The sequence below is a fragment of the Pseudomonas sp. Fl4BN1 genome (assembly GCF_009908285.1).
Classification (GTDB): domain Bacteria; phylum Pseudomonadota; class Gammaproteobacteria; order Pseudomonadales; family Pseudomonadaceae; genus Aquipseudomonas.
Window position 1 is genome coordinate 1 of record NZ_JAAARM010000041.1, and the last position, 50,436, is coordinate 50,436.

The following is a 50,436-nucleotide window of genomic DNA, read 5'->3' on the forward strand; positions in this document are numbered from 1 at the left end:
GGGGCGGGTTGTGGCAGGCACTGAGGCCGAGGGTGGCGGCCAGCAGGCCGAGGCTGAGCAGGTGACGGGGAGGGAAGTTCGAGAACACGCATTGAGCTCCGTTCACTGGGAAATGAGGTGTCGTCCGTGTGGGGCAATGTACAGCAGTGACGCCGCGAGTTGGGCCTGGGTGTGGCCCTGGCCATGTCTCCGGCAAGGTGGACGGTATGGCCCATGTCCCCTGTACACGGGGTCGCAGGCAGGGCTTCACCCGGCCGTCGATTGATCTGAGTCAGGGCAGTGGGGGGGAGTTGGGTACAGGGTGAAGCAAACTATAAGCCTGATGAGAGGACGCCATGCACCGTTGTAAGTGGTTACTTGTTTTCGGATTGCTGTTAGGGGGCGAGGTACGGGGAGAGACGCCGAACGAGCCGATCCTGCCGGTACAACCGGCGAAGATTGTCGATGCCGCCAAGGTGGAGCTGGGCAAGCAGTTGTATTTCGACCCGCGCCTGTCCAAGTCCGGTTTCATTTCCTGCAACTCCTGCCACAACCTGAGCATGGGCGGCAGTGACAACCTGCCCACCTCCATTGGCCACAACTGGCACCAGGGGCCGATCAACTCGCCCACGGTGCTCAACTCCGGTTTGAGCTTTGCGCAGTACTGGGATGGCCGCGCGGCCACGCTTCAGGAGCAGGCCGGCGGTCCGATCACCAACCCGGGCGAGATGGGCTTTACCCACGAACTGGCGGTGGACGTACTGCGCTCCATTCCCCAATACCGGGCCTCGTTCAAGCAGGTATATGGCAGCGAGGAGATCAAGTTCGACGATGTCACCAATGCCATCGCCGCCTTCGAGGACACCCTGGTGACGCCGAATGCGCCTTTCGATCGCTGGTTGAAGGGTGACAAAGCGGCGATCAGCCCGACCGCGCTCAAGGGCTACCAACTGTTCAAATCCATTGGCTGCGTGGCTTGCCACAACGGTGAGGCGGTGGGTGGCAGCTCATTCCAGAAAATGGGCATGATCGAGCCCTATGTGACCCAGAACCCGGCCCAGGGCGTGGCCGGACTCACCGGCAAGGATGCCGACCGGATGCTGTTCAAGGTACCGACCTTGAGGAACGTGGCCTTGACCTACCCCTACTTCCATGACGGTGCCTACTGGAAGCTGGAGGAAGCGGTAGACGTGATGGCTCGGTTGCAACTGGGGCGCAAGCTGGGGGATGAGGAAATCGGCCAGATCGTGGCTTTCCTCGAAACCCTGACTGGTGATCAGCCGGACTTCAAGCTGCCGATGCTGCCGCCTTCCTCGGCGCAGACCCCGCGCCCGCAACCCTTCAACTGACCTGGGTGGAAAAACCGCAGCGTGCTGCGGTTTTTCCGGCAAGGCCCGGCATGCGGCATTCAGGTCTGCCGGGAAGGGGGCTCTGTTGTCATGAAAAAACGACTGGATAATAATGAGATATATTATCATTAGCGACGGTCGATCATGGACGCAGGGGTCAAGGCTTCAATATTGCTGGAGATCGAAGATCTGTATGGCGCACACCACGGCTGGTTGAAGGGCTGGTTGCGCAGCCGTACCGGCAACTGTGCCGATGCCGCAGACCTGGCCCAGGACACCTTCGTGCGGATGCTGTCACTGCGCCAGTTGCCGGCACTGCGAGAGCCCCGTCATTACCTTGCGACCATCGCCCGCGGCCTGCTGATCGACAAGGCGCGCCGCAGAGTTCTGGAACAGGCCTATCTGGAGGCTTTGGCGGCACGTCCGGAGCCCCAGCACATTTCTCCTGAAACCCATCATCTGATCATCGAGTCATTGCTGGCCATCGATGCCTTGCTCGATGGACTGGGCACGCGTACCCGGCAGATTTTCCTCATGGTGCAGCTGGACGGCTTGAGCTATGTGCAGGTCGGGCGGCAGTTGGGGGTGTCGGTGACCACCGTCAAGAATCATCTGGGCAAGGCGCTGCTGCAATGCATACAACTGATGGACGATTGAACGTGCCGTCGCCTCCTCCCCTGGACAAGGCCCACCTGCAGGCAGCGGTGGACTGGTACCTGGTCCTCAACGATCAACAGGTCAGCGCGGCGCAGCAACAGGCCTGGCAGCAGTGGCTTGGCGCCGATGCGCAACATGCGCGGGCCTGGGGCCGGGTGCAAAGGCTGCAACAGCAACTGCGTGGGGTCCCGCAGGATATTGCCTTGCCGGTCTTGTCGGAAATGGGCATCCAGCGCCGCCAGGGTCTCAAGGTGCTGCTGCTGCTGATGGCTGGCGGCTCGGCGTTGCTGGGCGGGTATCGGCTGTCTCCCTACAGCGCCGACTTCGCCACGCGCACCGGCCAGCGCCGGGAAGAACTGCTGGCCGATGGCACGCGGCTGCACCTCAATACCGATACCCGGGTCGACGTTGCCTACAGCCATGAAGAACGGTTGATCTTCCTGCGTCAGGGCGAGATCCAGGTCACCACGGCCGCAGACCGGGCCCCGGCGCGCCCTTTGCTGGTGGCAACCCCTCATGGCCGCATCCGGGCCCTGGGCACCCGTTTCGATGTGCGCCTGGAATCGGCCTTCAGCCGTGTCTCGGTTCAGCAGCATGCGGTGGAGGTGCGCCTGAACGATGATCCACAACATGCCCAGAGGGTCGCCGAAGGCCAGGCGCTGACCTTCGGCTCCGGGCAGATGGGGGCGCTGCGGGTGGCGGACAATGCCGAGAGTGCCTGGGTCCGGGGCCAGATGGTGGCGCTTGACTGGCGACTGGCGGATTTCATCCGTGAGTTGGGCCGTTACCGCCCTGGCTACCTGGGGTGTGCGGATGAAGTTGCGGAGCTGCGGATCAGCGGCGCCTTTCGCCTGGATGATATCGATGGGGTGCTGGCCAACCTGCCGTTGTCGTTGCCGGTGAAGGTACGGCGGTTTTCCAGGTACTGGGTGCGTGTGCAAGCGTGACGGGCGGATGGTCGCTTGAAGAAAAATCGTCAATGCGCCTTGCCGATTCCCTCTGGCGTTCGGCTCATCAGTAGAGCGGTCAATCAGCCGCCTTTACTGCTATGGCATAGGACGCGTACATGAGCCACCGGAGTCGTTTCACCCAGGCCGCCCTGCGGCGCAGTTTCAATCGCACGGCGTTGAGCATCACCCTTGGCGCGCTGCTGGCGGCCACCAGTGCTGCGCCATTGGCCCTGGCCCAGGAGGCGGTGGGCGAAGCGCAGGCGTTCAACATAGCGTCAGGGGCACTGGGTACTGCGCTCAGTGAGTTTGCCGCGGCCAGTGGGGTCACTTTGTCCTTTGGCTCCAGCCAGACCCAGGGTCTCGTTACCCAGGGGCTCAAGGGCCATTATTCCTTCACTCAGGGCGTAGCGCAGCTGCTGGCCGGCAGCGGCTTGCAGCTGCGCCAGGAGGGCCCGGCGCGCTACACCCTGGTCAAGTTGCCGACGGGGGCGGCGCTGAATCTGGGGCCGACCCAGATCACCGGCGCGTCGCTGGGCACCACCACCGAAGACACTGGCTCCTACACCACCGGCGCCATGCAGACGGCCACCAAGCTGGCCCTGTCGATTCGCGAGACTCCGCAGTCGGTGACCGTGGTCACCCGCCAGCGCATGGACGATCAGAACATGCAAAGCCTGGAGGATGTGCTCAAGAGCACCCCGGGCATTTCCATCACCAAGGACGGACCACAGCGCCCCATTTTCTATTCGCGGGGTTTTGCCGTGCAGAACCTCATGGTCGATGGCCTGGCCAACGACATGTCCCATTATCTGAGCCGGGACATGAGCACTGCGGCCGACACGGCGATCTTCGATCGGGTCGAGGTCATGCGTGGCGCCGCCGGCCTGATGCAGGGTACGGGCAGCCCCTCGGCGGCGATCAACATGGTGCGCAAGCGGCCCACTGTGGCCCCGCGTTTGAGCATCACTGCCAGTGCCGGCAGTTGGGACAATTACCGCAGCGAAATCGATGCCTCCAGTGCCCTCAATGACAGTGGCACGTTGCGCGGACGCTTGGTGACTGCCTACCAGAGCAAGAACAGTTTCCAGGACGTGGCCGATGCCGAGCGTTCGGTGTTCTACGGCATTGCCGAGGCCGACTTGAATGACAACACCACGCTGAGCGTGGGCGCTACCAATCAGGCGTCGCACAACACCACGACCTGGGGCGGGCTGCCTGCGGCGATTGACGGCCGGCATCTGCACCTGTCGCGCTCGGCCTACCTGGGCAGTGACTGGGAGTACTGGGACCAGAACAACGTCACGGCTTTTGGTCGCTTGGAGTACCGCTTCGACAACGCCTGGAAACTGTTGCTGTCGGCCAGCAAGTCCTGGTCCGACTTGCAGATGCTCGGTTCGATGACCGAGCGTTTCGGCGCTGATTTCGACGAGTTTGGTCAGTACGTCGGTCAGTACCACTACAAGGATCAGCAAGACAGCTACGACCTCTTCGCTTCCGGGCCGTTTGCTCTGTTCGGGCGTGAGCATGAGCTGGTGGTGGGGGCCAGTCAGCGTGAGCTGGCCTTTCGTGGCAAGGGCAATTTCCAGGACAACGAGACGCGGACCAACATCTACCATCCCGATCCCCATAGCGTACCCAAGCCACAGATGGACCTGGATTACTGGCGCCAGGAGCGCAACGCCGAGCTGAAAAGTTTCTACCTCACCTCACGCTTCAGCCTCGCCGAGCCCCTGACCCTGATTCTGGGCGGGCGCCTGGACTGGTACGACTACGATGTGGATACGCGCTTTGCCGGGGTGCGCACCGCCTCCAGCACCGACTACAAGGTCACCCGCAACCTCACCCGCTATGCCGGCGTGGTCTACGACCTCGACGCCCATCACTCGGTGTATGCCAGCTACACCGATGTCTTTAGCCCACAAGCGGAAGTGGACAGCTCCGGTGGCTTGATCAAGCCCGTAGTCGGCAAGAACTATGAGACGGGCATCAAGGGCGAATACTTCGAGGGGGCCCTGACCGCCAGCGCTGCGGTGTTCAGGATCGACCAGGTCAATCGCGCCAAGCAGGTGATCAGCGCTCAGTGCTCCAGCCTGCAGTGCTACGAAGCCAGCGGCGAGGTGCGCAGCGAAGGTATCGAGCTTGAGGTCAACGGTAAGCTGGCGCCGGGCTGGGAGCTGGGGGCGGGCTACACCTATGCCCAGGCCAAGTACCGCAAGGACAGCAACGAAGACAATGTCGGCCGGCTGTTCGACACCGATATTCCACGTCACGTGTTCAAGGCCTTTACCACCTACCAGCTCCCGGGAGATCTGCATCGCTGGAGTGTGGGCGGGGGGCTCTATAGCCAGAACCGGATCTACAACAAGGATGTGAACTTCTACGACTCGGGCACGCCGATGTACGTCGAGCAGAAAGGCTATGCCCTGGTGGACCTGATGACCCGTTACCGGGCGTCCGAGCATCTCGAGTTTCGCCTCAACCTGAATAACGTCTTCGACAAGAAGTACTACCAGAGCATCAGCACCAATACCTATTACGGCAACGACATTTATGGCGAGCCACGTAATGCCATGGTGACCATGCGCTGGTCGCTGTAGGGGGCCATGGCTCGAAGGGAGTCATGACCGCCCTTGTGCGGGGGGGGGGCGTGGCGTTGCCTGGTTACTCTTTCGTCTGCCAGGCGTTGGCACCGGCTGCGGCCTTGAACTTGGCACGATTCTCCGGCGTGGCCGGTGGTTCGGAATCACCAAAGATTGCCTTCAGCCAGTGGCCGTCGGTGGGGTTGGGGAAAAGGATGAACTTGCGCCCGAACTGTTCCTTGTCTTCGGTCATCAGGCTGCTGCGTTGCTTGACGTCCGCCACGTAGTACTTGCGCTTGAAGTCGTTGAGGTTGTCACCGAGCACCACCACCACGGTGTGGTCCTTGGCGATTTCCATTTGCCGAGGCTCCTTGTTGGAGCTGTCGCGATATACCGTCAGGTGTTGCTCATCGGCAAAGGGCAGTTGGTTTTTACGCAGGTTGGCCAAGGCATATTCGTAGGTCTTTTCGCCTTGGTCCCGGCTGGTGACATAGAAGACTTCGACGCCCTTGGACTGGGCGTACTTCAGGAACTCCACGGCGCCCGGGGTGGCGACGGGGCCATTGTCTGCAACCCACTTGTCCCAGGCCTCGTCATCGAAGAACTCTTTCCCCGAGTTGATCATGTAGCCCCAGTAGCTGTTGCTGCTGAGCACGGTGTCGTCAACGTCGCTAATGATCGCCAGCGGCCGGTCACCGGCCTTGTGTTCTTGCAGAGCGCGATCCAGTTGCAGGCGGGCGATGTTGAAGCCCTGGTAGTACAGGGCCTCGAATTCGGCGGCGGTCTGCTTCCAGGCCACGGCGGCGGTCAGCAAGTTGGAGGGCGGAGTAGGGGCCTGTTCGGCGAAGGCTGGAGTACAGGTGATTGCCAGAAGCGAGAACAGCCACGGAGCGACTGAAGTCATGTGGTTTTTTATTGTCATTATCGAGCCCTTGAAGTGAGGATGGCGCAGCTCTCACAAACACTGCTGGAGTGTTCTATCCCAGCCAGTGGGGGTGCTCAATGCGGGTGTCGCGTTTGTAGATCAATGCGGCGTAATCTCCAGACTTTTCTGCGGCAATCCACACCTCAGCTTGCTGACCTACCACGGTGCTGGTGACCTGCAATACGTTGGCTGAGTGTTCTGGCAAGGCTCGCAGCCGGCTTATCGACGATATGTGTGATTCGTTTGCCTCGGGTATCAGTGTGCGAGGCATCGGTGGGTTTTCTCCGAAAAAATAGCTCAGGGAGCAGGGTGTGCGTAAATCCGACCGACTGTTCCAGGTCGTCAACCTGATCCGCGTGCATCAGCCGATCACGGCTGAGGATCTGGCCGAGCGTATTGGCGTTTCGGTCCGCACCATCTATCGCTATGTCGATGACCTGTCGGTGAGCGGTGTTCCGCTGTATGGCATGCCGGGTATCGGCTATGCACTGCGCGAAGGGTTCGAGTTGCCGCCTTTGAACCTGACTCAGAGTGAGTTGGATGCGCTGATGCTGGGTGTCGAGATGCTTTCAAATTCGGCGGGGGCGGAGCTGGCTGCTTCTGCCAGGACACTGTTGAGCAAGGTAGCCGCTGCGGTGCCACGGCGTAATACACAGCCTGGCCTTTCCAGTATCCGGGCGCTGCGGGTCAGGCCCTCGACCGTGCAGCAGCAATACCTGGATGACCTGCACCGCGCGATTCAAAAGGCCGGCGCGGTGCGTTTTTCCTATCTCAGCTTGAGCGGGCAGTTGTCGAGCAGGCGGGTATTTCCGTTGGGGCTGTTCTACTGGGGCGGGAAGTGGACAGTGGGAACCTGGTGCACGAGCAAAAAGGCGTACAGGGATTTCAGAGTCGATCGGATCAGCCATTTACACATCACTGAGCAGGAGCCGCCGTTAGCAGGACAATGGAATTTGCGCGCTTACATGCAGTTCCAGTCTGAGCAATGGGCGGCGCAGAACATCAACAGCGACTGACAGCACGCTGTCAGTAGGGGCTCCGGATACTGACCGCCTTTCACCACAGCAAAGGAGTGATGTATGACGCAGAGCAACCATGTACTGGAATTGGCCGTTTTTACCGTCAAGGAGGGTTTTGAATGTCAAATGCCGCAACTGCGCGTGATGCTTCGAGAGGCGCTGCGAGGATTTGATGGGCTGATCGAGTTCTTGGGGTATTGCCCTGAACCCCAAGGCCGGATGTTTGCCGATCTGGCTAAGTGGGACAGTCTTGAACATGCGCAGAAAGTTGCACGGGCTTTTGCGGATGGCGATCTCAGGTTTGCTCCATACGCTCAGGCGATCGAAACACTGACGTTCATGGGGCATTTTTACCCTGAGTAGAGCGGGCCTTTTCAAGGCCGGCCGTGGCGTTACTTTTCTACGGGCATAAAAAAACGGCCTACCTTGCGGTAAGCCGTTTTTAGTACTTGGTGGCTACACAGGGACTTGAACCCCGGACCCCAGCATTATGAATGCTATGCTCTAACCAACTGAGCTATGTAGCCAAGTGGCGCGCATTATTCGCTCGGAACGGCAATGCGTCAAGCATTTTTGTAAAAAAATTATCTACGCTATCAACCGTTTATCCCTTTCCCCCCGAAAGTAGCGGCGATGGGCAGCGCTGGAACCAGCGGCTGGCCTGTTCGTAGGCATGGGCCAGTTGCAGGACGGCGAAGTCGGCCTGGTGCCGGCCGATGATCTGCAAACCCATGGGCAGGCCGTCGGCGTTGAAGCCGGCCTGCACGTTGGCCACCGGGCAACCGGACAACGTGCCTGGGATCACCACCTCCATCCAGCGGTGATAGGTGTCCATGCTCATGCCTTCAATGCTCCGAGGCCAGGGCACGGTCTTGTCGAAGGGGAAGACCTGGGCGCTGGGCAGCAGCAGGTAGTCGAAACGTTCGAATAGCTTTGAAATAGCCCGATACCAGTCGCTGCGAATCACCGAGGCTTCAAACACCTGGTTGGCGGATAGCTTGAGGCCATTCTCCACTTCCCAGATGGCTTCAGCCTTGAGTTGTGAACGCTTCTGCGGATCGGCATAGGCGCTGCCCAGGGAACCGGCAACCATCCAGTGGCGCAGGGTGCGCCAACTGCTCCACAGGCGTTCCGGGGCGAAGTCGGGGGTTGCCGGTTCAACGCTGCAACCCAGGCTGCGGAAGTCGTCGAAGGTTTTTTCGCAAAGTGCCAGCAGGCCCTTTTCCATGGGCAGGTAGCCGTTGAAATCTCCCAGCCAGCCCAGGCGTGCACCTTTGAAGTCGCGCTCCAGCGGGGCGGCGAAGCCTTGGCCGGATTCGGCGATGGACAGTGGCGCCCGGGCATCGCCGCCGGCCTGCACCGACAGCAGCAGCGCCGCATCGCGCACGCTGCGGGCCATGGGGCCTTCGTAGCCGAGTTGGTCGATGAACAGGTCGGCGCTGTCGTCAAAGGGCACCCGGCCCTGGGACGGACGGAAGCCGAAGATGTTGTTGAAGGCCGCCGGGTTGCGCAGCGAACCCATCATGTCGCTGCCGTCGGCCACTGGCACCAGGTGCAGGGCCAGGGCCGCGGCGGCGCCACCGCTGCTGCCGCCGGCGGTCTTGCGCGGGTCATAGGCACAGCCGGTGGCGCCAAACAGCGGGTTGTAGGTCTGGGAGCCGAGGCCAAACTCCGGGGTGTTGCTCTTGCCGATCAGAATGGCGCCGGCGGCCCTGATCCGTTCCACCATGATGCCGTCGCGCTGGGGGATGAAGTCGCGGTACAGCGGTGAGCCCAGGGTGGTGCGGATGCCCCGGGTCAGGGACAGGTCCTTGATGGCATGGGGCAGGCCGTGCATCCAGCCACGGTACTCACCGCGGGCCAGTTCGGCGTCGCGCTGGTCGGCCTCGGCCAGCAGGCTGTCGGCCGGTTGCAGGCTGACCAGGGCATTGACCAGGGGGTTGTAGTGCTCGATGTGGGCAAGGTAGGTCTGCATCACTTCCCGGCAGGAAACCTGACGCAGGCGGATACGCTCGGCGAGTTCATGGGCCTGGAGCAGGACCAGTTCGCTGGGGGGCTTGGCGATCATGGCAGGAGGGCCTTTCAAACGGCTTTAGAAACGCCCCGGCATCCAGGCCGGGGCGGCAGAAGTCAACGCAGCTCAGCGCATCAGGTTGGTCCACAAGCGGTCCGCAAGGCGGATCGCGCCTTCACCGCAGGTCTGGCTGAAGACCACCTTGGTGCCCTCGGGGATGTGCAGCTCCGGGGCGTCCTTCAGGGCCGCGTCGAGGAACGGTGCGACGCCCTTGATCGGGCTCTGGTGCTTGAGGAAGTTCTGGGTCATGGCGGCGTTCTCAGGCTGGCTGAGGAAGGCGATGAAGGCCCTGGCATTAGCCGGATTCTTGCTGCCCTTGGGGATGACCATGTTGTCCACCCAGGCCAGCACGCCCTCTTTCGGGTAGAGGTATTTCAGGCTGGGTTTCATCTCCCGGGCGCGCATCGACGAGCCGCCCCAGAACATCGACATATCGATTTCCCCGGCCGCCAGGTTCTCGCGGATCGACCCGGCCTTGGAGCTGTAGGTCTTGACGAAGGGCTTCTGCGCCTTGAGCACGCCGAGGATCTGCTGCATCTGTTTCGGGTCTTCGCTGCACAGCGGGATGTTCAGGTACAGGCTGGCCATGTCGATCACTTCGCTGACCGAGTCGAACATGTTGATCCGCCCCTGGAGCTCCGCTGGCGGCTCGTAGAGCACCTTGTAGCTATCGGCCGGCCCCTTGTAGCGGTCGCCGTTGAGCACCACGCTGGTGGTACCCCAGATGAAGGGCACCGAGTAGGCGCCTTCAGGGTCCCAGGTGGGGTGCTTCAGGTTGTCGACGACACTGGCGTAGTAGGGCTGCTTGGCCGGGTCGAAACGCTCCAGCAGCTGTTCCTTGATCAGGATCGGGATGAACTGGTGGGACGGGATCGCCACGTCATAACCGGTGCCGCCCTGTTTCAGCTTGGCCAGCAGGGTCTCGTTGGAGTCGTAGGAGTCCACCGTCACCTCGATACCGGTCTGCTTCTGGAACTTGGCGAGGATCTCCGGCGAAAAATAGCCGCTCCAGCTCACTACGTTGAGTTTCTCGGCGGCTTGTGTCAGCAGTGGCAGACTCAGCAACAACGAGGCACCCAGGCTTGCGATCAACTTGCTCATGTCATTTCCCCAAGGTCAGTGGAAGGTTCAAGCGTGTTTCTTGCTCAGCAGGTAAGAGAGGCTGACGAACAGCACCGAGACGCCGAGGATCAGCGTCGACACGGCGTTGACGTCGGGTGTCACGCCCATGCGCAACAGGCCGAAGATGAAGATCGGCAGGGTGGTGGTACCGGCCTGGGAGACCATCATCGAGATCACGAAGTTATCCAGCGAGACGATGAAGGCCAGCATCAGCCCGGAGACGATCCCCGGCATCAACAGCGGCAGGGTCACCTTGCGAAAGGTCCGCCAGGGCCCGGCATACAGGTCCGCCGCGGCGTGCTCCAGGGACAGGTCCATGTCGTTGAGGCGGGCGCGAATCGGCAGGTAGGCGAAGGGGATGCAGAACACCGTGTGGGCGATGATCAGGTTGCCGTAGCCCAGGGACAGGCCCAGGGTCGAGAACAGCGCCAGGGTGGCCACGCCAACGACAATTTCCGGCAGCACCAGGGGCAGCATGATGGCGCCCATGGACAGTTGCAGGCCCTTGAACTTGGCGCCTCGCGAGGTGCCCAGCGCTGCCAGGGTAGCGATGGCGGTGGCGGCCATGCTGGCGCACACGGCGATCAGCAGGCTGTTGCCCGCCGCCTGGCGCAGGGCCTGGTTGGCGAACGCAGCGCGGTACCAGTCGAGGCTGAAGCCGCTCCACACCGTGGCTGACTGGTTGGCGTTGAAGGAGAACACCACCAGCACCAGGATCGGCGCATAGAGGTACAGGTAGAACAGGAAACTGAAGCCGCCGAAGCCGGGAAAGTCCTGGACGCTGAGGCCCGTGCGTTTGAACAGGTTCATCATCATGCACCTTCCTGGACATTGCGCTGGCGCTGGGCGCGCAGGGCGTAGACGGTCAGTACCAGCATCACCGCGGCCATCAGCACCAGCGACAGGGCAGCGCCGAAGGGCCAGTTACGCGCATCGCTGAACTGGCGGAAGATCAGGTTGCCGAGCATCATCTTGGTTCCGCCGCCCAGCAGTTCCGGGGCGATCATGGCCCCCAGGCACGGCACGAAGGTGAGGATGGCGCCGGCGAAGATCCCCGGCTTGGCGATCGGTAGCACCACCTTGCGCAGGGTACGAATACGCCCGGCGTAGAGGTCCTGGGCCGCTTCCAGCAGGCGGATGTCCATTTTTTCCAGGGTGGCGTAGATCGGCAGCACCACGAAGGGTGCGTAGGTGTAGACCAGCCCCAGCAGCACCGCGCCGTCGGTGTACAGCAGTTGCAGTGGCTCGTGGATGACCCCCAGGCCCATCAGGCTGTTGTTGATCACTCCGGTGTTGCGCAGCAGCAGGATCCAGGCGTAGGTGCGGATCAGCAGGTTGGCCCAGAACGGCACGGTGATCAGGAAGATCAGCAAGCCCCGGCGTTGCACCGGCTGCATGGCCAGCCACACCGCCACCGGGAAACCGATCAACAAGGTGATCACCGTGGTCAACCCGGCGATGCCGATGGAGCGCAAGGCGATCAGCAGGTAGGAGTCGGCGAACGCCAGGCTGTCGTCCAGTTGCCGTTCGAACAGCAGGGAGGTGTAGGCGTCACTGCTGAATACCTTGTTCACCCCGCCGTAGGGGTTGGCTTCCATCAGCGAATAAGCGATGACGATGAGGATCGGCACGATCAGGAACAGGCCGATGGTGACCAGGGCCGGGCTGACCCCGAGGAAGCTGCGAAAAGCCTTGCGGCGTTCCAGGTGCTGCGAGATCGATGAGGCTTGCATGGCGAATCCTCCCGTTCAATCCAGCAGGACGCTGGCGCTGCCGCGTTCGAAGACCAGGCCGGCGTTGCTGCCCACGGCCAGGCGCTGGTTGTGCTCGACGCTGTTGGGGGTGCGCACGGTGAGCCGCGTACCGTCGCTGAGGCTGACCTGGTACTGCAGGTCGGTGCCCAGGTAGGTCATCGTTTCGATGCGGCACGACAATGCGTCTGCGGCGATGTCGCTGCACAGGTGCAGGCGCTCCGGGCGCACCGACAGGGTGACCTGCTGGCCGACCTGGGCTTCCTTGCACGGTTGCGCCGGCAGAGCATGCCAGGCCGGGCCGTTGAACCAGACCAGGCCCGCTTCGACGCGGCTGACGGTGGCCTGGATGAAGTTGGTTTCACCGATGAAGTCGGCGACGAAGCGATTGCGCGGCTGTTCGTAGATTTCCTCCGGGCGACCGACTTGCTGTACTTCACCTTCGGACAACACGGCGATGCGGTCGGACAGGGTCAGGGCTTCTTCCTGGTCATGGGTGACGAAGATGAAGGTGATGCCGGTCTTGGCCTGGATGGTCTTGAGTTCCTCGCGCATGGCCTGGCGCAGCTTGAGGTCCAGGGCCGAGAGGGGTTCATCCAGCAGCAGCACCTTGGGATGGGGCGCCAGGGCCCGGGCCAGGGCGATGCGTTGCTGCTGGCCACCGGACAGCTGGTTGGGCTTGCGCCCGGCGAAGCGCTCCATCTGCACCAGGGCCAGCATCTCGCGCACCCGCTCGGCAATCTGCGCCTTGCTCAGCACCTGGCCCATTGGCCGGGACTCCAGGCCGAAGGCCAGGTTCTCGGCGAGGGTCATGTGGGGGAACAGCGCGTAGTGCTGGAACACCGTGTTCACCGGGCGCTCGAAGGGCGGCCGCTCGGCGATGTTCTCGCCATAGAGGAGGATCTCGCCCTGGGTCGGGAATTCGAACCCGGCGATCATCCGCAGGAGGGTGGTCTTGCCGCAGCCTGAGGGGCCGAGCAGGGTGAAGAATTCGTTGTCGCGGATGTCCAGGTCGATGTTCTTCAGGGCCACCGGGCCGCTGTGTGGATCGCCGTAGACCTTGCGCACTGAACGGACGGACACCGCCAGCGTTTGCAGCGCATGCAGGGCATTCATGCCTTACCTCCGATTCCCCCATGAACTGTCTGGCAGGCCATGGATATTGTTTTTTTTGGGGCAGGATCGAGATGTGTTCGGGTCTCTGGAGAACCCGGTTTTCTGGGCTTCTCAGGTATTTTTTGTTGTTCTGCTGGGGCTGATTATCAGTGAGGGGTTGCGGGGGCGAAACATCAATTTTAACATACCAGCTGTTAAAAAATTTAATAGCAGAGAGCGTGCAGAACCATGGCTGAACAGCGTTTGCCGCCGTTGAACGCAGTGCGTGCTTTTGATGCTGCGGCCCGCCTGGGCAGCTATGTCGAAGCGTCCAGGGCCCTGCATGTGACCCAGCCAGCCATCGGCCGGCATGTGAAGCTGTTGGAGGACTGGCTCGGTGTGCAGTTGTTCGAACGCACTTCGCGCGGGGTGACCCTGACCCCGGCGGGGGAGAAATACCACCGCAAGATCGCCGCGGCTTTGCAGTTGATCATCGAGGCCGGACGTGAGGCGCAACCCAAGGCCGCCGAGCGCTGGTTGCGGATCATGGTGGTGCCGGGGTTTGCCAAGCGCTGGCTGACGCCGCGCCTGGAGGCGCTGCGGCATCTGCGTCCGGGGCTGAAGTTCGCCATCGAACCGAACTCGACCTTCACCGAGGTCGACGCCAAGACCAGCGACCTGGGAATTGCCTACGGCCTGGAAGGGCAATACGCCGAGTCTCGGGTCAGCCTGATCTGCCCTCGGGTGTTTCCGATTTGTACTCCGGCCTACCTGGCCAGCATCGAGCCGATGCTTAGACCGGCGGACCTGGCCAGGCATGAGCTGATCCACTTTGACGACGGCGAGTGGTGGAACATGTGGTTTGCCGCCAATGGCCTGGATCTCCACCTCACGTCCGACTTGATCTACGTGAACAACGATCACGCCTTGTCGGTGGCGGAAAGCGGCCAAGGCATTGCCCTGGCCAATGAAGTGCTGGTGCGCGAGGAACTCAAGGCCGGGACCCTGGTGCGAGTGCTGGAGGATCAGGTGAAGCTGGAGAGCTATCGTGTGCTGACCCCGGACCATGAATGGTCGGCGGATGTCGAATGGTTTATCCAATGGCTCAAGGCCGAGCTGGAAGCGGACTTCCCCGAGGCGCGGATTATCGATTGATCGCCAGCGGCTGCCTGAGGGGCGCTTGAGGTCGTTAGCAAGCTAATGGGATGGCGCCACTGCATTGAAAAATGGCACATTGACGCACCTGCCCCTGTGCACCCACTCGTTGTACGGAAACTCTCTATGGCTACCCGTAACGCCCCGCCTGTCGCAACGACGGCTTCTCCTGCTTCACCAAGCAGCCCGCTGGTCCTGCGCATCATTGGCGCGGTGGCCCTGGCGCACTTGATCAACGACCTGATCCAGGCGGTGTTGCCAGCGATCTATCCGATGCTCAAGAGCAGCTACGGCCTGACCTTCACCCAGGTCGGCCTGATCACCCTGACTTTCCAGCTCACGGCGTCGCTGCTGCAACCCTGGGTCGGCTATTACACCGATCGGCGGCCCCAGCCGTTCCTGCTACCGGCGGGGATGATCTGCACCCTGATCGGTATCTTGATGATGTCCCAGGTGGGCAGCTTTGCCTTGATCCTGCTGGCGGCGGGCCTGATTGGTGTCGGTTCCTCGACCTTTCACCCGGAAGCCTCGCGGGTGGCGCGGCTGGCCTCAGGCGGGCGTTATGGCCTGGCGCAGTCGAGCTTCCAGGTGGGCGGTAACGCCGGCACCGCGTTCGGCCCCTTGCTGGCGGCGGCGATCATCATTCCCTACGGCCAGGGCAACGTCGCCTGGTTCGGGCTGTTCGCGCTGTTTGCCCTGGTGGTGCTGTACGCCATCAGCCGCTGGTACGCCAACCACCTGCGCCTGTACAAGCTCAAGCAGGGCCAGGCGGCGACCCACGGCCTGTCGAAGAACCGGGTGATCAGCGCCCTGGTGGTCCTCGGGTTGCTGGTGTTTTCCAAGTATTTCTACATGGCCAGCTTCACCAGCTACTTCACCTTCTACCTGATCGAGAAGTTCGACCTGTCGGTGGCCAGCTCGCAATTGCACCTGTTCCTTTTCCTCGGCGCGGTGGCGGCCGGGACCTTCTTCGGTGGGCCCATCGGCGACAAGATCGGCCGCAAGGCGGTGATCTGGTTCTCGATCCTTGGTGTTGCGCCGTTCACCCTGCTGCTGCCCCATGTGGACCTGTTCTGGACCAGTGTCCTCAGTGTGGTGATCGGTTTTATCCTGGCCTCGGCGTTCTCCGCCATCGTGGTCTATGCCCAGGAATTGGTGCCGGGCAATGTCGGCATGATCGCTGGCGTGTTCTTCGGCCTGATGTTCGGTTTTGGCGGGATCGGCGCAGCGCTGCTGGGGCATCTGGCGGACATTCATGGCATCGAGTACGTGTACTACCTGTGCTCGTTCCTGCCGTTGTTCGGGGTGTTGGCGATCTTCCTGCCGCGGAGCAAAAAGGCCTGAGACCCCCGTCAGCCGTGAGCAAAAAACGCCCGGGGCAGAGTGCCTCGGGCGTTGTTGTTTCAGCGCTTCTGAACGTCGTGCGGTTGTGCCTGTGTCTTGCTCCTGCTGACCTCGACGCGGGTCTGGTGCCTAGAACGGGTTGGCCAGGTCGATCCCGGACTTGCCTGGAGCGAGGATGTTGTTCGGGTCCAGGGCACGCTTGATCGCGTGCTCGACCTTGCGCTTGACCGGGCCGTAGCTCTGCGCCACCCGCTCCTGGAAGGCCGTGTTGACCCGGTACACCGCATAGCCTTGCTCCTCGAACACATCCAGCAGTTCGGCGAAGCAGGCGTTGGCCCGCAGGGTTTCCTCCGGGTTGCTGCGGTCGTACAGCACGTCGATGACGTGGTGCATGTCGCGCCAGCCGACGATGAATTCGCCCACATAATCCAAGCCATGTTTGTTGAGGATCTTCTTGGCCAGTGCCTGTTGCTTGTTGCACTCGCTGCCCCGGGCCTGGCTCACCGGAGCGAACCACATCGAGCCACCGCCGCCGCGCCAGTTGTACAGGCCGAACTCCTGCAGGTTGGGTACTCCGGACATCAGTTGCGAGCGGTACAGGAAGGGTTGCGTGGAGCCGGCTTGTTCCTGGGTGACCATGCGTCCCTTGCCCAGCGCCTTGAGGGCCTGGGTGACGATCTTCCAGTTGACGTCCACTTGCTCCTGGGTGCCGTACAGGGCGGCGTAGACGTTCCAGGCGCCGAGGTCCTTGTCCTTCTGGATCTGCTTGAGGATGGCCTCCGAAGTGGCCCCCGGCTCACGGGTGTAGTCGGCGCGGCGAGTGTTGCAGGTGGCGGCTTCCCACAGTACCCCGGCGATCACCACCGAGTTGGGAATCACCTGGGCGATGCGCAAGGGGCGGATGAATTCGACGATCTCGGCGATGTCCGACTCGTTCTCGAACTTGATCTCGAACGGCTTGAACACCGGCGGCTTGGGCATCAGCCAGAAGCCCATCTTGGTACAGATGCCGTAGTTGGCCTGGGTGAACATGCCATCCAGGGTCGGGCCGTAACCCCATTTGAACACCTGCCAGGCGTTGTCGCCTTTGACCCCGCCCATGCCGGTGCGATAGATGTCACCGTTGGCCAGCACCACCTCCATGCCGCATTGCATCAGGAAGTGCTCGCCATAGGGGGTGTAGCCCACGCCGCGGTCCATGGTGTTGCCCAAGGGCCCAGCGATGGCCGACGGCGCCGAGAAGGACAGCATCAGCGGCAGGTTGTTTTCCTGTATGTAGTCGTACAGCTGCTGGTAGGTCACCCCGGGCTCCACCAGCGCGGTGCACAGCTCTGGGTCGACGTGGAGGATCTTGTTCATTTTCTTCAGGTCGAGAATCACCTGGCCGCGCTGGCCGGGAGCTGCCGAGCCGTAGCCGAAGTTGCGTCCGGTGGAGATGGTCCAGAGCGGAATCTTGTGCTCGTTGCAGATCTTCACCACCCCTTGCACCTGCTCGACGCTGGTGGCGGTAACCGCCGCGGAAGGCATGTGCTCGGCGGTGTCCACGGCGATCATGATCTTGCTGTAGGGCACCAGCTGGTCGTCCTTGACCAGCACGTTCTCGTCACCCAGCAGGGCGCGGAACTGGGCGATGGCTTTCTGGAAATGGGCGGCGTTCACGCCCCTTGGCAGCAGTGGCTTCTGGGTTTGCTCAGTCATTGGATCAGCTCCTTCAAGCCTCAATCGAGAACGAAACGAAATGGCCGCTCAGCGGGGTGGCCCGAGGGCTCGCCAAAGGCGCTTCGCCGAGTGTGCCGCGGGCCAGTTGGGCCAGGTTGTAGCCCAGGGTGGCCGCCCATTGTTCGGCACTGCGCGGGTCGCGGGCCCGGGCGCTGGCCTGGAACGCGGGTTGTGCCAGCAGGCGTTGTTCACTGAGGCTGAAACCGGCGCCACAGGCGTTCAGTTGCAGGCCCAGTTGCAGGGCGCAGCCATTGGCGGCCTCGGCGCTGAGCAGTTGGTGGCGCGAGGTGCGGGCATCGCTGTGGTGCTGGCCGAGCCATTGCAACCGCGCTCCGGCGCTGCGGGCCTGGTCGAGCACCAGCGCCGCGCTGGCATCGTCCAGCAGGCCGATGATGCGTTGCGGCTGGCCGCTGCCCAGGCGCTGTTGCAGTGCCAGGATGAAGTCGAGGTTGCCCTCGCAGCGTTGCACGCTGACCTGGCGCGCCACCGAGCTGGCGTTGATCCCTTGGACGAAGGCTGAGTCGGCGACGGCGGTGCTGACCAGGGCCAGGGTCGGCAGCACCTTGCCTGACGGCGAGCCCAGCACGCTGTTGGCCAGGCTCAGGCCGGAGCCGGTTACCGTGACGCTGGCCAGGCCGCCCAGGGCCATGCCCTTGAGCAGCGAGCGACGTTCAATGTTCATGCGCATCTCCTCAAGGTTGGGCAGCCGCAGCCGGTGCCTTGGATATGTAGTCGGCGACTTGCTGCAAGGCGTTGTCGTCGATGAAGGAGGCCGGGAAGGCCGGCATTGCCCGAAAGCCGTTGCGCACTACCGCAGTGATGTAGGGCGCTGGCAATTGGCGGCCCTTGATCAGCGGTCCGACGTTGTGTTCATGGCAGTGGCCGCAGACCTTGGCGTAGACGTTTTCACCATTTTTCCAGACGCCGTCGCCATCGGCGGCGGCCTGTCCGGCAAGCATCGCCAAGGGCAGTGCCAGGCACAGGGCAAGGGTCCGTTTCACAGCTGAGCTGTTGAGGAGCGAGGACATTGCGTACTCCGTATTGTTATGGATGGATCGGTTGATGAGCGCCTGGGTCAGAAGGGGTAGGGGCGCGGTGCGTGTTGCAGGGTGATCCAGTGGTCGGTGGTGAACTCGTCGATTGCCCAGTCGCCGTTGAAGCGGCCCAGGCCGGAGTTCTTCTCACCACCAAAGGGCGCGTTGGGCTCGTCGTTGACCGGCATGTCGTTGACGTGACTCATGCCGGCATGCAGGCGCTGGGCGAACTGCGCGCCGCGTTCCAGGCTGGCGCTGAACACGGCGCTGGACAGGCCATATTCACTGGCATTGGCCAGTTCCAGGGCGTGCTCGGCATCCCGCGCGCACTGGATGCCCACCAGTGGGCCGAAGATTTCCTCCCGGGCGATCTCCATGTCGGCGCTGACGTTGCCGAACACATGGGGAGGCAGGACATTGCCCAAGGCGGCGCTACCCAGCAGCAAGGTCGCGCCTTCGGCCAGGGCCAGGCTGATCTTGTCTTGCAGGCCGGCCAGTTGTTTGCTGTTGATCACCGGGCCGACCACGGTGGCGGCCAGGCTCGGGTCGCCGTAGGGCAGCGCTTTGACCCGTTCGACAAAGCGTTGGGTGAAGGCCTGCAGCAGCGGTTGCTCGACGATGATGCGATTGATCGCCATGCAGATCTGTCCCTGATGCAGGAACTTGCCCACTACGGCGGCGTTCACCGCTTGTTCGACATCAGCGTCGGCCAGGACCACGAACGGGCTATTGCCACCCAGCTCCAGGGCCACGTGCTTGAGGTGTTCGCCGCCGCTGGCAATGCGCCCGATGTTGCGGCCCACCTGGGTCGAGCCGGTAAAGGAAATGAACGCCGGGACCGGGTGCTCGACAAAGGCATCGCCGATTTCCGCTCCGGCGCCGACCACCACGCTGAGGACCCCGGCGGGCAGGCCCGCCTCCTCGAAAATCCGTGCCAGCAGCAGGCCGCCGGTCACCGGTGTGTCGCTGGCCGGCTTGATCACCACCGCGTTGCCCAGGGCCAGGGCCGGAGCCAGGGAGCGGGCGCTCAGGTGCAGGGGGAAGTTCCATGGGCTGATGACTCCGATGACCCCCAGCGGCTTGCGGTAGACGCGGCTTTCCTTGCCGGGAATGTTGGAGGCGACAATCCGTCCGTGTACCCGGCTGGGCAGGCTGGCCGATTCAACGATGATGGCGCGGGCAGCGCCCCATTCGATCTGCGCCTTGATCCGCGTGCTGCCGGACTCGCGGATCAGCCAGTCGATGATCTCTTCGCGGCGCTCATCGAAGATCCGTGCGGCGTTGAGCAGCACTTGGCCTCGTTCCGCCGGCCCGTTGGCGGCCCATTGCACCTGGGCCTGTTGGGCTCCGGCATAAGCCGCATCGAGGTCCTGACGATTGGCCAGGCTGATCTGCAGCAGGCATTCCTGGGTGAAGGGGTCGAATACGCGGAGCGCACGGCCGCTGCTGCCGGCTCGCCATTGTCCGGCGAGAGGTTGCAGTTCGAGGTGTTGATAGGCAGGTCGAGTCAGGGTCATGGGGTTTCTCTTGTTCGTGGCCATAGCTCGGCGCTCGGCAGTCAAGCCGATGGCGCGGGAGGGTGTGAGGCGATTACCGCTACAGCGGCATGTCAGCCGAGTGCGGCAAGGTTCTGGACGAGCCGAACGGAGCAACGCAGGCGCTTATGGGGCGGCAAGGTGCAGGGAAGAGCGGGCGCAAGGTGGGCGGAGGGCATGGCAAGGTCACCTGTTCTTTTGTTATGGATGAGCATCTGCCTGTGCATAACAACTATCGTGCCAGATGGTTTTTTCATGAAAATATTGTTTAAAAACAATTAGTTATTAATTATTTTCGATTTTTTATGCAGTGATTGAGTGAGCGCTACAGCGCGGGCTGCGGAAATTTATGCAGAGAAGTCGTAGCCCTGTCGAAAGCTCGGCGCGCCAGCATGGCTGTGGATACTGTGCGGTTACCGGCCAGAATCAGCGGTGAGCCCGCGGGGGGCAGGGATGACGATTGACCCGGTAAAGCGCCGGGGCATACTGCAAGCTCCCTGAGCTGCCGGTTGCCTGCCCATGACTCGTTCTCCTTCCAGCAAGCCCGTTCGTTCTGCGGATGAAGACTTTCTCAAGCAGGTGCTGGGCCGACACAAGCGCTTGATCGTCGATCGCACCAGCCAGTTCGAGGTCAGCGGCCTGCCCTCGGCCGCGCAACTGGCAGAGACGGTGGCCTTTGCTCCTCAGGACGGCAGCATCTGGTTGTGCGGACAGCGGATGCTGCTGATGCAGGGGGCGGCGTTCGGCGCCATCCGACGCGAGTTGATCGAGGCGCTGGGTTTCGACAAGGCCCGCGGACTGATCACCCGTATCGGCTGGCAGGCGGGCGCCCGGGATGCGGCCCAGGTCAGCGAGCAGTGGCCGGAAGGGGATCACGCCAGTCTCTACAGTGCCGGGCCACGTCTGCACATGCTTGAAGGCATGGTCAATGTCGAGGTGGTGCGTTTCGAAATCGACTCCAGCATCGGGCATTTCTATTCGGAGTTTCTGTGGCACAACTCCCTGGAGGACGATGAGCACATCGCCGCTTATGGCCTGGGGGGCGAGCCGGCGTGCTGGATGGAGATCGGCTACGCCAGTGGCTACGCCTCGTCATTGCTGGGGCGGCTGGTGGTGTTCCGCGAGCTGGAGTGCCGGTCGATGGGACAGGCGGCCTGTCGTATTGTCGGCAAGCCGGCCCAGCAGTGGGACGACATTGATGTCGACCTGATGTACCTGGACGCCGGTGATTTCCTTAGCCGCAGTGCCTATGTCTCGAAGGGCGAGACCACGGTCGCCGAGCTGGAGGCTCCGGTGGGTGACAAGCAGTTGGTGGGGATCTCTGCCGCCTTTGTGGCGGCCAGCCAGTTGCTGCAACGGGTGGCGCCGACCCAGGCGACAGTCCTGCTGACCGGGGAGTCGGGGGTGGGCAAGGAGCTGTTTGCACGCAATCTGCATCAGGCCAGCGCCCGTCAGCATCAGCCGTTGGTGGCGCTGAACTGCGCGACCCTGCCGGAAAACCTGGTGGAGGCCGAACTATTCGGGGTGGAGCGGGGGGCTTTTACTGGCGCCGACCGCTCGCGTCCCGGGCGCTTTGAGCGGGCCCACGGTGGCACCTTGTTTCTCGATGAAATCGCCACCCTCAGCCTCAGCGCCCAGAGCAAGATCCTGCGGGCCCTGCAGGAGGGCGAGATCGAGCGAGTCGGTGGTACTGAGTCGCTGCAGGTGGATGTACGGGTGATCGCCGCGACCAACCTCGATCTGCGACGCGAGGTCGAGGCCGGGCGTTTTCGCGAGGATCTGTTCTATCGCTTGAATGTGTTTCCCATTCACCTGCCGCCCCTGCGTGAACGGCGTGAAGACATTCCACTGCTGATGAGTTACTTCCTGCACCGCTTCAGCCTGCGCCATGGACGGCAACTGGCAGGCTTCAGCACGCGGCTGGTGAATGCGCTGCTGACTTATCGCTTCCCCGGCAATATTCGTGAATTGCAGAACCTTATCGAGCGTGGGGTGATCGCGGCCGGCGAAGGTGAGGTCATGGATGTGGTGCATCTCAGCGAGGCGGGAACGCCGCTGGCGGGGATGGCGATTGGACTGACCGCTGAAGGGCGTCTGTCGGCGCCGCCGATGCGGAATGAAGCGGCGCCGGTGGTTGCGTCGGCCAAGACGGATCAAGCGCCGGTCGAGGAACCCGAGCTGGCCAGCCTGCAGGCGTTTCTCTCTGGGCGGGCGCCGGCCCTGGGTACGTCACTGGAGGAGATCGAGTTGCGGTTGGTGCGTCTGGCGCTGGAGCGCTCCGCTGGCAATATCACGGCAGCTGCACAGATGCTTGGCATGAGCCGGGCCCAGGTCAGCTATCGCCTCAAAGGCCGTTGAGCGGGCACCTCGCCCGCATCGGGGCAAGGTTGCGCCGTTGGCCGCGGGTCAGAGTGCAGTGGTGAACTTCAGCCAGTAGGCCTGGCCTTCAGCGCGGTTGCGTACCCCCGATTCGTCCTGCCATTTGGCGCTCAGCGACCAGCCGTTCCTGCTGGTGTATTGCAGCGCGGGACCGATGGCGAAGGAGCGTCCGCGGTTGCCGTCGCGGGCTTGCACCAGGGCTGCGGCCGCGCAGTTGGCAACGCTGCACTGGTCGTCGCTGATCTGTTGATAGGCGTGCCCGCCGACGCCGATCACCCAACCGTTGTCCAGCCCCCAGCCGAGGCTGTAGTCGGCATGCAACTCGCGCCCGGACTGATAATGGGTGGCGCGGTTTTCGAAGTTGTAGTCGTGCATCAGGCGCACGTCGGCGTTGAGTCCGGCGGGGTCGGTGTAGGTCATGGCATAGACCGCCTGCACCGTGTAGTAGTTGTTCCCCAGGTTGATCAGGTCGTGCTTGTCGTATTCACCGCCGGTGGGCAGCACAAAGTCGACTCCCAGGGCGCTGTGGAACTTGTCGCTGTGATGAAAGCCCAGCACCGGGCCGAGGTGGGCGTCTCCGATACCGCGCTTTTGCTCATGGGGGCCGTTCTTGAGGTTCAGGCGCATGTCGTTGAGGGGCAGCAAGGCGTGGAAGCCGAGATTGCCCCCCAGCACCTGCTGTTCGGTAACCCAGACCAGGCGCGGCACCACGCTGGTGACGCGCAGGTCGATGGCTGCCGCCTGGTGTCCGCCATTGTCTCGCAGGCTGTCGGCGAGGTAGTTGCCGACGAATACCTGAGCGTAGGTCCCGGGCGGTGGCAGGATGCCCATCCCGTAGAGCTCGATGCCCATGGGCCAGGAAGAAACACCGCCTTCGCTGGCCTGGACCCAGGAAGCGTGGCCGCTCAGCAGCAGGCTGGAGGTGAGAGCAAGGGCGCGCAGGCGCAAGGAAATCTGATGCATGAGAAGGTCTGCCTTATTGTTATGGGGGCATTCGCTGGACGTGGATCCAGGAGTGCGGGCAGAACATTTCAACTAGTGTGCCAACCGCTCGTTTTCTATTTTTCCCTTTTAAATCATGTTGATAGCCTTCGCTGGCAGTGCCTGGTGGCGCGTGTGGATCGCTTCGTGGCGAGATTTGTTAAGAGAAATCGGCTGTTTGCATAAAACTCGTGGTAGCTCAGTCGCCCGGCGTGGCGTGCCCGGTGCCCTGTCGGAAGTGATTGGGCGATTGGCCGCTGAGGCGTTTGAAGAAGCGCGAGAAGTAGGTGGGATCGCTGAAGCCCAGGTTGTCCGACAGCTGGCTGATGCTGATGTTGGTGTAGATCAGGCCGCGCTTGGCTTCCAGCATCAGGCGCTGGTGGAGGATCTGCAGCGCAGTCTGCCCGGCCAGTTCCCGGCACAGGGTATTGAGGTGCACGCTGGACAGGCCGATGCGGTGAGCCAGGGACTCCACCGTGGGATGCTCCTGATAGTGCTGTTCCACCAGCTTGATGAAGTGCCCCAGCAATTGCTGGTTGCGCTCACTGCGGTTGCTCGGCGGGGTGTTCTGCTGGCCACGACGACTGATCCATACCACCAGCACGTTGACCAGCGAATGCAGCAACAGGTCCCGGGTCGATGCGCTGCCTTCGTATTCGTCCAGCAGTGCCTTGAACAAGGTGTTGAGGCTGAGCCGGTCGCGGCCCACCGGGTAGCAGCCGGAAGATGCGAGCACCGCCAGGGGGGCGCCCAATTGCGTTTCCAGTTGCGCCACCAGTGGCGCCCCAAGAGTCAGCACATACCCTTCGATGTTCTCGGAAAACTGGAAGCCGTGGACCATTAATGGTGGGACCACCTGGATTGACGCCTCGCGCACTTCCTGGCGGCGCCCCTCGACCTCCACGAGGGCCTGACCCCGTTGCACATACAGCAGTTGGTAGAGGTCGGCGTGGCGGTGCGGCTTGATCTCCCAATGGTGCAGGCTGCTGCGTTTGGGGATGGATTCGCAGTGCAGCAGGTCCGGTGTCGGCCAGGCCTGGTTTTCGCCATAGAGCTTGAACACGGGGATGCTGGAGCGGCTGGTTTTCATGGGAAGCGACCCTTCGGATCAGTACGGGCAGAGTGCTCGATAATCGAACGCTGTTTTCAAAAGTGCATTTTTACGCCGGTTAATCACCATTTTTTCTAATTTTTGTCGGTAAAAATGCAGGGGTACAACAATAACCATAATTTCCAGCCTTCGCCCACCGGGTGACTGGAATGCCCTCATGAGACGACAACAATGAAAACTCAGGTTGCGATTATCGGCGCCGGACCTTCGGGTCTGCTACTCGGCCAGCTGTTGCACAAGGCTGGCATCGACACGGTGATTGTCGAACGTCAGACCCCGGACTATGTGCTCGGTCGTATCCGCGCTGGAGTCCTGGAGCAAGGCACCGTGGATATGATGCGCGAGGCGGGGGTCGCCCAGCGCATGGACGCTGAGGGCCTGGTTCACGAAGGGGTGGAGTTGTTGATGGGTGGCAAGCGTGTGCGCATCGACCTCAAGGCACTGACCGGCGGCAAGACGGTGATGGTCTACGGCCAGACTGAAGTCACCCGCGACCTGATGGCGGCCCGCGCCGCCAGCGGTGCACCGATTATTTACTCGGCAGACAACGTACAGCCTCATGGCATGAAGGATGGGCAGCCCTACATCACCTATGAAAAGGACGGCCAGCTTCACCGCATCGATTGCGACTACATTGCCGGTTGTGATGGTTTTCATGGCGTTGCGCGCAAGAGCATTCCCGAGGAAGTACTCACTCACTATGAGCGCGAGTACCCGTTCGGTTGGCTGGGGCTGCTGTCCGATACTCCGCCGGTCAACCATGAACTGATCTATGGCCAGCACCCACGCGGTTTCGTGCTTTGCAGCCAGCGCTCCCTGACTCGCAGCCGTTATTACCTGCAAGTGCCGCTGACCGACACGGTCGAGGACTGGTCCGATGAGCGCTTCTGGGACGAGCTCAAGGCGCGCTTGCCGGCGGATGTGGCGGATGACCTGGTCACCGGGCCGTCACTGGAAAAAAGTATCGCGCCGCTGCGCAGCTATGTGGTGGAGCCGATGCAGTACGGCAAGCTGTTCCTGGTGGGGGACGCTGCCCACATCGTCCCGCCTACAGGCGCCAAGGGCCTGAACCTGGCGGCTTCCGATGTGTGTTACCTGTACCGCATTCTGGTCAAGGTTTATCGAGAAGGGCGCACCGACCTGCTGGAGAAGTATTCCGAGCTGGCACTGCGCCGAGTCTGGAAGGGCGAGCGTTTCAGCTGGTTCATGACCAACCTGCTGCACGACTTTGGCGAGTACCAGGACGCCTGGGATCACAAGATGCAGCAGGCCGACCGCGAGTATTTCCTCAACTCCCAAGCGGGCCTGGTGAACATTGCCGAGAACTATGTGGGCCTGCCTTACGAAGACGTTTGCTGAGGCATTGATGCTGCAACCGTCCGCGCTCATGGGACGGTTTTAGCGCGTCGATCTACGAACAGTGCTCTGCCGTGAATGTATCTGTTTTGAAATATATCTATTTATAAATGCTAATCATTAGCATTACACTCCGGACCTTCTCCCTTCTAGTGCACCTCTAGGGTGCATTGAATCGACAAGGATTGTGTGTAATGAAAGTCAGTTCCTGCCTGTTCAATTCCCTGCTGTTGAGTGCTGGTGTCAGCCTTGCCGCCCCGGTGCTACACGCCAGCGAGGCCGGTGACAAGGCTGCCCCTGCAGCGCTTGAATTGGACACTGCGTTCGTCACCGCCACCGGTGGCGCCACGGACCTCAAGGATGCTCCGGCCAGTGTCAGTGTCATTACCCGCGAGGAAATCGAGCGCCAGCCGGTCTACGACCTCAATACGCTGTTGCGTCGGGTGCCGGGAGTGACCGGTGGTTTCGGTCCTGTGGGCGAGCAGTCGAAGATCAAGCTGCGGGGGCTGGACGATAAGTACACGCTGATCCTGGTGGACGGCAAGCGCGTCGGCAGCTCTGCTGACCTGAGCTATCGCCGTGACCTGGCGCGTCAGGACCTGAACTGGATCTCGCCGAACATGATCGAGCGCATCGAGATTGTTCGCGGCCCGATGTCGTCGCTGTATGGCTCGGACGCCATGGGTGGGGTGATCAACATCATCACTCGCAAGGTCTCGCGGACCTGGACCGGCTCGGCCAGTACCAACATCACCGTGCCCAAGGACTCCGATCGTGGCCAGACCACCCAATACAGTGTGAATGCGGCGGGGCCATTGACCGAGTCCCTGGGCCTGCGCCTGGGGGCCAACGTTACGCGTCGGGCGGCGGATGAAGTCACGGCGCGGCGCGATGCCCAAGGCGATTTCATGTACGACGACGGTGCGGGCGGGTCAAAGGATCAGAGCGTGAATGCTCTGCTGGACTGGCAGATCAATGAAGAGCAGAGCTTGTCCTTCGAGGCGGTGCACGGTGTCGAAAACTCCTGGGCATCAAAGAAGACCTTTGGTGACTGGGACGAAACCATTGGTGGCGCCTTCGGCCCCAGCCGACTGACGCGCGACAGCTACATCCTGTCCCACACCGGCAATTGGAGCTTTGGTACCTCGAAGCTCGATGCCTATCTGAACAAGTACCGCAACGACCTTGATATGGGCAAAGCCAACTCCGAGGAGAAGATCGTCGAGGGCAGCCTCAATCTACCCTTCGAGCTACTGGTGGATCAGCGCCTGACGCTGGGCGGGCAATGGAAGCGCGAGGAGCTGACCAACACCAATACCCTTGGCACCGTACCGGTGGATTACCAGGGCGCGCCGGTCAATGGCTCGACCTTGAAGGGCGATTACTCGGCGGCCTTTATCGAGGATGAACTGTTCCTGCTGGACAACCTGTCCCTGACCCTGGGCAATCGTTTCGACCACAGCGACAAATATGGTAACCACAACAGCCCACGGGCCTATGTGGTGTATCACCCGCACCCGGACTGGACCGTACGTGGCGGGGTTTCCAAGGGTTTCCGTGCTCCGAGCCTGAAAGAGGGCAGTGCGGGTGCCGCGACCGAGTCTGGTGGCCGGGGATGTGGTTCGCTGCGTCCATTGGGCTATGACCGGGGCAGTTGCTGGATGGCCGGCAACCCGAACCTGATGCCGGAAACCAGCACCAACAAGGAAATCGGCGTGTCGTTCGATCATGACGGTTGGGAAGCCGGCCTGACTTACTTCCACACCGACTTCACCGACAAGATCGAATACGGTCCGCTGGGCAAGTATCAGGGCCGCTGGTGGACCATGCTGGAAAACGTCGACAAGGCGCGTACCCGTGGCTGGGAAGGCTCCACCCGGGTGCCGCTGGGTGAGTCCGTATCTTGGCGGACCAATGCCACTTACATGCTCGAGAGCAAGAACCTGTCCACTGGCGAAGAGCTGATCAGCGCGCCCAAGTTGTCGTTGTTCAGTGCACTGGACTGGCAGGTCAACGACCGTTTGAGCACTGAGTTGTCGGCGCAGCACGTCGGCAAGCAGCGGGGCATGGGCAATGATTTCGTGCAGTCCTATACCACCTACGACCTGACGGCGAACCTGGCGTTAACCAAGTGGCTGACCTTGAACGGTGGTGTGCAGAACTTGATGGATAAGGACCTGCGGGACGGATCGACCAACTTCTATGTGCCCGGACGGGCGTTCTTCGCGGGGGCGACCACCTACTTCTGAGGTCGCTGGATGTAGCGGGGATTCAGCCCCATTGCCAGGCAATGGGGCTGAAGGGATCACACGTTGAAGCGGAAGTGCATCACGTCGCCATCCTTGACGATGTACTCCTTGCCTTCCAGGCGCCATTTACCGGCTTCCTTGGCGCCGGCTTCACCCTTGAACTGGATGAAGTCGTCGTAGGCAATGACTTCGGCACGGATAAAGCCTTTTTCGAAGTCGGTGTGGATCACGGCAGCGGCTTGCGGCGCGGTGGCACCCACGCGTACGGTCCAGGCGCGAACTTCCTTCACCCCGGCGGTGAAGTAGGTCTGCAGGTTGAGCATTTCGTAGCCGGCGCGGATCACCCGGTTCAGGCCTGGCTCTTCCAGGCCCAGGGCCTCGAGGAACATGTCCTTTTCTTCGCCGTCATCGAGCTCGGCGATTTCCGCTTCGATCTTGTTGCACACCGGCACCACGATCGCGCCTTCTTCTTCGGCGATGGCCTTGACCACGTCCAGCAGCGGGTTGTTCTCGAAACCGTCTTCAGCGACGTTGGCGATGTACATCACCGGCTTGGTGGTCAGCAGGTGGAAACCGCGGATGATCGCCTTCTCGTCGGCGTTCATGTCCTTCATCAGGCTGCGGGCTGGTTTGCCTTCGGTGAAGTGGGCGATCAGCTGTTCCAGCAGGGCTTTCTGCGCCACTGCATCCTTGTCGCCGCCCTTGGCGTTGCGCGTGACCTTCTGCAGTTGCTTCTCGCAGCTGTCGAGGTCGGCGAAGATCAGTTCCAGGTCGATGATCTCGATGTCGCGCTTGGGATCAACGCTATTGGACACGTGGATCACGTTGTCGTCTTCGAAGCAGCGGACCACGTGGGCGATGGCATCGGTTTCGCGGATGTTGGCCAGGAACTTGTTACCCAGGCCTTCACCTTTCGAGGCACCGGCTACCAGGCCGGCGATGTCGACGAACTCCATGGTGGTCGGCAGCACGCGCTCCGGCACCACGATGGCGGCCAGGGCGTCCAGGCGCGGATCGGGCATTGGCACGATGCCGGTGTTGGGCTCGATGGTGCAGAAGGGGAAGTTCTCGGCCGCGATCCCGGATTTGGTCAGGGCGTTGAACAGGGTGGACTTGCCGACGTTAGGCAGGCCGACGATGCCGCAATTGAATCCCATGGTGTTTCCCCTCGGATAAGAGTCAGGCCTTCTGGCTGTGCAGGTTTTTCATCGCACGGTTCCATTCCCCGGCGAAGATATCCGGCAGCACGCCGAGGGCAAAATCGATGCTGGCATCGAGTTTTTCCTGTTCGGCGCGAGGCGCACGACCCAGGACAAAGTTTGAAACCATACTGGCAACGCCCGGGTGGCCAATGCCGAGCCGCAGACGGTGAAAGGTATTCTGATTACCGAGCTGCGCGATGATGTCCCGCAGTCCGTTGTGCCCGCCATGCCCGCCGCCGGTCTTGAGTTTGGCAACGCCGGGTGGCAAGTCGAGTTCGTCGTGGGCCACCAAGATTTCTTCCGGCTTGATGCGGAAGAAGCCGGCAAGTGCCGCCACGGCTTGGCCGCTACGGTTCATGTAGGTGGTGGGAATCAACAGACGAATGTCCTGACCCTGGTGACTGAAGCGCCCGGTCAGGCCGAAATATTTGCGATCGGCGACAAGGTTGATTCCTTGTTTCTCGGCGATGCGCTCAACAAAAAGGGCCCCTGCGTTATGCCGGGTCTGTTCGTATTCGGCGCCTGGATTACCCAGGCCAACGATCAGTTTGATGGCAGTCACGATAGGGGCCCTTCTTTGGAGTGATGGATAACATCGCCGCAACCGGTGCTACGGCGAAAGTGGACGACAAAAACTTGTTTGCCTTGCGGCAAATTTCGCGTTCTCGCCCGCTTTCTCGCTACGTTCCAGTCCGCGATGTGTTCCGCTTACTCCGGCGTCAGAGTGAATTACTCTGCAGCGCCTTCTTCTGTCTCAGCAGCAACACGTGGGGCGTAGACGTTGGCAACAGCCAGGTCGTTGCCGTGTGCCAGAGCAACAAACTCAACGCCTTTAGGAGCGTTGAGGTTGGACAGGTGGATCACGGTGCCGATGTCAGTCGCAGCCATGTCGACTTCGATGAACTCAGGCAGGTCTTTCGGCAGGCAGGAAACTTCGATCTCGGTAGCTGCGCGGAAGATCTCGCCGCCTTTCTTGATCGGTGCTGCTTCGTTGATCAGGTGCACTGGAACCATGGCGGTCAGTTTCTGACCGGCGATCACGCGAACGAAGTCAGCGTGCATCACGTGGCCTTTGGCCGGGTGACGTTGCAGGGCCTTGATCACAACGCTCTGCTTGGTGCCACCGACGTTCAGTTCGATGATGTGGCTGTAGGCAGCTTCGTTTTCCAGCAGCTTGGCCACTTCTTTGGCCAGCATGCTGATGGATTCAGGGGCTTTGTCGCCACCGTAAACTACAGCTGGAACCAGGCTTGCGAGACGACGCAGGCGGCGGCTCGCACCTTTCCCCAGGTCGGAACGCACTTCAGCATTCAGAGTAAAATCGTTCATGTTGTATCTCCAAAATAACCACATTCGCCCCAGCGTTTGCGACCAGCGCTAAAGGCGATATGGGCAAAAAAGCCCCGTCCCAACACAGGTTGGGACGGGGCGCTTTTCGTCATCGGGATGTTCTGCCAGGGCAAGCCCTTAGCGGAACATCGCGCTGATCGATTCTTCGTTGCTGATGCGGCGAACCGCTTCGGCAACTACCGGGGCGATATCCAGTTGGCGGATACGCGCACAGGCTTGTGCTGCAGCGGACAGCGGGATGGTGTTAGTCACCACCAGCTCGTCCAGCATGGAATTTTCGATGTTCTCGATGGCCCGACCCGACAGCACAGGGTGTGTGCAGTAGGCAAAGACCTTGGCTGCGCCATGCTCTTTCAGGGCCTTCGCCGCGTGGCACAGAGTGCCGGCGGTATCGACCATGTCATCGACCAGAATGCAGGTGCGTCCTTCGACATCGCCGATGATATGCATCACTTCAGAGTGATTGGCTTTCTCACGACGCTTGTCGATGATCCCGAGGTCCACGCCCAGGGACTTGGCCACGGCACGTGCACGCACGACGCCACCAATGTCCGGGGACACGATCATCAGGTTTTCGAAACGCTGATCTTCGATGTCATCCACCAGAACTGGGGAGCCGTAGATGTTATCTACCGGAATATCGAAGAAACCCTGAATCTGGTCAGCATGCAGATCAACCGTGAGAACACGGTCAATGCCGACTACGGTAAGCATGTCAGCGACAACTTTCGCGCTGATAGCCACACGTGCGGAACGCGGACGGCGATCCTGACGGGCATAACCAAAATAAGGAATAACAGCAGTGATACGAGTGGCTGAGGAGCGACGGAAGGCATCAGCCATCACGACGAGTTCCATCAGGTTATCGTTGGTCGGAGCGCAAGTCGGCTGAATAATGAAGACGTCTTTACCGCGGACATTTTCATTGATCTCGGCAGTAATTTCGCCGTCGGAAAATTTTCCAACAGAGATGTCACCGAGAGGGATATGCAGCTGACGTACGACACGCCGAGCCAGATCGGGGTTAGCGTTCCCCGTAAAGACCATCATCTTGGACACGCGCAGTACCTGAAGGCTGAGGGTATACCTGGATGAGTATAGGAAAATGGCAGGGGCGGCTGGATTCGAACCAACGCATGGCAGGATCAAAACCTGCTGCCTTACCGCTTGGCGACGCCCCTGTATCTGTTGCTTCGAGTACCTGGTACCCGGTTCCTTTAGAGCAGACTTTGCAGCTTGCGATGCAACATCGAAACGTTGCTTCCTTTAGCGACAAACCCTGTAAGGGTCTCTGTAAGAAGGGCCGAGACTTTATCAGCTTCAGCTTTGCTTGGGAAGCCCCCAAACACACAACTTCCAGTTCCAGTCAGTTTTGCTTCGGTAAATTTACCTAACAAATTCAATGCGTTACGTACTTCTGGATAACGCCTTGCGACTACCGGAAGGCAGTCGTTTCTGCTGTTTCCCTTGGGAACGGGGCGCACTTTAATGGGCGGAGTGTCACGTGTCAACAACGGATCGGAAAAAATTTCCGCTGTACTTACAGACACTTGCGGGATCAGTACCAGATACCAGGGTTCGTCGGGATCTACAGGGGTGAGTTTTTCCCCCACGCCTTCAGCGAAAGCTGCATGCCCACGTACGAAAACCGGGACATCGGCACCCAGTGTCAGCCCCAGGGCGGCCAGTCGATCCTCGTCCCAACCCAATTGCCAGAGATGATTGAGGCCCAGCAGGGTCGTGGCGGCATTCGAGCTGCCGCCGCCGATGCCGCCGCCCATGGGCAGGATCTTGTTGATCCAGATATCGATGCCCTGTGTGCAGCCGGATTGTTCCTGGAGTTTTTTCGCGGCCTTGACGATCAGGTTACTGTCGTGAGGTACGCCGTCGAACTCGGTGTGCAACTGAATCACGCCGTCATCACGCAGGGCAAAGGTGATCTCGTCGCCGTAGTCGAGAAACTGAAACAGCGTCTGCAGTTCGTGATAACCATCTTCGCGGCGACCGAGGATGTGCAGCATCAGATTGAGTTTGGCCGGCGAGGGCAGGGTCAGTTTTTCCACGGCCATGTCATTGCCCCAGCTTGCGCGGTTGCCATTCCTTGATCACCAGGGTGACATCAAGGTCGCTGCCGTGCAGTTTGATGCGCTCAGGCAGCCAATAGCCGTTCTGCTCCGAGTAGCTGCTGTATTCCACTTGCCAGCCGTCTTGTTCCAGGCTCGCCAGATGGCTGTCACCGTCCAGGGTCAGGCGGCTTTTGCTGTCGGGAGCGGGCAGGCCGCGGACCCACCAGGCTAGATGGGATACCGGTAATTTCCAGCCCATCTGTTCTTCCAGAAGGGTTTCCGGACTGGCCGCTTCATAGCGACCCTGGTTGGCCACTTCCAGGCTGACCTTGCCGGGGCGACCGGTGAGACGTGCAGCGCCGCGACCCAATGGGCCGGACAGGCGGATGTCGTAGTAATCCTGGCGTTGCAGCCAGAACAGGGTGCCGCTGCCGGAATCCTTGGGTGCGCGAATGCCGATCTTGCCGTTGATCTGCCAGCCATCAAGGGCCGTCAGTTGATCTTTGTACAGGCGCCATTGCGCCGGATTGCCTTGGCCTTGCACCGACTCACGGGCACCAAAGCCGGCGCAACCGGCGAGCAGGGCAATGAAGCTGAAAACGATAAGGTGGCGCAAAAACATAGTCTTAAAGGGTCTCTGATCCGGTCAGGCGTTTGATGGTGCCACGCAGGACGGGGCTGTCTGGCTGGTCCTTGAGGAACTTGCTCCAGATCTGCTTGGCCTCGCGCTGCTTGCCGTTGTTCCACAGCACTTCGCCCAGGTGCGCCGCGACTTCCTGGTCGGGGAAACGCTCCAGGGCTTGACGCAACAGGCGCTCAGCTTCGTCGAGGTTACCCAGGCGGAAGTTCACCCAGCCCAGGCTGTCGAGTACCGCCGGGTCTTCCGGGGTCAGTTGGTGGGCCTGTTCAATCAGCGTCTTGGCTTCGGCGTAGCGTGTCGTACGGTCAGACAAGGTGTAGCCCAAGGCGTTCAGGGCCATGGCGTTGTCCGGTTCGCGCTGGATGATCAGGCGAAGGTCTTTTTCCATCTGCGCCAGGTCATTGCGTTTTTCCGCCTGCATGGCTCGGGTGTAGAGCAGGTTCATGTCGTCGGGGTACTGCAGCAAAGCCTGCTGGATGACTTTCCAGGCACGGTCGCCCTGGTTGTTCGCCGACAGAGTCTCGACTTCGATCAGGTACAACTGGATGGCGTAGTCGGGCTGGGCATCGCGGGCCGCTACCAGGCGTTTTTGCGCCTCGTCGGTGCGGCCATTGTTCATCAGGATATCGGCCTGCCGCAGTTGCGCCGGCAGATAGTCGTTGCCCGGGCCGACCTGGCCGTATTCGATCAACGCTCCTTGCGGGTCGTTGAGCTCTTCGGCGATGCGCCCCAGGTTCAGGTGCGCCGAGTCTTCGTGGCTTTCCCGGGCGATCAGGTCTTCCAGGTAACCCTTGGCTTCTTGCCAGGCCTTGGCTTCCAGGCACACCAGTGCCAGGGAGTAACGCAGCTCGTCGTCTTCCGGATACTGCTGGACCAGGCTGGAGAACTGGGTCTTGGCGTCCTCCATGCGGTCCTGCTCCACCAGCATGCGGGCGTAGGTCAGGCGCAGGCGCTTGTCGTCCGGGTACTTGCGGATGCTTTTTTCCAGCAGCGGCAGGGCTTCTTTGCCGCGGTTGAGGCTTTGCAGCAGGCGGGCGCGCAACAACAGCGGTGCCACCTCGCCGTCTTCCGGCGGATTCTGCTCCAGCAAGGTCAGCGCATCCTTGGCGTCGCCGTCCTGTTGCATCAACAAGGCCTTGCCGAAGATCAGCTGGCTGTTGTGCGGGTGCTTTTGCAACAAGCGGTCGAAGCTTTTCATCAGGCCGTTGCGGGTGTCCTGATCGGTATCGGCGGCCGACAGGGCGAGAAAGTCGAAATGCGTGTCGCCCTTGCCCTGCAGGACCTTCTCCATATAAAGCATGGAGTCGTCATAACGTCCGGCCCGGGCCAGCTGGATCGCGGCAGCCCGTTGCGCTTCGAGGTCATCGGGGGCGTTTTTGGCCCAGATCAGCGAAGTATCCAGAGCCGCCTGATCGGCGCCCAGGTATTCGGCGATGCGGAAGGCCCGCTCGGAAATGCCCGGGTCCTGGGTATTGATGGCCTGGGTCACGTAGTTGTCCAGGGCAATGTCGAAACGATTGCGCTGGCCCGCCAGTTCAGCGCTCAGCAGACTGAAAATGGTGTCTTCACTGAACGAGGAGTAGACCTTGGGCTTTTCAGGGGCGGGGGTACTGTCTTCCACCGGCGATGTAGCGTCCGATGAGCCGGGTGCCAGAGACTGGCAACCGCTGAGGAAGGCAAGGGCGAGGAACAACGCGGAAGATCTATTCATATAGGAAGAGGGCGACTAACCTGCGGTCGGATCATCATGACACAAGCCTTCGGCCAAACATAACCGAGACTCAACGGGATGCCAGAACAGAGGCAGTCTATTAGGACAATAGTCGGCGGTAGTTGTTCTGAATCTGTCGAAGTAGGACAATTGCCGGCTTCTCGACATCATCAGCGACCTTGAATGGCCTTCCTTGCACTCGGTATTAACCACAAGACTGCTTCTGTAGACGTCCGCGAGCGCGTGGCCTTTACCCCTGAGCAGTTGGTTGAGGCCTTGCAGCAGCTCTGCCGACTCACCGACAGCCGCGAAGCTGCGATCCTCTCCACCTGCAATCGCAGTGAGCTCTATATAGAACAGGATCATCTTTCTGCGGATGCGGTACTGCGCTGGCTGGCGGATTATCACCACCTGAGCCTAGACGAGCTGCGCGCCAGTGCCTATGTGCATGAAGACGATGCGGCAGTTCGTCACATGATGCGGGTGGCCTCGGGCCTGGATTCGCTGGTGTTGGGCGAGCCGCAGATTCTCGGGCAGATGAAGTCCGCCTACGCCGTGGCCCGCGAGGCCGGCACCGTCGGACCGTTGCTGGGGCGGCTGTTCCAGGCGACGTTCAGTGCTGCCAAGCAGGTGCGCACCGATACGGCTATCGGCGAGAACCCGGTGTCCGTGGCCTTTGCCGCGGTGAGCCTGGCGAAACAGATTTTCAGTGATCTGCAGCGCAGCCAGGCGCTGCTGATCGGCGCGGGCGAGACCATTACCCTGGTCGCCCGGCACCTGCATGACCTGGGCGTCAAACGTATTGTGGTGGCCAACCGCACCCTGGAGCGTGCCAGCCTTTTGGCGGAGCAGTTCGGCGCCCACGCGGTGTTGCTGTCGGATATTCCTCAGGCGCTGGTGCATAGCGATATTGTCATCAGCTCGACGGCCAGCCAGCTACCTATTCTCGGGAAGGGTGCCGTGGAAAGCGCGTTGAAGCTGCGTAAGCACAAGCCGATCTTCATGGTGGACATCGCCGTTCCTCGGGATATCGAACCAGAAGTCGGCGAGTTGGACGACGTTTACCTGTATACCGTCGACGATCTGCACGAAGTGGTCGCGGAAAACCTCAAGAGCCGTCAAGGCGCGGCCCAAGCCGCTGAGGAGTTGGTGAACATTGGCGCCGAGGATTTCATGGTGCGCCTGCGGGAACTGGCGGCGGTGGACGTGCTCAAGGCCTATCGTCAACAAAGCGAGCGCCTGCGTGACGAAGAACTGCAGAAAGCCCTGCGCATGCTGGCCAATGGCAGCGGTGCAGAGGAGGTCCTGGCCCAACTGGCCCGCGGCCTGACCAACAAATTGCTGCACGCGCCGAGTGTGCAACTGAAAAAACTCTCTGCCGAAGGCCGCCTCGATGCGCTGGCCATGGCCCAAGAACTGTTTGCCCTCGGTGAGGGCTCTTCGGATAAAACCCCGTAATGAAAGCGTCACTGCTCAATAAACTGGACATCCTCCAGGACCGTTTCGAGGAATTGACCGCCTTGCTCGGCGATGGCGAAGTCATTGCCGATCAGACCAAGTTCCGTGCCTATTCCAAGGAATACGCAGAAGTCGAGCCGATCGTGGCCACCTATAAGCAGGTGCTCAAGGTCCAGGCTGATCTTGAAGGCGCTCAGGCCCTGCTCAAGGACAGCGATCCAGACCTGCGGGAAATGGCTGTCGAGGAAGTGCGCGATGCCAAGGAGCAATTGGCCGAGCTGGAAAGTACCTTGCAGCGCATGTTGTTGCCCAAGGACCCGAACGACGGACGCAACGTATTCCTGGAAATCCGCGCCGGCACTGGCGGTGATGAGGCGGCAATCTTCTCCGGCGACCTGTTCCGCATGTATTCCCGTTATGCCGAGCGGCGTGGCTGGCGGCTGGAGATCCTCTCGGAAAACGAGGGTGAGCACGGCGGCTATAAGGAAGTGATTGCCCGGGTCGAAGGCGACAGCGTCTACGGCAAGCTGAAGTTCGAGTCCGGCGTGCACCGTGTACAGCGGGTGCCGGCCACTGAATCCCAGGGGCGTATCCACACCTCCGCCTGCACCGTGGCGGTGCTGCCGGAGCCGGATGAACAGGAAACCATCGAGATCAACCCGGCAGACTTGCGCGTCGATACCTATCGCTCCTCGGGCGCTGGCGGTCAGCACGTGAACAAGACTGATTCGGCGATCCGCATTACCCACCTTCCTTCGGGAATCGTGGTGGAGTGCCAGGAAGAGCGTTCCCAGCACAAGAACCGGGCGCGAGCCATGTCCTGGCTGTCGGCCAAGCTCAACGACCAGCAGACCAGCGCGGCGGCCAACGCGATCGCCAGCGAGCGCAAGTTGCTGGTGGGCTCGGGGGACCGCTCCGAGCGCATTCGCACCTATAACTTCCCCCAGGGGCGGGTCACTGATCACCGGGTCAACCTGACCCTGTATTCCCTGGACGAAATCCTTGCTGGGGGCGTGGACGCGGTGATCGAACCGCTACTGGCTGAATATCAGGCCGATCAACTTGCGGCATTGGGTGAGTAAATGACCATCATCGCCAGCCTGCTGCGCGCAGCCCAATTGCCCGATTCGCCGACTTCGCGCCTGGATGCCGAATTGCTCCTGGCCGCGGCCCTGGGCAAGCCCCGCAGTTTTCTTCACACCTGGCCGGAGCGCATAGTGCCCAGCGAGGCGGCACTGTTGTTCGCCGAGTATCTGCAACGGCGTCGCTCTGGCGAGCCGGTGGCCTACATCCTCGGCCAGCAGGGTTTCTGGAAGCTCGATCTGGAAGTGGCCCCCCATACGCTGATCCCGCGTCCTGACACTGAACTGCTGGTGGAAGCGGCGCTGGAGTTGCTGCCAGCGACCCCGGCCAAGGTACTCGACCTGGGTACTGGCAGTGGGGCCATCGCCCTGGCCCTGGCCAGCGAGCGCCCGGCCTGGAAGGTCACCGCGGTGGATCGGGTGCTGGAGGCCGTGGCCCTGGCCGAGCGCAATCGTCAGCGCTTGCAACTGGACAACGTCACGGTGCTCAGCAGTCACTGGTTCAGTGCCATCGAGTCCCAGCGCTTCCAGTTGATCATCAGTAATCCTCCGTACATTGCCGAGGCCGATCCGCACCTGGTGGCCGGTGATGTGCGTTTCGAACCGGAAAGTGCCCTGGTCGCGGGCAAGGATGGCCTGGATGATCTGCGGCTGATTGTTGCGCAGGCTCCGCAACACCTGGAAGCCGGCGGCTGGCTGATGCTCGAACATGGTTACGACCAGGCAACTGCGGTGCGTGAGTTGTTGACCGAGCAAGGCTTTGTCGAAGTCCATAGCCGGGTCGACCTGGGTGGGCATGAGCGCATCAGCCTCGGGAGCCTGCCGTGCTGACGGACCAGGAACTGCTGCGCTATAGCCGGCAGATTCTGTTGCAGCACGTTGATATCGACGGCCAACTGCGCCTCAAGCAGAGCCGGGTGCTGATTGTCGGCCTCGGCGGCCTCGGTGCGCCGGCGGCGCTGTACCTGGCGGCAGCCGGTGTCGGCGAACTGCACCTGGCAGACTTCGACTCGGTGGACCTGACCAACCTGCAGCGTCAGATCATCCACGACAGCAACAGTGTTGGGGTCAGTAAAGTGGATTCGGCCATCAGCCGGTTGTCCGCCCTCAATCCGCAAATCCGTCTGGTGCCCCATCCCGTGGCGCTGGATGCCGACTCCCTGGCCGCCGCTGTGGCGGCCGTGGACCTGGTCCTCGACTGCTGTGACAACTTCGCTACCCGTGAGGCGGTGAATGCCGCTTGCATGGCTGCCGGTAAACCCCTGGTCAGCGGTGCGGCAATTCGCCTGGAAGGGCAGTTGTCAGTGTTCGACCCGCGTCGTCCTGAGAGCCCTTGCTACCACTGTCTGTATGGCCACGGCAGCGAAGCCGAACTGACCTGCAGCGAAGCCGGGGTCCTGGGCCCGCTGGTGGGAGTGGTGGGCAGCCTGCAGGCGTTGGAAGCCTTGAAACTGTTGGCTGGTTTTGGCGAACCGCTGGTGGGCCGGTTGCTACTGATCGATGCGCTGGGCACGCGTTTTCGTGAACTGCGAGTCAAACGCGACCCAGGCTGCAGTGTCTGTGGTGCGCATCGTGAGTGAGGCGCCGATCGGCGTGTTCGACTCCGGCGTCGGCGGTCTGTCGGTGCTGGCGGAAATTCAACAATTGCTGCCCCGGGAGTCGCTGTTGTACTTCGGTGACTGCGGGCATATCCCCTATGGCGAAAAGACCCCCGAATTCATTCGCCATCGTTGCGGCCTGATGGCGCGGTTCTTTCGCGAGCAGGGAGCCAAGGCGCTGGTGCTGGCCTGCAACACCGCCACGGTGGCCGGGGTCGCCGAGCTGCGCCGGGATTACCCGGACTGGCCGATCGTTGGCATGGAGCCTGCGGTCAAGCCCGCGGCGGCGGCGACCCGCAGCGGCGTGGTCGGGGTGCTGGCCACCACCGGGACCTTGCAAAGTGCCAAGTTCGCCGCCTTGCTCGATCGTTTTGCTACCGATGTGAAGGTCGTTACCCAGCCCTGCCCGGGCCTAGTGGAGATGATCGAAAACGGCGATCTGCACAGCGCTGCCCTGCGTCAGTTGCTGCAGGGCTATGTCGAGCCGCTGCTGGCCGCCGGTTGCGACACCATTATCCTGGGCTGTACCCATTATCCGTTTCTCAAGCCTCTGCTGGTGCAGATGCTGCCTGCCCACATCAGCCTGATCGACACTGGCGCCGCTGTTGCCCGGCAGTTGCAGCGCTTGCTGGACGAGGGCCATCTGCGCGCCCGGGACGTGGCTCGCGAGACGCTGTTCTGGACCAGTGGCGATGTCCCGCATTTTGCTCGGGTACTGCCACTGCTGTGGAAAGAACCTGGCAGGGTTCAGCGTTTCGAGTTGTGAAAGAAATGTGAAATGACCGCGGTCGACGCTGAACTTCTGAGCGCGCGTGGACTTCTATAACTTATGCACAAGGTTGTACAAAACCCTACAAAATCGTCGAAAAAAGGATGTTTCTGATGAAGCGACTGTTCTGCCTGACCGCCTTGGCGGCCGCGTTGCTGGGGCACGGTTTTTCCGCTCAGGCGGCCGGTGTCGAGTTTTCCGTAGGGCAAACCGGAGATTCGACTCAGACTTATCGGCTGGGCATGCAATGGGATTGGGACAAGAGCTGGCTGCAAAGTGATGTCGGTCGCCTGACCGGCTACTGGAGCGGTGCCTACACCTATTGGGATGGCGATAAACGGTCGAGTAACCACAGCTTGTCGTTCTCGCCGGTGCTGGTCTACGAATTTGCCGGCAACAATGTCAAACCCTACATCGAAGCTGGGATCGGGGTGGCAGCCTTTGCCCACACTGAGGTCGAAGACAACAAGCTGGGTTCTTCCTTCCAGTTTGAGGACCGCATCGGTTTTGGCCTGCGTTTCGCTGGGGGGCATGAGGTCGGCATCCGCGCCACGCACTATTCCAATGCCGGGATTCAAACGCCCAACGAGGGAATCGAAAGCTACGCCCTGCATTACACGATGCCGCTGTAACGCCTGTTCAGCGATACGCCGTGGTAATTCCCTGGCGTTCGCTCAGGCAGTCCGCTTCTCCCAGTTCGAATTCGCGACAGATCAAGGGACGCAGCTCATAGATGCTGCAACGCATGCTGTCGCGATCGAGTGCTGCGCACCAGCCGTCGTCCAGGCGGCGCATGACTTCGCCGCCCCAATCGTCGGTATCGATAAAGCGCTCGGGCACCCCGGTGTCGGTGATCAGCATGACTTCCAGCTGACAGCAACAGGCGGCACAGGTCGAGCAACTGATGGCCGGTTCGGGGATGGCGGTAACGGGGATGGTGATCATAGGCGCGCAGTGTAAGGCAGTGGGCATGGGCTGTGTTAAAGCCCTGACGGACGCTCAATCCTGGGCCGTCAGTTCAGGCTCTTCGGGAGCGGGGCGCGCCAGCACGTGCAGCAGTGGCAAGAGCATTGCCCAGAGCAGCCCCAAGCCGATCAAGGTCGGCCACAAGCCATAGGCAAAACCCACCCCGGCCAGTCGTCCCCCGGCGTAATACGACAGCGGTCCGAACAGCGCGCCCAAAGCGCTGGCCAGCCACCAGCGGCGTGCGGTCCAGGCCAGGCAATGGCGCAGGGTCGTTCCCAGTAAGGCCCAGAGCAGCATCAGCCAGAGCGGAATCAGCAGGCTCACCTGCTTGAACTGGAACACCCCCAGCCAGTGCAGGAAACTGTCCAGGGTGATGCCGATCAGGGCAATCCCGATGATCATGCGCCCTTCGCCGGTCCAACTGCCGATCCACAGGAAGTGCACCATCAGGATCGCCGCCGCCAATAGCAGCCAGGGACTGTCGCCACTGAGCACGCAGATGAACCAGCCCAGCTGGAACAGCATTGCGTTGGCCAGTTGCTTACGCATCGAAGCGGCCCAGCAGCGGCTGCGGTGCTGCCGCGGGTTTGGCCAGGAGCAGTTGCGCAGTGCCGATGGTGCGCTCAAGGAAACCGCCTTCGCAGTAGCACAGGTAGAACTCCCACAGCCGCAGGAAATACTCGTCGTAGCCCAGCTCGGTCAGACGGCCGTGGGCGCGCCGGAAGTTCTCGTGCCACAGGCGCAGGGTGCGGGCGTAGTGCAAGCCGAAGTCCTCCATGTGCAGCAGGTTCATGTCGGTATCGCGACTGACCACTTCGAGCATTTTCTGCACGCAGGGCAGGGCCCCGCCGGGGAAGATATAGCGTTGGATGAAATCCACGCCGTTCTTTGCTTGTTCATATCGCTGGTCGCGGATGGTGATGGCCTGCAGCAGCATCAGGCCGTTGCTTTTCAACAACTGGGCGCATTGCTTGAAGTAGGTGGGCAGGAAGCGGTGGCCCACGGCTTCGATCATCTCGATGGACACCAGCTTGTCGTACTGCCCGGTCAGGTCGCGATAGTCCTCCAGCAGCAGGGTGACCCTGTCCTGCAGGCCGGCCGCCTCGATCCGTTGCCGGGTAAAGGCGAACTGCTCTTTGGACAGGGTTGTGGTGGTGACCTGGCAACCATAATGCTGCGCCGCGTACAGGGCCATGCTGCCCCAGCCGGTGCCAATCTCCAGCAGATGATCCTCGGGTTGCAGGGCCAGTTTCTGGCAGATGCGCTCCAGCTTGTTCAACTGGGCCTGCTCCAGGCTGTCGTCGTCACGGCGGAACTGTGCTGCGGAGTACATCATGGTGGGGTCGAGGAACTGCTCGAACAGCTCATTGCCGAGGTCGTAGTGGGCGGCGATGTTTTTCTGCGAACCCTTGCGGGTATTGCGATTGAGCCAGTGCAGGCCACGCACCAGCGGCCTGCCGAGTCTTGCCAGGCCGCCCTCCATGGCGTCCAGCACCTCCAGGTTGCTGACGAATACGCGGACCACCGCTGTCAGGTCCGGGGTGCTCCAGTAACCGTGGATGAAGGCTTCGCCGGCGCCGATCGAACCACTGCTGGCGACCAAGCCCCAGGCGTTACTGTCATGGATATGGATTTCTCCGAGCAAGGCCGCTGCGCTGCTGCCGAATACCAGGCGCTCACCGTCTTCGATGATCACCAGTTGCCCGTGCCTGAGCTGCGCCAGTTGTCGCAGCACGGCACGGCGCAGCAGGCTGGCGGTAAGGCCGTGGGTGCTGAACAGCGTGGGCTTGGCCGATACGCTAGAGGATTTCATGGCGGCGATCCTTGGGTTGTACAGCGGCTGTGCGATAGGCGCCGGTGGCGGCCTCGTGGGGTACAAACTCGATGCCCTTGCCGACCAGGCGCAGGGCTTGCCAGTAGATCGCCAGGCAGGTCTTGGCAGTCATCCACGGAAAGCGCAGCAGGTACTGATGCAGGCTGCGGCGATCCAGGGCCTGGCGTTGCAGGTTGAGGGTGGCGTCGAACACCTTGAGCTCGCCTTGCCAGTCGGCCATGTGCACGCCAAGCCGGTCGGCAGGAGGGCTGAAACTCATGCGGTATTGCAGGTCCCGGGGCAGGAACGGCGACACGTGAAAAGCCTTGGCCACAGCGAAGTGTTGGTGTTGCGCGGTCTCGGCACTGTCGGCGTTGGCTGGCAGCACATAGTGGTAGCGCTCGCGCCAGGGCGTGTTGGTGACCTCGCAGAGAATCGCCGCCAGCTGCCCATCCGCTTCAAAGCAGTAGAAGAAACTCACCGGGTTGAAGGCCAGGCCCCAGCTGCGTACTTGGGTCAGCAGGCGCACGGCGCCTTGCGGCGTATGGCCGATGGCCTCGCTCACTTGCTGGCGTACCGCGTCTATCAGGCGCATGCCCTGGCTGGTGAAGGTTTTCAGGTAGTCGCTTTCCCGGAAGGAGAACGGCGCGAAGCGGCTCTGGCCGGCCAGGGGTGAAAGACCCAGCACCGCCTCCTGTTCGTCCAGGTCCAGGTACAGCAAGCCGATCCTGTACCGGAAGGCATGGCCCTTGGGGACGAAGCGCCGGTGGCTGATCCAGCCGCTGTACAGGGCACTGTTCACAATTGTTCTCCAAAGGCCTGGGCCACGCGCAAGGCGCTGACCACGCCGTCTTCGTGGAAACCGTTGGCCCAGTAGGCACCGCAGTAGAAGCTGTGATGGGCACCCTGCAGTTCGCCCCAGCGTGCTTGGGCCGCCACTGCACCAAGGCTGTATTGCGGATGGGCGTAGGTGTAGCGGGCGAGAACTTTCGAGGGGTCGATGGCCTCGCTCTGGTTGAGGCTGACGCAGAAGGTGGTGGCGCTCTGCAGACCCTGGAGAATGTTCATGTCGTAGGTCACCGCGGCAGCTTTCTCGCCGCGGCTGTCGAGGCGATAGTTCCAGCTGGCCCAGGCCAGGCGGCGGCGTGGCAGCAGCCGGGTATCGGTGTGCAGCACCACTTCGTTGTCGGCGTAGGGCAGGGCCTGGAGAATCTCCCGTTCGGCATGGCTCGGACTGGCCAGCAGTTGCAGGGCCTGGTCGCTGTGGCAGGCGAACACCACCTTGTCGAAACGCTCGCTGCCCGCGGCACTGTGGATCACCACCCCGAGTGCGTCGCGCTCGACCCGCTGCACTGGGCAATCGAGGCGGATGTGCTGGTGGAACGAGGCGGTCAATGGCTCGATGTAGCGGCTCGAGCCGCCTTCGATCACGCACCATTGCGGGCGGTTGCTCACCGACAACAGGCCGTGGTTCTTGAAGAAGCGCACAAAGAACTGCAGGGGGAAGCCGAGCATCTGCACGGGCGACATCGACCAGATCGCCGCACCCATGGGCACGATGTAGTGCTGGATGAAGCGTTCGCCGTAACCCCGGCTTTTCAGGTAGTCGCCGAGGGTGGTGTCGGCGGCGATCCGTTGGTGCTGCAAGTCGAGCTGGGAGGCTTTGTTGAAGCGCAGGATGTCCCGCAGCATGCCCCAGAAGCCCGGCGACAGCAGGTTGCGGCGCTGGGCGAAGAGGCTGTTGAGGTTGTTGCCGTTGTACTCCAGGCCCGAGATTGGGTCGCAGACCGAGAAGCTCATTTCGGTGGGTTTGAACCTGACCCCGATCTGTCCCAGCAGGCGGATGAAGTTGGGGTAGGTCCAGTCGTTGAAAACGATGAAGCCGGTGTCCACCGCCTGGGTTTCGCCGTTCAGGCTGACATCCACGGTATGGGTATGGCCGCCGATCCAGCTGCCGGCTTCGTATACCCGGATGTCATGGCGGCGATTGAGTACATAGGCGCAGGTCAGGCCGGCGATACCGCTGCCGATGATGGCTATTTTCACGATGCATCCCCCGTGCGGGCCAGGCGCTTGGCGATCGCCAGTTGCAGCCGGCCGGGCAGCCAGGCCAGGAACCTGAGGCCGAAGATGAACGGGGTTGGGAAAGCGATCTCCAGGTCCCGGTGTGGCAGGCGAGTGTGGATATGCCGGGCGGCCTTGTCGGCGGGCCAGCTCATGGGCATGGGAAAGTCGTTGTGCGCGGTCAGCGGGGTGTCGACGAAGCCCGGGCTGACCAGGGTGACATCGATGCCTTCGGCGGCGAGGTCGATGCGCAAGGATTGCAGCAGGTAGCGCAGCGCGGCCTTGGAGGCACCGTAGGCGCCGGCCCGGGGCAGCGGCAGGTAGGTCACGGAGCTGGCCACGCCGACCAGATGCGGGCGATTGCCGGCGCGCAACAACGGCAGCGCGGCTTCGATGCAATAGCTGGCGGATAGCAGATTGCTGCTCAACACGCGCTCGATCATTGCCGCTTCGAACTGCCGCACGTCGATGTATTCACAGGCCCCGGCATTGAGGATCGCACTGTCCAGGGCGCCCCAGGCCTGGGCGATGCGTTTGCCGATCTCGCGCACTTGCAGGGCGTCGGTGAGATCGCCGGGTACCACCAGTACCCGGCCCGGATAGCGCTGGGCCAGGGCTTCCAGGGGCTCGCGTGAGCGCGCACTGACGGCCACCTGGGCGCCGGACTTGAGCAGTTCCTCGGCCAGTGCCGCGCCGATCCCGCTGCTGGCGCCGGTGAGCCATATCCGCCGTGGCATTGCCGCGTTCATCCGAGTCTCCTTTTCAGCCAGGCGATCACCCGGCCGAGGACGGGCAGGTGTTCGTAGAGCAAGGCGCCGGCGTCGAAATAGTCGCGGTGACGGTAGACCTTGCCGTCGCGCCAATGCAGGTGCGAACAGCCAGGGACTCGAATCCACTGGCCGCCTTCGAGGCGCGGGTGGCGGTAGCTCATGGTCCAGCGCAGATAGCCCTGGCCATCGCCGCAGGTATCGGCGCCGTGGAACTCGAAGCGCAACTCGCTGATGTTGGCGTACAGCTCGACGAAGTAGTTCTGCAGGCGTGGCAGCCCGTGCACTTCATGCAGCGGATCGGTGAACTGGATGTCCTCGCTGTAGAGCTGGCCCAGGCGCTGCAGGCTGTGCTTGTCGAGGCTGGCGAAATCCCGGGCGAAGTGTTCGAGGAAGTCACTCATGGGCACCTCCCGCATCCAGGCGCGAAGGCAACGCCTTGAATGCTGCCAGGGCACGCTCCCGGGACATCGACAGGTTGACCATGGGGGCTGGATAGTCGGCGACGCCGAACAGGCCACCCAGCGCAGCAGGGTTGTGGATATCTTTTTTGTTCAGCCCCGCCAGTTGCGGTAGCCAGTGCTTGATGAAGCGTCCCTCGGCGTCGAAGCGTTCTGACTGGCTCACAGGGTTGAAGATGCGGAAGTAGGGCGCTGCATCGGTGCCGGTCGAAGAACTCCACTGCCAGCCACCGTTGTTCGCCGCGAGGTCGCCGTCGATCAGGTGCTGCATGAAGAAACGCTCGCCCTCGCGCCAGTCGATCAGCAAGTTCTTGGTCAGGAACATTGCCACCACCATTCGCAGGCGGTTGTGCATCCAGCCGGTCTCCAGCAACTGGCGCATGGCGGCGTCGATGATCGGCAGGCCGGTGCGTGCTTGCTGCCAGGCTGCCAGCTCTGCGGGCGCGTCGCGCCAGGCCACGGCTTCGGTTTCCGGGCGGAAGGCCCGATGTCTGGAAACCCGTGGGTAGCCCACCAGGATGTGTTTGTAGAACTCGCGCCACAGCAACTCGTTGATCCAGGTGACGGCGCCGGGGTTGCCGCTTTCAAACTCCCCCTGGTTGCCGCGCAAGGCGGCGTGCAGGCACTGCCGGGGTGAGATCACGCCGGCGGCGAGGTAGGGCGAAAGCTGGCTGGTGCCGGGTTTTGCCGGGAAGTCGCGCTCGCTCTGGTAGTAGGTGATCTGCTCGTCGGTGAACTGTTCGAGGCGCTCCTGGGCTTCACTCTCACCGGCTGGCCACAAATCCTGCAGTGACTGGCTGGGACGTGGGAAACCTTCGATCTGACGCGGCAGTGGATCGGCATTGATCGACAGTCGCTGTTGCGCCTTGGGCGTGCTCACCAGAGCGGGTAGTGCGCTGTGCAGACGGCTGTAGCAGACCTTGCGGAACTGGCTGAACACCTGGAAGTAGCTGCCGCTTTTGGTCAGTACGCTGCCGGGCTGGAACAGCAGTTGATCGAGGTAGCCCCGGACATTCACATCGGCATTTTCCAGGGCCTGGGTCACGGCCGCATCGCGCCGACTCTCGTGGATGCCGTATTCCTCGTTGAAGTGCAGCATCTGTACCTGCAACTGTCGGCACAGCTCCAACAGGACCTGGGGCGCCTGGTCCCAGGTAGTGGCGCTGCGGATCAGCAAGGGGATGTTCAATTGGCCCAGAGCGGTGCTCAGGTGCTGCAGGTTGCGCAGCCAGAAGTCGACTTTGCACGGTGCGTCATCGTGGGCCAGCCATTGCTCCGGGCTCAGCAGGTACACCGCTACGGTCGGCCCCCGTTGCATGGCGGCGCTCAGAGCGGTGTTGTCATGTAGGCGCAGGTCGCTGCGTAGCCAGATCAGTTGCATGCCGGTTCCCGGATTAGAAGAGTCCTCGCTGAAGCAGTGCCTGGTAAGCCGCAATCGGGTCTTGGGCCAGGTTCAGATCAGCGACTCGTGTGATACATACGGACCACTCGGCGGGGTGGATGCACACCGCGGGTCCTGCGATGAATTTTTTGCAGGTAATGCCGTTGAGCAACTTGGGCAGGTGCGTGGGGTTCAAGGTCTTGCTGGAGTACAGCAGCAGGCCGCGGGCCTGCAGGCGCTCGACAGCCAGGGCCAGTTCGGCTCCGGGCAGTGGCCAGTCGAAGACTTCCACCGGGCAGTCGGCGCTGCTGGCCAGCCAGGCGGTCAGCCACAGGTGGGGCTCCAGGGCCAGGTCAGACTGGTTGACCAGCAGCAGCGGGGGGCCCTGCAGTTGACGATTGTTGTGGTAGATCCGGGCGCCCAGCTTGCTGCGCAGCCAGGAATAGAAAAATACCTGCTCCATCTGGCTGCCGAACTGGCCTTGCCAGTGCTGCTCCAGTTCCGCCAGCAGTGGCATCAGCAATTGCTCGCACAAGGTGCGCGGCGGATAGAGCGCCATGGCCTGGTTGAAGACATCGTCGACTTTGCGCTCGGCCAATTGGCTGATGGCTTGGCTCAGGCTCTGGCGCAACCGCTGCCAGTCATTCTCGGCAGGCGCGCTGTGGGCAGGAGTGTTGTCTAGCAGATGCTTGACCTGGCTGACCGCGACCCCGCGATTGAGCCAGGTGAGGATGGTCAGGACCTGTTGCACCTGTTCCTGGGAAAACAGTCGGTGGCCCTTGGGCGTACGCAGCGGCACGATCAGCCCGTAACGGCGTTCCCAGGCCCGCAGGGTTACCGCGTTGACCCCGGTCTGGCGTGCCACTTCACGGATCGGCAGCCAGCCCTCATCCAGGGCGCGCTGGTACTGGGCGCTGTTATCGTCGGCCTGTTGGCTCGGCTGTTTCATGGCTCAGATCGCGTTGCGCAGGCTGAGATTTTCCGGGTGCGGCTGCAGGTACAGCTGCTGGGCGATGTAGGGATCGGGGTGTTGGCGGAAGTGGTGCTTGAGCAGGGTCAGGGGCACCACCAGAGGGACGATGCCGTGGCGGTACTGGCCAATGATATGCAGCACCTCCTGCTTGTCTTCGGCGCTGATGGCTTGCTTGAGATAACCGCTCAGATGCTGCAGTACATTGCTGTGGGTGCCGCGAGTGGCGCATTTGCTCAGCGCCGCCATCAGCTCTCTGAAATAGTGCGGGCCGATCAAGGCCGGGTCCCCCTTGCCCATGCTGCCCAGCAGCTTGCCCAAGGTCTTGTACTGCACCGGGTGATGGGCCATCAGCAGGTATTTGCAGCGTGAGTGGAAGTCAGTCAGGCCACGGCGACTCAGGCCTTGCTTGAGCAGTTCCTGCCAGTCGCGGTAGACGTAGACCCGGGTCAGGAAGTTTTCCCGCAGCACCGGATCATTGAGACGCCCGGCTTCTTCCACCGGCAGGTCGGGATGTTGCTGGCAGAAGGCCTGGGCATAGATTCCGCGGCCGCCGTTTCGGTGGGGAATGCCGTTGGCCTGATACACCTTGACCCGTTCCAGGCCACAAGACGGCGAGTTCTGCATGAAGATGTAGCCGCAGATATCGTGCACTTGCACCGCCATGCGCTCGCCGTATTCCGCCAGGGACTGGGTGACATCCAGCGTTGCGTCCACCGTACCCACGGCGCGAGGGTGCTCGGGGTCGCCGCTCAGGCGAATCGGCTCGCGGGGAGTGCCCATGCCGATGGCGACTTCCGGGCACAGCGGCACGAAATCGAAGTAGTCACTGAGCACCCGGCTGCACAGGCGTGATTCTTTATGCCCACCGTTGTAGCGGACCTCGACGCCCATCAGGCAGGCGCTGATGGCAATTTTCGGTTTGCTGGACATGGTTAAACCTCCGGGATTTACCTGTACAAAAACTAGTTCCTGTACAACTTGTCTTCATCATAGAATTAAAGTTGTACAAGTCAAATTATTTGTATAGGTAATTCCCTGGCCGGTTTGCTGAGTTATTGCCAGCCCATTCGCCAGTCGCTGTCGTTCTGCAGGGTTTGCCATTTCAAGCGCTGGCAACGTCGGGTGAGAACCGCCTGCAACTCGATGTCCAGCACTGTGCCTTGTTCATCGCAGAACAATTCAGTGACCAGAAAGTGCTTTTCGCGGCGTTGTGGAAGGGCTGCTGTCCACTTCGACAGCAGCAATTTGCGTGGGTTGAGGCGATTCACTGCAGGCTCTCGTGTAGTCGGCGCGCCGCTTCCTGGCCACTGAGCCAGGCGCCTTCGACCCGCCCGGACAGGCACCAGTCACCGCATGCATAAAGCCCCAGGTCGACATCGGCCAGTGCGCCCCATTCGTGGCTGCTGGCCGGGCGAGCGTAGAGCCAGCGGTGGGCCAGGCTGAAGGTGGGGGCGGGCATGACGCTGTGCAGCAACTCGGCAAAGGCCCCGTGCAATTGTTCGGTCACGGCCTCTTTGGACAGGTCGATGTGTTGCCGGCTCCAGGCACTGGTGGCGTGCAGGATCCAAGTGTCGAGATGACTGTCGCGCCCGGGCTTGCTGCGGTTGCGGGCCAGCCAGTCCAGTGGGCTGTCTTGTACGAAGCAGCCTTCCATTGGGGTTTCCAGGGGGGTATCGAAGGCTAGGGCGACGGCCCAGGTCGGGTCCATCTTGACTCCCGCGGCGACCCCGGCGAGTTTCGGTGCGGCGGTGAGCAGGGCGGTGGCTTGGGGG

At 61.7% G+C, this 50,436-nt stretch carries 48 protein-coding genes and 2 tRNA genes; 17 read left to right on the forward strand and 33 right to left on the reverse strand.

The genetic code is table 11. From position 1 onward, the window contains the following. Positions 1-335 precede the first annotated feature (335 nt). From GV818_RS29100 to GV818_RS29115, 4 genes are all read left to right on the forward strand, one after another. On the forward strand, positions 336-1,328 hold the full coding sequence (locus GV818_RS29100) for a cytochrome-c peroxidase (RefSeq protein ID WP_161756836.1): 993 nt from the start codon (positions 336-338) through the stop codon (positions 1,326-1,328). 144 nt (positions 1,329-1,472) lie between these two features. After that, entirely contained in the window at positions 1,473-1,985 is a 513-nt protein-coding gene (locus tag GV818_RS29105) for a sigma-70 family RNA polymerase sigma factor (protein ID WP_161778210.1), read from the forward strand. A gap of 2 nt (positions 1,986-1,987) precedes the next feature. Then, entirely contained in the window at positions 1,988-2,932 is a 945-nt protein-coding gene (locus tag GV818_RS29110) for a FecR domain-containing protein (protein ID WP_372242133.1), read from the forward strand. A 119-nt stretch (positions 2,933-3,051) separates the two neighbouring features. Beyond that, positions 3,052-5,532, forward strand: a complete 2,481-nt coding sequence (locus tag GV818_RS29115) for a TonB-dependent siderophore receptor (protein WP_161778212.1) — start codon at positions 3,052-3,054, stop codon at positions 5,530-5,532. A 64-nt stretch (positions 5,533-5,596) separates the two neighbouring features. Here the strand turns inward: GV818_RS29115 and GV818_RS29120 are convergent, their stop codons facing one another. Further along, positions 5,597-6,436 carry a 5'-nucleotidase, lipoprotein e(P4) family gene (locus GV818_RS29120; RefSeq protein ID WP_161756832.1) on the reverse strand — a complete coding sequence of 280 codons (840 nt, stop codon included), beginning with the start codon at positions 6,434-6,436 and terminating at the stop codon, positions 5,597-5,599. Between the two features lie 314 nt (positions 6,437-6,750). Between GV818_RS29120 and GV818_RS29125 the strand changes: the two genes are divergently transcribed. Continuing rightward, positions 6,751-7,455: a helix-turn-helix transcriptional regulator gene (locus tag GV818_RS29125; protein ID WP_161778213.1), complete on the forward strand. Its 705-nt coding sequence runs from the start codon at positions 6,751-6,753 to the stop codon at positions 7,453-7,455. Between the two features lie 63 nt (positions 7,456-7,518). Then, complete coding sequence (locus GV818_RS29130; protein ID WP_161756829.1) at positions 7,519-7,821, forward strand: hypothetical protein; 303 nt, start codon at positions 7,519-7,521, stop codon at positions 7,819-7,821. A gap of 87 nt (positions 7,822-7,908) precedes the next feature. On the opposite strand, the gene GV818_RS29135 is transcribed toward GV818_RS29130, so the two are convergent. The 6 genes from GV818_RS29135 to GV818_RS29160 all read right to left on the reverse strand — a co-directional run bounded on the left by GV818_RS29135 (position 7,909) and on the right by GV818_RS29160 (position 13,521). Beyond that, positions 7,909-7,985, reverse strand: a tRNA-Met gene (locus GV818_RS29135). A 77-nt stretch (positions 7,986-8,062) separates the two neighbouring features. After that, a complete protein-coding gene (locus tag GV818_RS29140; RefSeq protein WP_161778214.1) occupies positions 8,063-9,526 on the reverse strand; it encodes an amidase in 1,464 nt (487 codons plus the stop codon). A gap of 72 nt (positions 9,527-9,598) precedes the next feature. Further along, complete coding sequence (locus GV818_RS29145; protein ID WP_161778215.1) at positions 9,599-10,633, reverse strand: extracellular solute-binding protein; 1,035 nt, start codon at positions 10,631-10,633, stop codon at positions 9,599-9,601. 27 nt (positions 10,634-10,660) lie between these two features. After that, entirely contained in the window at positions 10,661-11,467 is an 807-nt protein-coding gene (locus GV818_RS29150; protein ID WP_372242136.1) for an ABC transporter permease, read from the reverse strand. Further along, positions 11,467-12,387, reverse strand: coding sequence for an ABC transporter permease (locus GV818_RS29155; RefSeq protein ID WP_161756825.1), 921 nt, complete (start codon positions 12,385-12,387; stop codon positions 11,467-11,469). The genes GV818_RS29150 and GV818_RS29155 overlap by 1 nt, the downstream gene beginning before the upstream one ends. 15 nt (positions 12,388-12,402) lie before the next feature. After that, positions 12,403-13,521, reverse strand: a complete 1,119-nt coding sequence (locus GV818_RS29160) for an ABC transporter ATP-binding protein (protein ID WP_161778216.1) — start codon at positions 13,519-13,521, stop codon at positions 12,403-12,405. Positions 13,522-13,749: 228 nt separating this feature from the next. On the opposite strand from GV818_RS29160, the gene GV818_RS29165 reads away from it, so the two are divergent. Together GV818_RS29165 and GV818_RS29170 are read left to right on the forward strand one after the other, a co-directional pair. Continuing rightward, a complete protein-coding gene (locus GV818_RS29165; RefSeq protein ID WP_161778217.1) occupies positions 13,750-14,655 on the forward strand; it encodes a LysR substrate-binding domain-containing protein in 906 nt (301 codons plus the stop codon). A gap of 126 nt (positions 14,656-14,781) precedes the next feature. Next, entirely contained in the window at positions 14,782-15,999 is a 1,218-nt protein-coding gene (locus GV818_RS29170) for an MFS transporter (RefSeq protein WP_161756822.1), read from the forward strand. 129 nt (positions 16,000-16,128) lie between these two features. Here GV818_RS29170 and GV818_RS29175 read toward each other — a convergent pair whose 3' ends face one another. The 4 genes from GV818_RS29175 to pchA are packed head-to-tail and all read right to left on the reverse strand — an operon-like array spanning position 16,129 to position 20,269. Continuing rightward, positions 16,129-17,697: an FAD-binding oxidoreductase gene (locus tag GV818_RS29175; RefSeq protein ID WP_161756821.1), complete on the reverse strand. Its 1,569-nt coding sequence runs from the start codon at positions 17,695-17,697 to the stop codon at positions 16,129-16,131. Positions 17,698-17,710: 13 nt separating this feature from the next. After that, on the reverse strand, positions 17,711-18,400 hold the full coding sequence (locus tag GV818_RS29180) for a hypothetical protein (RefSeq protein WP_161778218.1): 690 nt from the start codon (positions 18,398-18,400) through the stop codon (positions 17,711-17,713). 10 nt (positions 18,401-18,410) lie between these two features. After that, positions 18,411-18,746, reverse strand: a complete 336-nt coding sequence (locus GV818_RS29185; protein WP_161756819.1) for a c-type cytochrome — start codon at positions 18,744-18,746, stop codon at positions 18,411-18,413. Positions 18,747-18,793: 47 nt separating this feature from the next. Beyond that, positions 18,794-20,269, reverse strand: a complete 1,476-nt coding sequence (gene pchA, locus GV818_RS29190) for a 4-hydroxybenzaldehyde dehydrogenase (RefSeq protein ID WP_161778219.1) — start codon at positions 20,267-20,269, stop codon at positions 18,794-18,796. Between the two features lie 537 nt (positions 20,270-20,806). Between pchA and GV818_RS29195 the strand changes: the two genes are divergently transcribed. Beyond that, positions 20,807-22,645: a sigma-54-dependent Fis family transcriptional regulator gene (locus GV818_RS29195; protein ID WP_161778220.1), complete on the forward strand. Its 1,839-nt coding sequence runs from the start codon at positions 20,807-20,809 to the stop codon at positions 22,643-22,645. Between the two features lie 48 nt (positions 22,646-22,693). On the opposite strand, the gene GV818_RS29200 is transcribed toward GV818_RS29195, so the two are convergent. Both GV818_RS29200 and GV818_RS29205 read right to left on the reverse strand, forming a co-directional pair. Continuing rightward, positions 22,694-23,629, reverse strand: a complete 936-nt coding sequence (locus GV818_RS29200; RefSeq protein ID WP_161778221.1) for a SphA family protein — start codon at positions 23,627-23,629, stop codon at positions 22,694-22,696. A gap of 217 nt (positions 23,630-23,846) precedes the next feature. After that, positions 23,847-24,737, reverse strand: a complete 891-nt coding sequence (locus GV818_RS29205) for a helix-turn-helix domain-containing protein (RefSeq protein ID WP_161756815.1) — start codon at positions 24,735-24,737, stop codon at positions 23,847-23,849. Between the two features lie 192 nt (positions 24,738-24,929). Between GV818_RS29205 and pobA the strand changes: the two genes are divergently transcribed. Together pobA and GV818_RS29215 are read left to right on the forward strand one after the other, a co-directional pair. Next, positions 24,930-26,117, forward strand: a complete 1,188-nt coding sequence (gene pobA / locus GV818_RS29210; RefSeq protein WP_161778222.1) for a 4-hydroxybenzoate 3-monooxygenase — start codon at positions 24,930-24,932, stop codon at positions 26,115-26,117. 191 nt (positions 26,118-26,308) lie between these two features. Next, positions 26,309-28,363, forward strand: a complete 2,055-nt coding sequence (locus GV818_RS29215) for a TonB-dependent receptor domain-containing protein (protein ID WP_161756813.1) — start codon at positions 26,309-26,311, stop codon at positions 28,361-28,363. A gap of 56 nt (positions 28,364-28,419) precedes the next feature. Here GV818_RS29215 and ychF read toward each other — a convergent pair whose 3' ends face one another. The 8 genes from ychF to GV818_RS29255 all read right to left on the reverse strand — a co-directional run bounded on the left by ychF (position 28,420) and on the right by GV818_RS29255 (position 35,332). Then, positions 28,420-29,520: a redox-regulated ATPase YchF gene (ychF, locus tag GV818_RS29220; protein ID WP_161756810.1), complete on the reverse strand. Its 1,101-nt coding sequence runs from the start codon at positions 29,518-29,520 to the stop codon at positions 28,420-28,422. A 22-nt stretch (positions 29,521-29,542) separates the two neighbouring features. Continuing rightward, complete coding sequence (gene pth, locus GV818_RS29225; RefSeq protein ID WP_161756809.1) at positions 29,543-30,127, reverse strand: aminoacyl-tRNA hydrolase; 585 nt, start codon at positions 30,125-30,127, stop codon at positions 29,543-29,545. A gap of 167 nt (positions 30,128-30,294) precedes the next feature. Then, the gene (locus GV818_RS29230) at positions 30,295-30,894 is read right to left on the reverse strand and encodes a 50S ribosomal protein L25/general stress protein Ctc (RefSeq protein WP_161756808.1); all 600 of its coding nucleotides are present in this window, start codon (positions 30,892-30,894) and stop codon (positions 30,295-30,297) included. Positions 30,895-31,032: 138 nt separating this feature from the next. Then, the gene (locus tag GV818_RS29235; protein WP_161756807.1) at positions 31,033-31,974 is read right to left on the reverse strand and encodes a ribose-phosphate pyrophosphokinase; all 942 of its coding nucleotides are present in this window, start codon (positions 31,972-31,974) and stop codon (positions 31,033-31,035) included. 47 nt (positions 31,975-32,021) lie between these two features. Further along, positions 32,022-32,096, reverse strand: a tRNA-Gln gene (locus GV818_RS29240). A 36-nt stretch (positions 32,097-32,132) separates the two neighbouring features. Continuing rightward, positions 32,133-32,984 (reverse strand): 4-(cytidine 5'-diphospho)-2-C-methyl-D-erythritol kinase, encoded by an 852-nt coding sequence (gene ispE / locus GV818_RS29245; protein WP_161756806.1) that lies wholly within the window; start codon positions 32,982-32,984, stop codon positions 32,133-32,135. A 1-nt stretch (position 32,985) separates the two neighbouring features. Next, positions 32,986-33,603, reverse strand: coding sequence for a lipoprotein insertase outer membrane protein LolB (gene lolB / locus GV818_RS29250; RefSeq protein WP_161756805.1), 618 nt, complete (start codon positions 33,601-33,603; stop codon positions 32,986-32,988). A gap of 4 nt (positions 33,604-33,607) precedes the next feature. Next, on the reverse strand, positions 33,608-35,332 hold the full coding sequence (locus tag GV818_RS29255; protein WP_161756804.1) for a tetratricopeptide repeat protein: 1,725 nt from the start codon (positions 35,330-35,332) through the stop codon (positions 33,608-33,610). Between the two features lie 183 nt (positions 35,333-35,515). Between GV818_RS29255 and hemA the strand changes: the two genes are divergently transcribed. From hemA to GV818_RS29285, 6 genes are all read left to right on the forward strand, one after another. After that, complete coding sequence (gene hemA, locus GV818_RS29260) at positions 35,516-36,790, forward strand: glutamyl-tRNA reductase (RefSeq protein ID WP_161756803.1); 1,275 nt, start codon at positions 35,516-35,518, stop codon at positions 36,788-36,790. Then, a complete protein-coding gene (gene prfA, locus GV818_RS29265; RefSeq protein WP_161756802.1) occupies positions 36,790-37,872 on the forward strand; it encodes a peptide chain release factor 1 in 1,083 nt (360 codons plus the stop codon). Before hemA ends, prfA begins: the two co-directional genes overlap by 1 nt. Beyond that, complete coding sequence (gene prmC / locus GV818_RS29270) at positions 37,873-38,703, forward strand: peptide chain release factor N(5)-glutamine methyltransferase (RefSeq protein WP_161756801.1); 831 nt, start codon at positions 37,873-37,875, stop codon at positions 38,701-38,703. Then, entirely contained in the window at positions 38,697-39,452 is a 756-nt protein-coding gene (moeB, locus tag GV818_RS29275) for a molybdopterin-synthase adenylyltransferase MoeB (protein ID WP_161756800.1), read from the forward strand. The genes prmC and moeB overlap by 7 nt, the downstream gene beginning before the upstream one ends. Beyond that, positions 39,445-40,236, forward strand: a complete 792-nt coding sequence (murI, locus tag GV818_RS29280; protein WP_161756799.1) for a glutamate racemase — start codon at positions 39,445-39,447, stop codon at positions 40,234-40,236. The genes moeB and murI overlap by 8 nt, the downstream gene beginning before the upstream one ends. A gap of 116 nt (positions 40,237-40,352) precedes the next feature. Next, entirely contained in the window at positions 40,353-40,871 is a 519-nt protein-coding gene (locus tag GV818_RS29285) for an acyloxyacyl hydrolase (protein WP_161756798.1), read from the forward strand. A gap of 7 nt (positions 40,872-40,878) precedes the next feature. On the opposite strand, the gene GV818_RS29290 is transcribed toward GV818_RS29285, so the two are convergent. The 12 genes from GV818_RS29290 to GV818_RS29345 form a co-directional block, all read right to left on the reverse strand. Beyond that, complete coding sequence (locus GV818_RS29290) at positions 40,879-41,184, reverse strand: YkgJ family cysteine cluster protein (protein ID WP_161756797.1); 306 nt, start codon at positions 41,182-41,184, stop codon at positions 40,879-40,881. Between the two features lie 54 nt (positions 41,185-41,238). Further along, positions 41,239-41,754 (reverse strand): DUF2878 domain-containing protein, encoded by a 516-nt coding sequence (locus tag GV818_RS29295; protein WP_161756796.1) that lies wholly within the window; start codon positions 41,752-41,754, stop codon positions 41,239-41,241. Continuing rightward, on the reverse strand, positions 41,747-43,018 hold the full coding sequence (locus GV818_RS29300) for an SAM-dependent methyltransferase (RefSeq protein ID WP_161756795.1): 1,272 nt from the start codon (positions 43,016-43,018) through the stop codon (positions 41,747-41,749). The genes GV818_RS29295 and GV818_RS29300 overlap by 8 nt, the downstream gene beginning before the upstream one ends. After that, a complete protein-coding gene (locus GV818_RS29305) occupies positions 43,005-43,820 on the reverse strand; it encodes a DUF1365 domain-containing protein (protein WP_161778223.1) in 816 nt (271 codons plus the stop codon). The genes GV818_RS29300 and GV818_RS29305 overlap by 14 nt, the downstream gene beginning before the upstream one ends. Beyond that, on the reverse strand, positions 43,817-45,064 hold the full coding sequence (locus GV818_RS29310) for an NAD(P)/FAD-dependent oxidoreductase (RefSeq protein ID WP_161756793.1): 1,248 nt from the start codon (positions 45,062-45,064) through the stop codon (positions 43,817-43,819). The genes GV818_RS29305 and GV818_RS29310 overlap by 4 nt, the downstream gene beginning before the upstream one ends. Next, entirely contained in the window at positions 45,061-45,831 is a 771-nt protein-coding gene (locus GV818_RS29315; protein WP_161778224.1) for an SDR family NAD(P)-dependent oxidoreductase, read from the reverse strand. Before GV818_RS29315 ends, GV818_RS29310 begins: the two co-directional genes overlap by 4 nt. Continuing rightward, entirely contained in the window at positions 45,828-46,253 is a 426-nt protein-coding gene (locus tag GV818_RS29320; RefSeq protein ID WP_161778225.1) for a nuclear transport factor 2 family protein, read from the reverse strand. Before GV818_RS29320 ends, GV818_RS29315 begins: the two co-directional genes overlap by 4 nt. Then, positions 46,246-47,691: a deoxyribodipyrimidine photo-lyase gene (phrB, locus tag GV818_RS29325; RefSeq protein ID WP_161778226.1), complete on the reverse strand. Its 1,446-nt coding sequence runs from the start codon at positions 47,689-47,691 to the stop codon at positions 46,246-46,248. The genes GV818_RS29320 and phrB overlap by 8 nt, the downstream gene beginning before the upstream one ends. A gap of 13 nt (positions 47,692-47,704) precedes the next feature. Further along, the gene (locus GV818_RS29330; protein WP_161778227.1) at positions 47,705-48,640 is read right to left on the reverse strand and encodes a MerR family transcriptional regulator; all 936 of its coding nucleotides are present in this window, start codon (positions 48,638-48,640) and stop codon (positions 47,705-47,707) included. Positions 48,641-48,643: 3 nt separating this feature from the next. Then, positions 48,644-49,594, reverse strand: a complete 951-nt coding sequence (locus GV818_RS29335; protein ID WP_161778228.1) for a YbgA family protein — start codon at positions 49,592-49,594, stop codon at positions 48,644-48,646. A 122-nt stretch (positions 49,595-49,716) separates the two neighbouring features. After that, positions 49,717-49,932: a TIGR02450 family Trp-rich protein gene (locus GV818_RS29340; RefSeq protein WP_161778229.1), complete on the reverse strand. Its 216-nt coding sequence runs from the start codon at positions 49,930-49,932 to the stop codon at positions 49,717-49,719. Then, a partial coding sequence (locus GV818_RS29345; protein WP_178125176.1) for an NAD(P)/FAD-dependent oxidoreductase occupies positions 49,929-50,436 on the reverse strand: 508 nt, incomplete at its 5' end. The genes GV818_RS29340 and GV818_RS29345, both read right to left, overlap by 4 nt.

Excerpts from the sequence above, each read along its gene's own strand:
- GV818_RS29100 (WP_161756836.1), top strand. The coding sequence starts at position 336 with ATGCACCGTTGTAAGTGGTTACTTGTTTTCGGATTGCTGTTAGGGGGC.
- GV818_RS29105 (WP_161778210.1), top strand. The coding sequence starts at position 1,473 with ATGGACGCAGGGGTCAAGGCTTCAATATTGCTGGAGATCGAAGATCTG.
- GV818_RS29115 (WP_161778212.1), top strand. The coding sequence starts at position 3,052 with ATGAGCCACCGGAGTCGTTTCACCCAGGCCGCCCTGCGGCGCAGTTTC.
- GV818_RS29120 (WP_161756832.1), bottom strand. The coding sequence starts at position 6,436 with ATGACAATAAAAAACCACATGACTTCAGTCGCTCCGTGGCTGTTCTCG.
- GV818_RS29130 (WP_161756829.1), top strand. The coding sequence starts at position 7,519 with ATGACGCAGAGCAACCATGTACTGGAATTGGCCGTTTTTACCGTCAAG.
- GV818_RS29140 (WP_161778214.1), bottom strand. The coding sequence starts at position 9,526 with ATGATCGCCAAGCCCCCCAGCGAACTGGTCCTGCTCCAGGCCCATGAA.
- GV818_RS29145 (WP_161778215.1), bottom strand. The coding sequence starts at position 10,633 with ATGAGCAAGTTGATCGCAAGCCTGGGTGCCTCGTTGTTGCTGAGTCTG.
- GV818_RS29150 (WP_372242136.1), bottom strand. The coding sequence starts at position 11,467 with ATGATGAACCTGTTCAAACGCACGGGCCTCAGCGTCCAGGACTTTCCC.
- GV818_RS29155 (WP_161756825.1), bottom strand. The coding sequence starts at position 12,387 with ATGCAAGCCTCATCGATCTCGCAGCACCTGGAACGCCGCAAGGCTTTT.
- GV818_RS29160 (WP_161778216.1), bottom strand. The coding sequence starts at position 13,521 with ATGAATGCCCTGCATGCGCTGCAAACGCTGGCGGTGTCCGTCCGTTCA.
- GV818_RS29165 (WP_161778217.1), top strand. The coding sequence starts at position 13,750 with ATGGCTGAACAGCGTTTGCCGCCGTTGAACGCAGTGCGTGCTTTTGAT.
- GV818_RS29170 (WP_161756822.1), top strand. The coding sequence starts at position 14,782 with ATGGCTACCCGTAACGCCCCGCCTGTCGCAACGACGGCTTCTCCTGCT.
- GV818_RS29175 (WP_161756821.1), bottom strand. The coding sequence starts at position 17,697 with ATGACTGAGCAAACCCAGAAGCCACTGCTGCCAAGGGGCGTGAACGCC.
- GV818_RS29180 (WP_161778218.1), bottom strand. The coding sequence starts at position 18,400 with ATGAACATTGAACGTCGCTCGCTGCTCAAGGGCATGGCCCTGGGCGGC.
- GV818_RS29185 (WP_161756819.1), bottom strand. The coding sequence starts at position 18,746 with ATGTCCTCGCTCCTCAACAGCTCAGCTGTGAAACGGACCCTTGCCCTG.
- pchA (WP_161778219.1), bottom strand. The coding sequence starts at position 20,269 with ATGACCCTGACTCGACCTGCCTATCAACACCTCGAACTGCAACCTCTC.
- GV818_RS29195 (WP_161778220.1), top strand. The coding sequence starts at position 20,807 with ATGACTCGTTCTCCTTCCAGCAAGCCCGTTCGTTCTGCGGATGAAGAC.
- GV818_RS29200 (WP_161778221.1), bottom strand. The coding sequence starts at position 23,629 with ATGCATCAGATTTCCTTGCGCCTGCGCGCCCTTGCTCTCACCTCCAGC.
- GV818_RS29205 (WP_161756815.1), bottom strand. The coding sequence starts at position 24,737 with ATGAAAACCAGCCGCTCCAGCATCCCCGTGTTCAAGCTCTATGGCGAA.
- pobA (WP_161778222.1), top strand. The coding sequence starts at position 24,930 with ATGAAAACTCAGGTTGCGATTATCGGCGCCGGACCTTCGGGTCTGCTA.
- GV818_RS29215 (WP_161756813.1), top strand. The coding sequence starts at position 26,309 with ATGAAAGTCAGTTCCTGCCTGTTCAATTCCCTGCTGTTGAGTGCTGGT.
- ychF (WP_161756810.1), bottom strand. The coding sequence starts at position 29,520 with ATGGGATTCAATTGCGGCATCGTCGGCCTGCCTAACGTCGGCAAGTCC.
- GV818_RS29230 (WP_161756808.1), bottom strand. The coding sequence starts at position 30,894 with ATGAACGATTTTACTCTGAATGCTGAAGTGCGTTCCGACCTGGGGAAA.
- ispE (WP_161756806.1), bottom strand. The coding sequence starts at position 32,984 with ATGGCCGTGGAAAAACTGACCCTGCCCTCGCCGGCCAAACTCAATCTG.
- lolB (WP_161756805.1), bottom strand. The coding sequence starts at position 33,603 with ATGTTTTTGCGCCACCTTATCGTTTTCAGCTTCATTGCCCTGCTCGCC.
- GV818_RS29255 (WP_161756804.1), bottom strand. The coding sequence starts at position 35,332 with ATGAATAGATCTTCCGCGTTGTTCCTCGCCCTTGCCTTCCTCAGCGGT.
- hemA (WP_161756803.1), top strand. The coding sequence starts at position 35,516 with ATGGCCTTCCTTGCACTCGGTATTAACCACAAGACTGCTTCTGTAGAC.
- prfA (WP_161756802.1), top strand. The coding sequence starts at position 36,790 with ATGAAAGCGTCACTGCTCAATAAACTGGACATCCTCCAGGACCGTTTC.
- prmC (WP_161756801.1), top strand. The coding sequence starts at position 37,873 with ATGACCATCATCGCCAGCCTGCTGCGCGCAGCCCAATTGCCCGATTCG.
- GV818_RS29285 (WP_161756798.1), top strand. The coding sequence starts at position 40,353 with ATGAAGCGACTGTTCTGCCTGACCGCCTTGGCGGCCGCGTTGCTGGGG.
- GV818_RS29290 (WP_161756797.1), bottom strand. The coding sequence starts at position 41,184 with ATGATCACCATCCCCGTTACCGCCATCCCCGAACCGGCCATCAGTTGC.
- GV818_RS29295 (WP_161756796.1), bottom strand. The coding sequence starts at position 41,754 with ATGCGTAAGCAACTGGCCAACGCAATGCTGTTCCAGCTGGGCTGGTTC.
- GV818_RS29300 (WP_161756795.1), bottom strand. The coding sequence starts at position 43,018 with ATGAAATCCTCTAGCGTATCGGCCAAGCCCACGCTGTTCAGCACCCAC.
- GV818_RS29315 (WP_161778224.1), bottom strand. The coding sequence starts at position 45,831 with ATGAACGCGGCAATGCCACGGCGGATATGGCTCACCGGCGCCAGCAGC.
- GV818_RS29320 (WP_161778225.1), bottom strand. The coding sequence starts at position 46,253 with ATGAGTGACTTCCTCGAACACTTCGCCCGGGATTTCGCCAGCCTCGAC.
- phrB (WP_161778226.1), bottom strand. The coding sequence starts at position 47,691 with ATGCAACTGATCTGGCTACGCAGCGACCTGCGCCTACATGACAACACC.
- GV818_RS29330 (WP_161778227.1), bottom strand. The coding sequence starts at position 48,640 with ATGAAACAGCCGAGCCAACAGGCCGACGATAACAGCGCCCAGTACCAG.
- GV818_RS29335 (WP_161778228.1), bottom strand. The coding sequence starts at position 49,594 with ATGTCCAGCAAACCGAAAATTGCCATCAGCGCCTGCCTGATGGGCGTC.